Origin of the sequence: Intestinimonas massiliensis (ex Afouda et al. 2020), assembly GCF_001244995.1 — a bacterium.
GTDB lineage: Bacteria > Bacillota > Clostridia > Oscillospirales > Oscillospiraceae > Intestinimonas > Intestinimonas massiliensis.
This window is the reverse complement of sequence record NZ_LN869528.1, coordinates 244,252-301,922: the sequence shown is the minus strand read 5'-3', so window position 1 is coordinate 301,922 and position 57,671 is coordinate 244,252. Positions and strand designations below refer to the sequence as shown.

Annotated in this window: 50 protein-coding genes, 3 tRNA genes and 2 pseudogenes (2 of these 55 only partly in view); 37 read left to right on the top strand and 18 right to left on the bottom strand. The window is 59.5% G+C overall.

Going from position 1 to position 57,671, the window contains the following annotated elements:
- The 4 genes from BN2154_RS01670 to BN2154_RS01655 form a co-directional block, all read left to right on the top strand.
- On the top strand, positions 1-1,115 hold the 3' portion of the coding sequence (locus tag BN2154_RS01670; protein ID WP_050617139.1) for an ATP-binding protein. The gene continues 691 nt to the left of window position 1, outside the view; only the last 1,115 of its 1,806 coding nucleotides appear in the window; its start codon lies beyond the left edge, outside the window; its stop codon occupies positions 1,113-1,115.
- Positions 1,105-2,469, top strand: coding sequence for a hypothetical protein (locus BN2154_RS01665; protein ID WP_050617138.1), 1,365 nt, complete (start codon positions 1,105-1,107; stop codon positions 2,467-2,469). The genes BN2154_RS01670 and BN2154_RS01665 overlap by 11 nt, the downstream gene beginning before the upstream one ends.
- Before the next feature lie 65 nt (positions 2,470-2,534).
- Positions 2,535-3,308, top strand: coding sequence for a hypothetical protein (locus BN2154_RS01660; protein ID WP_050617137.1), 774 nt, complete (start codon positions 2,535-2,537; stop codon positions 3,306-3,308).
- Between the two features lie 234 nt (positions 3,309-3,542).
- Complete coding sequence (locus BN2154_RS01655; RefSeq protein WP_050617136.1) at positions 3,543-5,258, top strand: sigma 54-interacting transcriptional regulator; 1,716 nt, start codon at positions 3,543-3,545, stop codon at positions 5,256-5,258.
- Here BN2154_RS01655 and BN2154_RS15980 read toward each other — a convergent pair.
- Positions 5,245-5,433, bottom strand: coding sequence for a hypothetical protein (locus BN2154_RS15980; RefSeq protein ID WP_195892293.1), 189 nt, complete (start codon positions 5,431-5,433; stop codon positions 5,245-5,247). The genes BN2154_RS01655 and BN2154_RS15980 overlap by 14 nt on opposite strands.
- A gap of 85 nt (positions 5,434-5,518) precedes the next feature.
- On the opposite strand from BN2154_RS15980, the gene BN2154_RS01650 reads away from it, so the two are divergent.
- The 4 genes from BN2154_RS01650 (at position 5,519) to BN2154_RS01635 (ending at position 10,485) form a co-directional block, all read left to right on the top strand.
- Positions 5,519-6,661: an acyl-CoA dehydrogenase family protein gene (locus tag BN2154_RS01650; protein WP_050617135.1), complete on the top strand. Its 1,143-nt coding sequence runs from the start codon at positions 5,519-5,521 to the stop codon at positions 6,659-6,661.
- A 36-nt stretch (positions 6,662-6,697) separates the two neighbouring features.
- Positions 6,698-7,999 (top strand): acetyl-CoA hydrolase/transferase family protein, encoded by a 1,302-nt coding sequence (locus BN2154_RS01645; RefSeq protein ID WP_050617134.1) that lies wholly within the window; start codon positions 6,698-6,700, stop codon positions 7,997-7,999.
- 32 nt (positions 8,000-8,031) lie between these two features.
- Positions 8,032-8,826, top strand: a complete 795-nt coding sequence (locus tag BN2154_RS01640) for a DUF169 domain-containing protein (RefSeq protein ID WP_050617133.1) — start codon at positions 8,032-8,034, stop codon at positions 8,824-8,826.
- 366 nt (positions 8,827-9,192) lie between these two features.
- Positions 9,193-10,485: a permease family protein gene (locus BN2154_RS01635; RefSeq protein WP_195892292.1), complete on the top strand. Its 1,293-nt coding sequence runs from the start codon at positions 9,193-9,195 to the stop codon at positions 10,483-10,485.
- A 380-nt stretch (positions 10,486-10,865) separates the two neighbouring features.
- Here BN2154_RS01635 and BN2154_RS01630 read toward each other — a convergent pair whose 3' ends face one another.
- The 3 genes from BN2154_RS01630 to BN2154_RS01620 form a co-directional block, all read right to left on the bottom strand.
- A complete protein-coding gene (locus BN2154_RS01630) occupies positions 10,866-12,194 on the bottom strand; it encodes a sodium-dependent transporter (RefSeq protein WP_050617131.1) in 1,329 nt (442 codons plus the stop codon).
- A gap of 50 nt (positions 12,195-12,244) precedes the next feature.
- A complete protein-coding gene (locus BN2154_RS01625; RefSeq protein WP_050617130.1) occupies positions 12,245-13,633 on the bottom strand; it encodes a tryptophanase in 1,389 nt (462 codons plus the stop codon).
- 124 nt (positions 13,634-13,757) lie between these two features.
- The gene (locus BN2154_RS01620; RefSeq protein ID WP_050617129.1) at positions 13,758-14,231 is read right to left on the bottom strand and encodes a DUF6514 family protein; all 474 of its coding nucleotides are present in this window, start codon (positions 14,229-14,231) and stop codon (positions 13,758-13,760) included.
- Positions 14,232-14,420: 189 nt separating this feature from the next.
- Between BN2154_RS01620 and BN2154_RS01615 the strand changes: the two genes are divergently transcribed.
- From BN2154_RS01615 to BN2154_RS15045, 4 genes and pseudogenes are all read left to right on the top strand, one after another.
- The gene (locus BN2154_RS01615) at positions 14,421-14,801 is read left to right on the top strand and encodes a helix-turn-helix domain-containing protein (protein ID WP_050617128.1); all 381 of its coding nucleotides are present in this window, start codon (positions 14,421-14,423) and stop codon (positions 14,799-14,801) included.
- A 135-nt stretch (positions 14,802-14,936) separates the two neighbouring features.
- A complete protein-coding gene (locus BN2154_RS01610) occupies positions 14,937-15,566 on the top strand; it encodes an HDIG domain-containing metalloprotein (RefSeq protein WP_242853666.1) in 630 nt (209 codons plus the stop codon).
- Between the two features lie 15 nt (positions 15,567-15,581).
- The gene (locus BN2154_RS01605; protein ID WP_050617127.1) at positions 15,582-17,561 is read left to right on the top strand and encodes a thioredoxin domain-containing protein; all 1,980 of its coding nucleotides are present in this window, start codon (positions 15,582-15,584) and stop codon (positions 17,559-17,561) included.
- Between the two features lie 69 nt (positions 17,562-17,630).
- Positions 17,631-17,900, top strand: a pseudogene (locus tag BN2154_RS15045) (cupin domain-containing protein); the annotation flags it as partial.
- Here BN2154_RS15045 and BN2154_RS15040 read toward each other — a convergent pair.
- Both BN2154_RS15040 and BN2154_RS01590 read right to left on the bottom strand, forming a co-directional pair.
- A complete protein-coding gene (locus BN2154_RS15040) occupies positions 17,901-18,743 on the bottom strand; it encodes a transposase (protein ID WP_094762305.1) in 843 nt (280 codons plus the stop codon). It abuts the pseudogene before it with no gap.
- 72 nt (positions 18,744-18,815) lie between these two features.
- Positions 18,816-19,403, bottom strand: a complete 588-nt coding sequence (locus BN2154_RS01590) for a transposase (RefSeq protein ID WP_050617124.1) — start codon at positions 19,401-19,403, stop codon at positions 18,816-18,818.
- Positions 19,404-19,997: 594 nt separating this feature from the next.
- On the opposite strand from BN2154_RS01590, the gene BN2154_RS15035 reads away from it, so the two are divergent.
- The 3 genes from BN2154_RS15035 to BN2154_RS01580 are packed head-to-tail and all read left to right on the top strand — an operon-like array spanning position 19,998 to position 24,681.
- Positions 19,998-21,698, top strand: coding sequence for a S8 family peptidase (locus tag BN2154_RS15035; RefSeq protein ID WP_195892291.1), 1,701 nt, complete (start codon positions 19,998-20,000; stop codon positions 21,696-21,698).
- Positions 21,689-23,446: a S8 family peptidase gene (locus BN2154_RS15030; RefSeq protein WP_094762303.1), complete on the top strand. Its 1,758-nt coding sequence runs from the start codon at positions 21,689-21,691 to the stop codon at positions 23,444-23,446. The genes BN2154_RS15035 and BN2154_RS15030 overlap by 10 nt, the downstream gene beginning before the upstream one ends.
- Positions 23,447-23,463: 17 nt before the next feature.
- Complete coding sequence (locus tag BN2154_RS01580; RefSeq protein ID WP_242853665.1) at positions 23,464-24,681, top strand: peptidoglycan-binding protein; 1,218 nt, start codon at positions 23,464-23,466, stop codon at positions 24,679-24,681.
- Positions 24,682-25,406: 725 nt separating this feature from the next.
- Here the strand turns inward: BN2154_RS01580 and BN2154_RS01575 are convergent.
- The 4 genes from BN2154_RS01575 to BN2154_RS01565 form a co-directional block, all read right to left on the bottom strand.
- A tRNA-Arg gene (locus BN2154_RS01575) sits at positions 25,407-25,483 on the bottom strand.
- A 550-nt stretch (positions 25,484-26,033) separates the two neighbouring features.
- A complete protein-coding gene (locus BN2154_RS16410) occupies positions 26,034-26,159 on the bottom strand; it encodes a hypothetical protein (RefSeq protein WP_278319994.1) in 126 nt (41 codons plus the stop codon).
- Between the two features lie 365 nt (positions 26,160-26,524).
- On the bottom strand, positions 26,525-27,673 hold the full coding sequence (gene nagA / locus BN2154_RS01570) for an N-acetylglucosamine-6-phosphate deacetylase (protein WP_050617121.1): 1,149 nt from the start codon (positions 27,671-27,673) through the stop codon (positions 26,525-26,527).
- Positions 27,670-28,422 (bottom strand): GntR family transcriptional regulator, encoded by a 753-nt coding sequence (locus BN2154_RS01565; RefSeq protein WP_050617120.1) that lies wholly within the window; start codon positions 28,420-28,422, stop codon positions 27,670-27,672. The genes nagA and BN2154_RS01565 overlap by 4 nt, the downstream gene beginning before the upstream one ends.
- A 230-nt stretch (positions 28,423-28,652) precedes the next feature.
- Here BN2154_RS01565 and BN2154_RS01560 point away from each other — a divergent pair, with 230 nt between their 5' ends.
- The 10 genes and pseudogenes from BN2154_RS01560 to BN2154_RS01515 all read left to right on the top strand — a co-directional run bounded on the left by BN2154_RS01560 (position 28,653) and on the right by BN2154_RS01515 (position 37,287).
- The gene (locus BN2154_RS01560) at positions 28,653-29,057 is read left to right on the top strand and encodes a PTS sugar transporter subunit IIA (RefSeq protein WP_242853685.1); all 405 of its coding nucleotides are present in this window, start codon (positions 28,653-28,655) and stop codon (positions 29,055-29,057) included.
- The gene (locus BN2154_RS01555; RefSeq protein ID WP_050617118.1) at positions 29,054-29,788 is read left to right on the top strand and encodes a sugar isomerase domain-containing protein; all 735 of its coding nucleotides are present in this window, start codon (positions 29,054-29,056) and stop codon (positions 29,786-29,788) included. Before BN2154_RS01560 ends, BN2154_RS01555 begins: the two co-directional genes overlap by 4 nt.
- A 115-nt stretch (positions 29,789-29,903) precedes the next feature.
- Positions 29,904-30,185, top strand: coding sequence for a PTS sugar transporter subunit IIB (locus BN2154_RS01550; RefSeq protein ID WP_050617117.1), 282 nt, complete (start codon positions 29,904-29,906; stop codon positions 30,183-30,185).
- A gap of 43 nt (positions 30,186-30,228) precedes the next feature.
- Positions 30,229-31,590, top strand: a complete 1,362-nt coding sequence (locus tag BN2154_RS01545; RefSeq protein ID WP_050617116.1) for a PTS ascorbate transporter subunit IIC — start codon at positions 30,229-30,231, stop codon at positions 31,588-31,590.
- 84 nt (positions 31,591-31,674) lie between these two features.
- Positions 31,675-32,706: an SIS domain-containing protein gene (locus BN2154_RS01540; RefSeq protein WP_050617115.1), complete on the top strand. Its 1,032-nt coding sequence runs from the start codon at positions 31,675-31,677 to the stop codon at positions 32,704-32,706.
- On the top strand, positions 32,691-34,016 hold the full coding sequence (locus tag BN2154_RS01535) for a class II D-tagatose-bisphosphate aldolase, non-catalytic subunit (RefSeq protein WP_050617114.1): 1,326 nt from the start codon (positions 32,691-32,693) through the stop codon (positions 34,014-34,016). Before BN2154_RS01540 ends, BN2154_RS01535 begins: the two co-directional genes overlap by 16 nt.
- Before the next feature lie 9 nt (positions 34,017-34,025).
- Positions 34,026-34,700, top strand: coding sequence for an HAD hydrolase-like protein (locus tag BN2154_RS01530; RefSeq protein WP_050617113.1), 675 nt, complete (start codon positions 34,026-34,028; stop codon positions 34,698-34,700).
- A gap of 5 nt (positions 34,701-34,705) precedes the next feature.
- Positions 34,706-36,448: a phosphoenolpyruvate--protein phosphotransferase gene (gene ptsP, locus BN2154_RS01525; RefSeq protein WP_050617112.1), complete on the top strand. Its 1,743-nt coding sequence runs from the start codon at positions 34,706-34,708 to the stop codon at positions 36,446-36,448.
- The gene (locus BN2154_RS01520; protein ID WP_050617111.1) at positions 36,441-36,707 is read left to right on the top strand and encodes an HPr family phosphocarrier protein; all 267 of its coding nucleotides are present in this window, start codon (positions 36,441-36,443) and stop codon (positions 36,705-36,707) included. Before ptsP ends, BN2154_RS01520 begins: the two co-directional genes overlap by 8 nt.
- Positions 36,708-36,769: 62 nt before the next feature.
- Positions 36,770-37,287 (top strand): annotated as a pseudogene (locus BN2154_RS01515) (class II fructose-bisphosphate aldolase).
- 63 nt (positions 37,288-37,350) lie between these two features.
- On the opposite strand, the gene BN2154_RS01510 reads toward BN2154_RS01515, so the two are convergent.
- On the bottom strand, positions 37,351-37,590 hold the full coding sequence (locus tag BN2154_RS01510; RefSeq protein ID WP_050617109.1) for a hypothetical protein: 240 nt from the start codon (positions 37,588-37,590) through the stop codon (positions 37,351-37,353).
- A gap of 35 nt (positions 37,591-37,625) precedes the next feature.
- Here BN2154_RS01510 and BN2154_RS01505 point away from each other — a divergent pair, with 35 nt between their 5' ends.
- Complete coding sequence (locus BN2154_RS01505) at positions 37,626-37,979, top strand: tyrosine-type recombinase/integrase (RefSeq protein ID WP_050617108.1); 354 nt, start codon at positions 37,626-37,628, stop codon at positions 37,977-37,979.
- Positions 37,980-38,368: 389 nt separating this feature from the next.
- Here BN2154_RS01505 and BN2154_RS01500 read toward each other — a convergent pair.
- Positions 38,369-38,445: transfer RNA gene (locus BN2154_RS01500), tRNA-Met, on the bottom strand.
- A 4-nt stretch (positions 38,446-38,449) separates the two neighbouring features.
- Positions 38,450-38,536 (bottom strand) — tRNA-Leu (locus tag BN2154_RS01495).
- 358 nt (positions 38,537-38,894) lie between these two features.
- Here BN2154_RS01495 and BN2154_RS01490 point away from each other — a divergent pair.
- The 5 genes from BN2154_RS01490 (at position 38,895) to BN2154_RS15025 (ending at position 48,102) form a co-directional block, all read left to right on the top strand.
- Positions 38,895-39,674, top strand: coding sequence for an enoyl-CoA hydratase-related protein (locus BN2154_RS01490; protein ID WP_050617107.1), 780 nt, complete (start codon positions 38,895-38,897; stop codon positions 39,672-39,674).
- Positions 39,675-39,725: 51 nt separating this feature from the next.
- On the top strand, positions 39,726-41,282 hold the full coding sequence (locus BN2154_RS01485) for an acyl CoA:acetate/3-ketoacid CoA transferase (protein ID WP_050617106.1): 1,557 nt from the start codon (positions 39,726-39,728) through the stop codon (positions 41,280-41,282).
- Between the two features lie 137 nt (positions 41,283-41,419).
- A complete protein-coding gene (locus tag BN2154_RS01480) occupies positions 41,420-42,781 on the top strand; it encodes a GntP family permease (RefSeq protein WP_050617105.1) in 1,362 nt (453 codons plus the stop codon).
- Positions 42,782-43,178: 397 nt separating this feature from the next.
- Positions 43,179-44,300, top strand: coding sequence for a peptide chain release factor 2 (prfB, locus tag BN2154_RS01475; RefSeq protein ID WP_050617104.1), 1,122 nt, complete (start codon positions 43,179-43,181; stop codon positions 44,298-44,300).
- A gap of 181 nt (positions 44,301-44,481) precedes the next feature.
- Entirely contained in the window at positions 44,482-48,102 is a 3,621-nt protein-coding gene (locus BN2154_RS15025) for an alpha/beta fold hydrolase (protein WP_094762301.1), read from the top strand.
- 46 nt (positions 48,103-48,148) lie between these two features.
- Here BN2154_RS15025 and BN2154_RS01465 read toward each other — a convergent pair whose 3' ends face one another.
- The gene (locus BN2154_RS01465) at positions 48,149-48,478 is read right to left on the bottom strand and encodes a helix-turn-helix domain-containing protein (RefSeq protein WP_050617103.1); all 330 of its coding nucleotides are present in this window, start codon (positions 48,476-48,478) and stop codon (positions 48,149-48,151) included.
- A 138-nt stretch (positions 48,479-48,616) separates the two neighbouring features.
- Here BN2154_RS01465 and BN2154_RS15975 point away from each other — a divergent pair, with 138 nt between their 5' ends.
- The 4 genes from BN2154_RS15975 to BN2154_RS16215 all read left to right on the top strand — a co-directional run bounded on the left by BN2154_RS15975 (position 48,617) and on the right by BN2154_RS16215 (position 51,885).
- Positions 48,617-48,769: a hypothetical protein gene (locus BN2154_RS15975; protein ID WP_195892288.1), complete on the top strand. Its 153-nt coding sequence runs from the start codon at positions 48,617-48,619 to the stop codon at positions 48,767-48,769.
- Positions 48,770-49,089: 320 nt separating this feature from the next.
- Complete coding sequence (thrS, locus tag BN2154_RS01460; protein ID WP_050617102.1) at positions 49,090-50,850, top strand: threonine--tRNA ligase; 1,761 nt, start codon at positions 49,090-49,092, stop codon at positions 50,848-50,850.
- Positions 50,851-50,938: 88 nt separating this feature from the next.
- A complete protein-coding gene (locus tag BN2154_RS16220) occupies positions 50,939-51,289 on the top strand; it encodes a LysO family transporter (protein ID WP_242853664.1) in 351 nt (116 codons plus the stop codon).
- Positions 51,286-51,885, top strand: a complete 600-nt coding sequence (locus BN2154_RS16215; RefSeq protein ID WP_242853663.1) for a LysO family transporter — start codon at positions 51,286-51,288, stop codon at positions 51,883-51,885. Before BN2154_RS16220 ends, BN2154_RS16215 begins: the two co-directional genes overlap by 4 nt.
- Before the next feature lie 53 nt (positions 51,886-51,938).
- Here the strand turns inward: BN2154_RS16215 and BN2154_RS01450 are convergent, their stop codons facing one another.
- The 4 genes from BN2154_RS01450 to BN2154_RS01435 form a co-directional block, all read right to left on the bottom strand.
- On the bottom strand, positions 51,939-53,183 hold the full coding sequence (locus tag BN2154_RS01450; protein WP_242853662.1) for an HlyC/CorC family transporter: 1,245 nt from the start codon (positions 53,181-53,183) through the stop codon (positions 51,939-51,941).
- A 213-nt stretch (positions 53,184-53,396) separates the two neighbouring features.
- Complete coding sequence (locus BN2154_RS01445; protein ID WP_050617101.1) at positions 53,397-54,020, bottom strand: class II aldolase/adducin family protein; 624 nt, start codon at positions 54,018-54,020, stop codon at positions 53,397-53,399.
- Positions 54,021-54,119: 99 nt separating this feature from the next.
- Positions 54,120-55,073, bottom strand: coding sequence for an SPFH domain-containing protein (locus BN2154_RS01440; protein ID WP_050617100.1), 954 nt, complete (start codon positions 55,071-55,073; stop codon positions 54,120-54,122).
- A 34-nt stretch (positions 55,074-55,107) separates the two neighbouring features.
- Positions 55,108-55,560 carry an NfeD family protein gene (locus tag BN2154_RS01435; protein ID WP_050617099.1) on the bottom strand — a complete coding sequence of 151 codons (453 nt, stop codon included), beginning with the start codon at positions 55,558-55,560 and terminating at the stop codon, positions 55,108-55,110.
- A 187-nt stretch (positions 55,561-55,747) separates the two neighbouring features.
- Here BN2154_RS01435 and BN2154_RS01430 point away from each other — a divergent pair, with 187 nt between their 5' ends.
- Together BN2154_RS01430 and BN2154_RS01425 are read left to right on the top strand one after the other, a co-directional pair.
- On the top strand, positions 55,748-56,878 hold the full coding sequence (locus BN2154_RS01430; RefSeq protein WP_050617098.1) for a THUMP domain-containing class I SAM-dependent RNA methyltransferase: 1,131 nt from the start codon (positions 55,748-55,750) through the stop codon (positions 56,876-56,878).
- An 11-nt stretch (positions 56,879-56,889) separates the two neighbouring features.
- On the top strand, positions 56,890-57,671 hold the 5' portion of the coding sequence (locus BN2154_RS01425) for a WG repeat-containing protein (protein WP_195892287.1). The gene runs 406 nt beyond the window's last position; the window shows 782 of its 1,188 coding nt (coding positions 1-782); it begins with the start codon at positions 56,890-56,892; its stop codon lies beyond the right edge, outside the window.

The following is a 57,671-nucleotide window of genomic DNA, read 5'->3' as shown; positions in this document are numbered from 1 at the left end:
GCTCCCGGGACGAGATCGGCATCCTCACCGGCAACTTCAACCACATGGCCCGGAAGCTCCAGGACACCATACAGGAGGCGGAGAACGAGCGCAACAAGCTGGATACCCTGTTCCTCCACATGACCGACGGCGTGGTGGCCTTCTCCCGGCTGGGGCTGGTCATCCACAAGAACCCGGCGGCCGAGGAGATGCTGGGCCGCCCCATCGGTGAGCAGACGGCCTACGGCGCGCTGTTTGGGGACATTGCCTCTCTGGAGCAGGTGCTGGCCCTGGAACAGCCGGCCTACCTGTCCGGCGAGCGGGAGGCGGCCGGGCGGACCCTGGAGCTGCTGCTGGCTCCCTTTGACGGGGAGCGGCAGGAGGGGGGCGTTATGGTGGTCATCCATGACGTCACCGAGCAGCGCAAGACCGAGGAGCTGCGCCGGGAATTCGTGGCCAACGTGTCCCATGAGCTGCGCACCCCTCTCACCAACATCCGCTCCTACGCCGAGACCCTGGCCGACAACGCCGGGGATCTGCCTCCGGAGACCGAGAAGAACTTCCTGGGGGTCATTCTCAATGAATCCGACCGTATGACCCACATCGTGCAGGATCTGCTCACCCTGTCCCGGTTCGATTCAGGCCGGAGCGAGTTCAAGCTGGCCCGGTTCTCCTTCGAGGGGGCCATCCGGGATATGTATCACGCCGTGCTCATGGAGGCCCAGCGCCACGGGCATACCGTAGCGCTGGAGCTGGAGCCCAACCTTCCCGGCATCGTGGGGGACCGGGAGCGCATCCTGCAGGTCATGATGAACGTCGTCTCCAACGCCATCAAGTACACCCCCGACGGGGGGGCGATCGGCATCTCCGCCGGCCGGGCGGGAGAGAAGGTGTGGATGGAGGTGTCCGACAACGGCATCGGTATCCCACCGGAGGACCGCTCCCGCATTTTTGAGCGGTTTTACCGGGTGGACAAGGCCCGCTCCCGGGAGTCGGGCGGCACGGGCCTGGGCCTCTCCATCGCCAAGGAGATCGTGGACCGGCATCAGGGGAGCATTGCGCTGGTGGACCGGCCCGGCCCCGGGCTGACCCTCCGCATCGAGCTGCCCGTGGAGGGTCCCGGCCATGAACAGTAAGGGAATGCGCCGGCTGGTGGAGGCGGGGAAAAGCCTGCTGATCCTGCTGCTGGCTCTTTCGGCGGTCTACCTGCTGGGCCGCACCCAGTTTTTGGCTGAGGCCTCCGGCGCGGGCCAGGGCTGGGTGTCCGGGCTGGTGGGGTTCTTCGGCGGCGACCGGGACAGCCTGATCGGGCGGCCCATGGAGGGCGGCCAGGCCGCGGTGGTCCGCCCTGTCCGCATGGCAGTGTCCAACGAGCGGGGGCGGTACGGCGGCCAGTACGATACCGGCCTGGTGGACGAGCTCTACAGCAAGATGCCCAACCTGCTGGCCGACGCTCTGACCGGCGCGGGCGAGCCGCGGCAGGTCTCCGAGCAGCGCTGGCGGGAGGCTCTGACGGACGCCGCGCCCAGCGTATATCTGGACCTGCTGGGGCAGGTGCCTCTTCCGGTCCTGGCCGCCTCGGTGGGCGGCGGGCCCTCCGGTACGGATCTGGAGGCCCCAGTCCGTCGCCTGCTGCTCACCGCCGGCCAGGGCGGAGAGGCAGTTCTGTATTATATCAATGAGCGGGATGGCTCGTATTATGCCTGCGATCTCTCCACCGGCCGGGACCTGGCCGCGCGGCTGGCCGACGCCGTGGAGGAGTATTCGCCCAACGGGGTGCTCTTTGCCTTTGAGGACCCCCGGCAGTATGGGGGGCTGGCCCCCTACACCATGGTCAAGCAAGACGATACCCCCGCTCCGGCGGCCTATCTGTGCGCCAACCCCGTGCCCATCTACGATACGGACGAGGTGGACGGCCTGCTGCGGGACCTGTCCTTCCACCCCCAGGCCAGCCAGACGGTCCGCACCTCCAATGTTCTCTCCGTCCGGGAGGGCAGCGGGGATTCCCTGCGGCTCTATGACACCGGCGTGGCGATTTACCACGCCGCCACGGCGGAGGATTCCCGGTTCCCTGTCCCCGGGGAGGGGGAGGTGCGCTCGGAGCTGGAGCTGGTGGAGGCGGCCTGGTCTCTGGTGGAGCGGGCCACGGCCGGCCGCCGGGGGGAGGCACGGCTGTATCTGATCGGCCGGGACAGCGGGGAGGAAGACGTCACGCTCTACTTCGGCTATCAGCTCAGCGGAGCCGACGTAGTGGTCCGCCAGGAGGGCTATGCCGCCAAGGTGACCATTCGTCAGGACAGCGTGGTGGATTTTACCCTGCAACTGCGGACCTACCGGGCGGCCTCCGAGGCTGCGGCCCCGGTGCTGCCGGTGACCCAGGCCGCAGCCGCCATGCGGGCCCTGGGCGTGGAGGGCTCGGAGCTGGTCCTCAGCTACCTGGATACGGGGAGCAGCAGCGATACCGTCTCTGCCCAGTGGGTGGCCCGCTGAACGGCGCCATAGGAAGGAGGTGAGGGGCCCTGGAGTGGTCCAAGATCAAAAACATCATCATTCTCATGCTCCTGGGGGTCAACCTCTTTCTGCTGGTACTGGTGGCCGGGCGGGAGGCCCGCAGCGCCCAGTACCTGGAGCGCGCCCGGGACGAGGCGGTGTCCATTCTGGAGAAGAATGGAATCGCCATGACGGCAGCCCTGCCCCGGGAGATGACGCTGACCGCCATGACGGTGACCCGGGATGCCGCAGCCGAGCAGGCGCAGGCTGCCGGGTTGCTGGGGGAGGCCGCCGCCGCGGAGGACGGGGCGGGCTCCTACCGGGGGGAAAAGGGGACGGCCCGATTCTCCGCGGACGGCACCTTTTCCGTCTCTCTGAACGCCGGAGCCTATCCCCAGGGCGGAGAGCTGCCGGGCCGGTTTGGACTGGCCTGCCTGCGGAAGATGGGCTTTGAGGGGGAGGCCTCGGAGTACGACGAGGCCAGCGGGACCCTGACGGTCCGGCAGACCTGGCAGGACGCTCCGGTCTTTTCCTGCGTGGCCACCCTCACCTATGAGGATGGGGAGCTGCGGGGCATCCAGGGCGCCCGGCTGACCGGCACACCGTCGGCGGAGGCCGGTGAGACTCCGTTGACGGTCGCCACGGTGCTGCTGCGCTTCCTGGCCTATCTGAAGGACACCGGCGTCATCTGCCGGGAGATCCGGAGCATGACGGCGGGCTATACCCTGTCCACCGTGCAGATCAACCCCGTCTACATGGCGCCCGCCTGGTACATTGTCACCGATATCCAGAGCTATTATATGGATGCCGTCACCGGTGTGGTGACGGTGGCGGGATGAACGTTCTGTTCGGAACAGGCTGCCCGGAGCAAGGCTCCGGGCAGCCTGTCTGTTTTGCCGCCCTTTTTGAAAAGGCGCTTGTAAAAGAGTGCCAAAACATATATTATAAAAGTAGGAATTGTATGTTTAATTTGTGAGGGGGCGGCGAAAGCAGTTTGGTTTGGCATCCGGTTTGCATAGCTATAGGGAGAAGTACATGTTGCCCGAGCAGAGAAAGAGAAGAAAGGAGGCCGTATGGGAGACAGAGTTTGTGAGCCGATCACCAGACGGGAAGAAGTCTACCAAAGTGCGCTGGACACCATCTATTGCGCCATTATTATTCTGGATCAGGCTGGAAAGATCCTTTATGTCAATGAGTCTGCACGGAAAATGGTGGAGGGGTCCTCTGTGGTGTTCGAGGAGCTTTTGGAGTGCCTTGGACAGGAGGTAGACCTGGTGCGCGGCTCGGGGCGCTACCAAATAGACGTGGGTCCGGCCAGGATCGTGTGCAGGGTGAACCCCAGATATCTGTCCGGAGAGCGCCATGGCAGCACCATCGTGCTCCACCAATCCAAGCATTCCGAGTGTGTCATGCAGGAAATGGACGTAGTGAGCAGTATCTTCGAGGAGCTCAACGTCTGTCTGGAGTCCTCCCACGACGGGATCATGGTATCGGACGGCATGGGGAACGTGATCCGGCTCAACGCCGCGCTGGAGAAGCTGATAGGAGTCAAGCGCCGGGATATCCTGGGCCGGAACGTGGCCGATCTGGTGCAGGAGGGCGTGTATGAGTCCTCTGCCATCCTCCAGGTCATTGAGACCGGGAAGACGGCTACCGTGGTCATCGACCACAACGGCAGGCAATTGCTGATCACCGGCTCGCCGGTCTATAATGCCAACAGCGCCATGACGGCTGTGGTGGCCAACATCCGGGACATGTCCGAGCTGAACGACCTGCGCCAAAAGCTGGAGCAGCAGCAGATGATTGCTGAGAAATACAGCAAGGAGCTGGCCCATATCGCCCGGCAGCAGAGCGCGCAGACCAGCTTTGTGGCCTGCAGCCGGGAGATGAAGACCATCCTGGCCACCATCCATTCCATCTCTGAGGTGGACTCCACCGTCCTCATCTCGGGAGAGTCGGGCACCGGCAAGGAGATGGTCGTCAATGAGATCTATGCCTCCAGCATGCGCAGCTACCGCCCCATCATCAAGGTAAACTGCGGTGCCATCCCGCCCGCCCTGTTTGAGTCGGAGCTGTTTGGCTATGAGGACGGCGCCTTTACCGGGGCGCGCCGCAAGGGCAAGCCCGGATTTTTTGAACTGGCCCACATGGGCACGCTGTTTCTGGACGAGGTGGGGGAGCTCCCGCTGGAGATGCAGGTCAAGCTGCTGCGGGTGCTGCAGGAGGGAGAGATCATCCGCATCGGCGGATCAAAGCCCATCAGTGTGGACGTGCGGATCATCGCGGCCACCAACCGGGATCTGTGGGAGATGACCGAAGAGGGCACCTTCCGGCAGGATCTGTACTACCGGCTGAACGTCATCAACATCGAGGTGCCCCCTCTGCGCCAGCGGCGGGACGACATCATTCCGCTGGTCATGCATATGCTGGAGCGCTTCAACCAGAAATACGGCAAGCACAAGGAGATCCCCATCGAGCTGGGCAAGGTGCTGCGGGAGCTGCCCTGGCGGGGGAATGTGCGGGAGCTGGAAAATCTGATTGAAAACCTGGTGGTCCTCTGCCCGGAGGACGTGCTGACGCCGGAGCATTTGCCGGTGCGGTACCAACGCGGCCAGAACCCGGCGTCCCAGGTGGAGATTCGGGGGATTCTGCCCATGAAGGATATGGTGCGCCGGGCGGAGCGGCAGCTCATCGCCAACGCCCAGGCCCAGTATTCCTCCATGCAGGAGGTGGCAAAGGCCCTGGGGGTGGACGTATCCACCATATCCCGAAAACTCAGCCGGAATTGATCCCCCAAAAGCATTGCATTTTTGCAAAAACCCCTGCAAAAATGCAAAGACCTTGCAAATACTTCGCCATAAGAACATTTTGAAGGAAAAGGCAGCCGCCCGGCCGTGCATTTTTGCACAGCCGGGCGGCTTCTTGCTGGGCAAAAATGCAGCAAATCCATGGATTTTTAACCATTTTAAAATTGGCACGCTGGTTGCTTTATATACTGCCAGAACACCAAACCCGGCCCGACAGAGAAACAGAAAGGAAGGATACCAATATGAACTTTACCCTGAACGAAAACCAACTGGCCATCCAATCCACGGTCAAGGCGTTTGCCGAAAAGGAATTGGCCAAGGACATCCTGGTGCGGGATGCCGCCGCCGAATTCCCCCACGACCTGTATGCCAAGATGGGGGAGATGGGCCTGATCGGCCTGCCCTATCCCAAGGAGTACGGCGGCCAGGGCGAGGATTACCTGTCCTATATCCTGGCGGTGGAGGAGGTCTCCAAGGTAGATGGAGCCATGGGCATCTCCTACTCGGTCTCCACCTCCCTGTACGGCGGTTCCCTGACCAACTCCCAGGCCACCGAGGAGCAGCTTCGCCGCTTCCTCACGCCGGTGGCCTCTGGCAAGAGCCTGGGCTCCTTTGCGCTGACCGAGCCCACTGCGGGCTCCGACGTGGCGGGCGCCCGCACTTTGGCGGTCCGGGACGGCGACGATTACGTCATCAACGGCTCCAAGTGCTTCATCACCAACGGGCCGCTGTCCGACTACTTCGCCGTGTATGCCCTTACCGACAAAGAGGCGGGACCCAAGAGCATGGCCTGCTTTGTGGTGGAGAAGGGGACCCCCGGCTTTGTCATCGGTACCCGCCACAATACCATGGGCCTGCGCAGTGCCATGGTCTGCGAGCTCTATTTCACAGATTGCCGCGTGCCCGTGGCCAACATGATCGCCGCGCCGGGCAAGGGCTTCGGTCTGGCCATGAAGACCCTGGACGGCGGCCGCATCGGCGTGGGCGCGCAGGGCCTGGGTATCGCCGAGGGGGCCTGGGAGATCGCCCGCAAGTATCTGATGGAGCGGCAACAGTTTGGCAAGCCTCTGTGCAAGCAGCAGACCATCGCCTTCAAGATGGCCGAGCTGGCCATTGAGATCGAGCAGGCCAAGTACATGGTCTACAAAGCCGCCCTGGAGAAGGGAGAGGGCCAGCCCTACTCCATCTCCGCCGCCAAGGCCAAATACTGCGGCACCAACGCCGCCATGCACGTCACCACCGAGGCGGTCCAGCTTCTGGGCGGCAACGGCTATATGAAGGAGTTCCACGTGGAACGCATGATGCGTGACGCCAAGATCACCCAGATTTATGAGGGCACCAACGAGATCCAGAAGATGATCGTCAGCGGCACGCTGTTCAAGTAAGCGTGTAACGTACAGCCTGTAAAAGGAGATGAAATTATGAACGATTGGAAGGCGATGTACCAGGAGAAACGCAAGACGCCGGAGGAAGTCGCCAAGCTCTTCCACGCGGGGGACATCTGCCTGAGCAACGGACAGATCACGGAGCCCATCGCCATCCTGCACGCCCTGGCGGACCGGGCGGAGCGGGAGGGGCTGACGGGGATCCGGCACTACCTGCTGCTGCCCATGCGGAACCAGAAGTACATGGCGGCGGGAATGGAAGCCCACATCCGGCACGTCTCCCACTTCGTCAGCGGGTTTGACCGGGAGGCCATCTGGGAGGGGCGGTCTGATTACCTGCCCAGCCACTACAGCCAGGTGCCCGTACTGTGGAAGCAGGTGCTGGAGGGGCCGGACGTGTTCTACTGCACGGTCTCGCCCATGGACCGGCATGGGTACTTCAGTTGCGGCACCGCCGCCGATCTGAGCGAGATCCGCAAAAAGGCCGGGCGCCTGTTTCTGGAGGTCAATCCCACCATGCCGCGCACCTTCGGCAGCCACATCCACATCTCGGAAGTGGATGCGCTGGTGGAAAGCGACCTGCCCATCACCGAGGTGCCCCCCGCCCCCATCAGCAAGGACGACCAGATCATCGGCGGCATGATCGCCCAGGAGATCTGCGACGGGGCCACCCTCCAACTGGGCATCGGGGGCATCCCCAACGCCGTGGCCCAGGCCCTGATGGACAAACGGGATCTGGGCATCCACAGCGAGATGTTCTGCGACAGCATCGTGGACCTGACCAACGCCGGGGTCATCACCAATGACCGCAAGAAGATCCACCGGGGCAAGACCATCGTCACGTTCACCTTCGGCGCGCGGAGCACCTATGACTTCATCGACGACAACCCGGGGGTGGAGTTCCTGCCTGTGGACTACGTCAACGACCCCTTCGTCATCGCGCAGAACGACAACGTCATCTCCATCAACTCCTGCATGGAGATCGACCTGTTCGGTCAGGTCTGCTCGGAGACCATCGGGCCGAAGAACTTCAGCGGGGCCGGCGGACAGGTGGACTTCATCCGTGGAGCCGCGGCGTCCAAGGGGGGCAAGTCCTTCCTGGCCTTCAAGTCCGCGGCCAGGAACGACACCATCTCCAAGATCAAGCCCGTCCTCACGGAGGGCTCCTGCGTCACCACCACCCGGAACGACGTGGATTACATCGTCACCGAGCAGGGTATGGTCCGCCTGAAGGGGCTGACCTGCTCCGAGCGCGCCAAGGCCCTCATCGGCATCGCACATCCCAACTTCCGCGAGGAACTCACCCGCGCCGCCCAGAAAATGCACCTCATCGTATGAGAATTATGACTGATTAAAAAGGAGAATGAATTATGTCTGAGATCTGCAAAACGCTGGATGCGTCCATTTCCAAGTATATCCGCCCCCTGACCTTCCCCGTGGCCGTCAAGTTTGTAAAGGAAGGGGAGGCCATTCCCGAGAAGGCCAAGGTGCCCACCAAAGCCCTGGGGTATCCCATCGCCATCTGCCAGGCTATGACCATTGCCCGTAAGTACGGCTGGACCCTGGCCATGTATAAGGAAGATCAGGCGTGCCCCCTGTCCCACGTGATTCTGGGGTATGCCGAAGAGCCCGATTTCATCAAGGGCGGCAGTGTCATCAAGCCTCTGTACGTGGATAACGACGAGGCGGCCGTCAAGACCCAGGCCAGCACGCCCAAGATGCCCACAGCCGATACCCACTGCATCGTGCTGGCGCCCCTGCACCTGGCCACCTTCGATCCCGACGTGGTGGTCTGCTACGGCAACTCCGCCCAGATCACCCGGTTTGTCCAGGGCGCGCTCTATAAGGTGGGTGGCTACATCGAGTCCCGGTTCGCGGGCCGCGGCGCCTGCGGCGGCGAGATTACCGTGCCCTACAGCCAGGACAAGTGCAATGTCATCGTTCCCGGCGGCGGCGAGCGGGTCTTTGCCCTCACCGGCGACGACGAATTGGCCTTTGCCATGCCGGCGAGCTGGATTGACCGGGTCATGGAGGGCCTGGAGGCCACTCATAAGGGCGGCGTGGCCCGGATTCCCACCCCTGCCGCCGGCGTGATGATGAAGCCGGCCTTCCCCAAGTATTACTGGGAGCTTGAGACTTACTGCGGCCTGAGAGAAAAGGGCTAAACCGCATTTGGAGCGGATTCTCCTCTTTGACGGAAGGTTGACCCTCCTGTCCGTCGGCGGCCCGGTCTGGACCCGGTCGAGGGAGGATTCCAACGGAGGCTTGACGCCCGCCCGGCAAAGGTGGGCAACGGGTGAGCAGCGGGGCTTACCTCCGCCGGGCGCGGCCCTCCGAATAAGTAAAAGAGGGAGAGGGTCACACTTCGTGTGAAGGATATGAAAGGAGATGAATCTGTGGCATATTATCGCATCGACGGACAGGAACAACCGCATATTAAGATGGGCATCTTCAAATTACGGATTCCATTTGTCCATTTCAAGCCGGAAATTCCGGAGCTTCTGCAGGGATTCTTATTGATCGCTATTCCGATGAGTTCCATCACCGCGCACCAGGAGATGCTGGGCATTCCTTTTGAACTTGCCATTATCATGGTCACCCTGAACAGCTTGCTGTACAATGTGCACGTCTGCCTGGGTGACCCGGTGTCAGCCGGGTGGATTACCCCGGCCATCCCTCTCATCGGCGCATGGGGCGTGGCAAATTTTGCCGCGGGCCCGGAGCGCATCCACGCCACCATTGCCCTGGGCCTTCTGATGGCGCTGATTTTCTTCGTCCTTGGCATCACGGGCCTGGGCAAAAAGGTCGTGCGTATCATCCCCAGCCCCCTGCGCATCGGCATCGTCTTGGGTGCCGGCGTGTCCTCGGTCATGAGTGTGGCGGGGACGCGGATGAAGGGCATAGAAATCGCGGTCCTTGGCGGTATGGCCATCGCATTCATTACCATGTTCGCCCCCTATTTCCTCCACCGGGTCCATACAAACAAGGGGCTGAAGCTCATCGCCAAGTTTGGGATGCTCCCGGGTCTGGTTGGTGCATGCATCATTGCTTATGCGACCAAGGCCGTGCCTCTGCCCACCTTTGACTTCAGCTTCATCGATCTCTCCCGCGTTCCCGAGCTCATTCAGAACTACACCATCTTTGGGCTGGGGTTCCCGCCCCTTTCGACCTTTGTCAAGGCCATCCCCATGGCCATCACCTGCTATATCATTGCCTTTGGCGACTTTGTCTTTGCCGAGGCGGTTATCAATGAAGCTGACGCAGTGCGCCAGGACGAGTTCCTTAACTACGACAGCAACCGCACCAATATCATCTGCGGTTTCCGCAACCTGTTGCTGGCCCTGGTGGCTCCTTACGGCGCGGTGCTGAGCGGTCCCCTCTGGGGCGCTACGCATATGTCCATCCTGGAGCGGTATAAGCACGGCCGGAAGGATATGGACAGTCTCTTTGGCGGACTATGGTCCATGAACTGCACGCTGATGATCGGCACCATATGGATGGGATTTGTCAGCCTGTTCAAGCCCTGTCTGCAGGTGGCCATGAGCGTTACGATGATGGTACAGGCGTGGGGCTGCTTCTATCTCTCCATTGAGATGTGCAAAACCAGACTGGAGATGTCCATTGCCGGCATTACTGCCATCTTCCTGGCGACCAAGGGCGCGACCTGGGGCCTGTGCGTCGGCCTGGGCCTGTGCCTCATCATGGGTGCATTCAAAAATGCGAAGTACGAAGAAGAGACAATGGGGACGGAGTCCCCCGAGGATGTTCTGACGGAAGAAGTCGTACCGGACGTGCTGGCCACCATAGCAGAGGAGGAACTCTAACGGCTTGCCGGTTCGGCGGTCATCTGATCCAAAATCGGCAGAAATGCTCCCACATGGGAGGTAAAAGGCGGGACCGTGATGCGGCGGACTTGGCGCGGTCAGCCGGTCCTGGTATGGATGGAGACCGGGAGGATATCTCCACCTGAGGCGGCCCGCATCAAAGGCTTCCATGTGGTTTCACCTCTGTGCTGAGGGCTTGCGGCGGGAGGATGTCCGGCAGGAGTGTGGGCGCCAGCAGTCCGGCCGGGTGAAGAGAGAGACCCAAGCAACCGCACAGACCATGTTCCGGCCTGTTGAGCTTGGCGGATCAACCGACAGAGGGGCCTCACCGTACGGTGAGGCCCCTCTGTCAGTTTGCGGATGCCGGCGGGAAAAGCGGCTCAGATCCCCCCTTTGGCGATGCCCAGGATGATGACGGCCAGCGTGACCAGGCAAAATACATACTTGCCCAGATAGGTCACCCACTGTCCAGGCCGCGAGGCCCGACCCTTGCCCATTTCCGAGCGGACAAAGTCGCCGCCCATGACCCAGAAGAGCAGTACCGCGGAGATCAATGCGCCGATGGGGATGATGTAGATGGAGACAGCGTCCATCCAGGCGCTGACCACGTCGCCGTTTTCAATAAAGACGCCGACGGCGGCCGCGGCACCGGTGACGATCAGGCTGGCCTTTACCCGCGAGAGCTGGAAGCGGTTTTGCAGGGCCTCAATGGGCGTTTCAAACAGGTTGACGATGGAGGTGAGGCCGGCAAAGAGGATGGCGATGAAGAAGATCACGGAAATCAGCCGCCCGCCCAGAATGCTCTGGAAGATGGCGGGCATGGTGATGAACATCAGGGGCGGCCCGGAGGAGGGGTCCAGTCCGAAGGCAAATACGGCGGGGATAACCACCATGGAGGCCAGGATGGCGGCGAGAGTGTCAAAAATGGCGATGCGTCGGGCGCAGACGATGCAGTCTTCCCCATCGTTCAGGTAGGAGCCGTATACCACTGTGCCGGAGCCGGCCAGGGACAGGGAGAAGAAGCACTGTCCCAGGGCATACACCCAGGTGTCGGCTTTGAGCAGGTATTCCCACTGGGGGATAAACAGATAGCGGTAGCCGTCGGCGGCGCCCGGAAGGAAAGCCACCCGGATGGCCATGATGAGGAAGAGAAGAAAAAACAGGGGCATCATAAACTTGTTGATGCGCTCGATTCCGCTGTTGATGCCGGCGATCATGACGACGAAGGTAATGGCCAGGGCCAGCATGTGCCAGCCGATGCTGCCAAAGTCGCCCACGATGGCGCCAAAGTAGGCGCCGGTATCACCGGACAGCATCGATCCGGTGACCGACCCGGCGGTATAGCGCAAGACCCACGCCATGACTACGGCATATCCGATGCCAATGGCCAGAGAGCCCGCCACGGGAATGATGCCGATGCTTTTCAGCGGCAGATTATGCCGGGTCAGGGCCTTGCGGAAGGTGCCCAAAGGGCCGGTCCGCCCCCAGCGGCCAAAGGCGATCTCGCCGGACACGCCGATCAGACCCAGGAACAGCGCGATGGTAAAATAGGCGACCAGGAACGCGCCGCCGCCGTATTTGGCGGCCCGGTAAGGAAAGGCCCAGACGTTGGCCATGCCCACGGCGGAGCCGATGCAGGCCAAGATGAATCCCCAGCGGTCGCCCCACTGTGCCCGGTTTGGGGCACTGGTCTTGCTTGCTTCTCCCATGAAAACACCTCATTCTTTCCCGTCTGATTTCTGGGGGGAGCTGGGGAGGATCATGCATCAATGGGGGCCAGCGTGGCCTGGAAGTGGCGCAGCACGTTTGGACCCCACACGATGCGGTAACCGTGCTGCAATTCCTCGCGCCGCTGCCAGACGTTGTGGATGGCCTCCACCGCCAGATCGAAATGGGACTGGGTGTAGACCCGGCGGGGGATGGCAAGACGGGTGAATTCGTTGATGGAACGCACCGCCTCCCCGGTGTCCGGGTCCGGGTCCATCATGTAGGAACCAATGTCGCAGGCACGGATGCCGCACTCCTTGTAGAGCTCCACGCTCAGGACCTGACCGGGGAACTCGTACCACGGGATCTGCGGATAGAACTTCTGGGCGTCCAGGAAGATGCCGTGTCCGCCGGCCGGCTTCTGATAGGGGATGCCCAGCTCATCCAGGCGGCCGCCGAGGTAGGCGATACTGCCCAGCCGGTAGGTCAGGTAGCTCTCGTCCATGCCCTCGTACAGGCCCACGGCAAGGCATTCCAGGTCGCGCCCGTTCAGGCCGCCGTATGTATAGAACCCCTCGAAGCTGATGCAGTTGGCCTTGATGCCGGGGATCAGGGGACTGTCCGGGTCCTTGATGCCGATGACACCTCCCATATTGACCAGCGTATCCTTTTTGGCGGACATGGTGAACATATCGGCGTAGCTGAAGCACTCCCGCACGATCTCCGGGATGCTTTTGTCGGCGTAACCCGCCTCCCGCTGCTTGATGAACATGGCGTTTTCTGCATAGCGGGCGGCGTCGATGCAGAGCGGGATGCCGTATTTTTGGCAGATCCGGGATACCTCCCGCAGGTTGGCCATGGAGACGGGCTGCCCGCCGGCCGAGTTATTGGTTAGGGTCATGACCACCAGCCCCACGTTTTCCGGGCCCTTTTCCAGGATGGTCTGCTCCATGAGCGCGGTGTCCATGTTTCCCTTGAAGGGGGCGACCAGCTCGGGGTGCTTGGCTTCCTCGCAGACGCACTCCAGCGCTCGGGCACCGGAGAGCACCACATGGCCGCGGGTGGTGTCAAAAAACAGGTTGGCCAGGGCGTAGGTTCCTGGGTGCAAAAGGTTGGGAAACAGGACCTTTTCGGCCGCCCGGCCCTGGTGTACCGGGCAGAAAAAGCCGTAGCCGAACACGTCCTGACAGGCTTGGATAAAACGGTAGTAGCTCTTCGCGCCGGCGTAGGCCTCGTCGCCCCGCAGGAGCCCCGACCACATCTCCGAACTCATGGCGTTGGTGCCGGAGTCCGTCAGGGTGTCGATGTAGACATCCTCCCCCTTCAGGCGGAACAGGTTGTAGTTCGCCTCCCGGATCTTGTCACAGCGCTCTTCTCGGGTCAGCATTTTGATGTTTTCCACCATTTTAATGCGGAACGGCTCGGGAATGTACTTGACCATGCTTGATACCTCCAAAATAAACATATATTTGCAGGTACCCCGGTCCCCGGCAGTGCGGAGTGGCTGCGCCGGGTAGCGGACAGTACAGGCTGACGGGGGAGTATTCCATTGTGGGGCTGGCGACCTACCGGCCGATGTGATCCAGCACGACCTCTTCGAAGTGGAGGGGGGACAGGTGACAGGCGTTGAGCTGATTGGCCAGGTGCAGGACGGGCTCCCGGTAGGTGGAGATGTCGCGGATGACGCGGATCTGGACCCAGGCGTCCGACTGGTGACAGAGACACTGAAGGCCATAGGTTGTGTATGTCCCCAGTGTGACGTCCTCCACCGTGGAGCAGATGGCCTGATAGCGCGCCCCGCATTCGGTGGGGACCGCGGTATCGGGCGACTGCCGGTCCAGCATGTCCAGCACTCCCTGGCAGCGGGCCTGCCATTGGGAGAGGGTCTGGCTGTGGAAGCGCCTCCCCCGGAGCAGGTCGGTCAGATTCTGCGGCGTGGTGTGCAGCAAGCGCGCAAAGGCCTTTTGCGGGATGTTGCGCCGGTTGAGCTCCGGCAGCAGCCATAGCCCCAAATCATTCAGCGGGCGTCTCTTCGTCATCGTCTTACGCTCCCATCTTGTTGTGGAGATTGGTGCTTTACATCGCACAAAGAATAATGTTAAAATGTAGTTGGAACTCTGTGGCAATATCGTAAGGCAAGGGACGCAAGCCGTCAAACGCCAATGTGAACGGCGGCCATCGATCAGGACGACGGCCGTGATAAAATGGATAATCGCAGGTGATAAAAAATGCTTTCGACGCGGCTGAAGGAACTGAAAGATCAAAGAAAGTTAACGAACCAACAATTATCGGATTTGTCAGGGGTGCCGGTGGGTACGATCAACCGTATCATGGCCGGTCAGACCGATAACCCCAGCTTTCAGACCGTATGCGACATGGTGATGGCCATGGGCGGGTCGCTGGATGAGCTGGCCGGAATCCAGACGCCGGGCGGCGGGGAGCCATCGCCGCCGGGTGAGGATCTGATTCGGCTATATGAGAGGACCATCGAGGGGAAGGAGAAGTGGCTGTATCGCCTGTTCTTTTTGTGCTGTGTGCTGGTAGCAGTTTTACTGGGTGTGCTGATCTATGACCTGACTCACCCGATGGTGGGATTCTTCCGACAGTGAGGACATTCAAAATGCGCATGGCTTGCGATTGGAAGCCATGCGCATTTTGATGCTTTTTGAAGGGGGGCGAAGAATGAGGATGCCCCGGCATAACCCCGCCCAAATCCGCAATACTAGCAGGGAGGTGATGGCAGCGTGCGGAAGGCAGACGAGCCGGCCGGTCATACGGCGGCGGAAGAGGAGCTGTTTCGGGCGGTGGAACGGCACCTGATGGAGGATGTCCGCCCCAGCGTGGCACTGGAACGGCTCTTTGCCGAACCGACGCCCCCGGCGTTTGCGGTGCTGCGGCGGCTGAAGGACACGCCTCAGTCTCCGGTACACCACCCGGAGGGGAACGTGTGGAACCACACCATGCTGGTGGTGGACGAGGCGGCAAAGCGGCGGGCAGAGAGCCGCTGCCCCGCCGCGCTGATGTGGGCGGCATTGCTCCACGATATCGGCAAGCCGGACACGACGCGGGTCCGGAGGGGGAAAATCACCTCCTACGACCATGACAAGGTTGGCGCAGAGCTGGCCCGGCGGTTTTTGTCCGGGTTTTCCATGGAGCCAGCCATGATCGACCGGGTCTGCGCCCTGGTCCGATCCCACATGCAGGTCCTCTTCGCGGCAAAGGGGCTGCCCTTTGGCGATGCAGCGGGGATGAAGGCCCATGCCGACATCCAAGAGGTCGCCCTGCTGGGCCTCTGCGACCGCATGGGCCGGCTCCATGCAGACCTGGAGGAAGAGACAGAGAACATCCGGACGTTTCTGCGCCTGAATACGTAAAGGAGAGAAACCACCATGCCGAACCGACTGCAATATGAAAAATCACCATACCTGCTCCAGCACGCGGAAAACCCCGTGGACTGGCGGCCCTGGGGAGCGGACGCCTTCGAAGAGGCCCGCCGGGAGGATAAGCCGGTGCTGCTGAGCATTGGATACTCCACCTGCCACTGGTGCCATGTCATGGCGCACGAATCGTTTGAGGACGAAGCGGTGGCAGAGGCGGTCAACGGGGCCTTTCTCCCCATCAAGGTGGACCGGGAGGAGCGGCCGGACGTGGATGCGGTCTATATGGCAGCCTGTATTGCCCAGACTGGCTCCGGCGGCTGGCCCCTCACGGTGCTGCTGACTCCGGAGCAAAAGCCCTTCTGGGCGGGAACCTATCTCCCCCGGCGGCAACTGCTGTCCCTGCTGGACCAGGCGGCGCGGCTGTGGCGGGAGGACCGCGGGACCCTGCTCGCGGCGGGGGATGCGCTGACTGAATTTCTCCGGCGGGAGGAGGCGGCCCGGCCCGGCGTACCGAAACGGGAGCTGGTGGAGTCCGGGGCGGCGCTCTTTCGCCGGATGTTTGACCGGCAGTGGGGCGGCTTTGGCCAGGCCCCCAAGTTCCCGGCTGCACATAATCTTCTGTTCCTGCTCTGCTACGCCGGGCGGACGGGAGACGTGGGGGCGCGGGAGATGGCGGAGAGTACCCTGGAGCATATGTGCCGGGGCGGGCTCTTCGACCATGTGGGCGGCGGCTTTTCCCGGTATTCCACCGACCGGCGGTGGCTGGTGCCCCACTTTGAGAAGATGCTCTACGACAACGCCCTGCTGGCAATGGCCTATCTGGAGGCGTATCAGCAAAGCGGCCGCTCCTATTACCGGACTGTGGTCCGGCGCACGCTGGACTATGTACTGGCGGAGCTCACAGACCCTCAGGGCGGATTCTGCTGCGGCCAGGACGCCGACAGCGAGGGGGTAGAGGGCAAGTATTACGTCTTTACGCCAGAAGAGCTGGTAAGGCATCTGGGATCGGAAGCGGAGCTCTTCTGCCGCCGGTTCGGGGTGACTGGCCGGGGGAATTTTGAAGGGAAAAGCATCCCAAACCTCATCGACACACCGGACTGGGAGACGGAGCCGGAGGACTTGAGGGCCCTTCTGGCCCGTGTCCGCAGCTACCGGCAGGGCCGGACGCGGCTCCACCGGGACGACAAGGTCCTCACCGCCTGGAATGGCCTGATGATCGCCGCCCTGGCCCGAGCGGGGCTGGTTCTGGAGGAGCCCTGTTACCTGGAGGCCGCGCAGCGGGCGGCGGCGTTCATCCGGCGGGAGCTGACCGGCGCGGACGGCGGCCTGCTGGCCCGCTGGCGGGAGGGGGAGGCCGCCCACCTGGGCAAGCTGGAGGACTATGCGTTTTATGCCTGGGGTCTGCTGGAGCTCTATGGGGCCACCCTTCGGATCGAATGCTTCGAGGAGGCGGAGCGGACGGCCCGGCGGCTGCTGGAGGACTTTTTTGACGAGGCGGGGGGCGGCTTTTACCCCTATGCCAAACAGGGGGAGCAGCTCATCACCCGGACCAAGGAGACCTACGACGGCGCCATGCCCTCCGGAAATGCGGCGGCGGCGCTGGTGCTCTCGCGGCTGGCGCGCCTGACCGGAGAGACCCGCTGGCGGACGGCGGCGGAGCTTCAATTCCGATACCTGGCGGGAGCGGCGCAAGACAATCCGGCGGGGCATAGCTTTACCCTCCTGGCGCTGCTGGAGGAGCTTTGGCCCACCGCCGAGCTGGTCTGCACGTCACGGGAAATCCCGGCGGAGCTTGTGGCCTTTCTGGGCAAGCGGTCCCGACCCGGCCTCACCGTCCTGGTAAAGACGCCGGAGAACGGGGCCAGGCTGGCCGTGCTGGCGCCCTTTACGGCGGAGTACCCCTGCCCCGCGGCAGGGGCGCGTTATTACCTGTGCCGGGAGGGCGCCTGCGCCCCGCCGGCAGAGCGGCTGGAGGATGTACGGGTGTAGCACGCGGCTCTGCCCCGCCTGTGAGACGGTGACGATGGCAATGGTGGAGATTGAGCCGGGGGCCATGCGGGAGAGATCCATTGGCACACCAACAACGATGAGTTCCAGTATTATGTGGGGGGCAAGGCTCGCAGGACTGTCTTTATGCCCGGCCCCAAGGCCCGCACCTTTAACCACCAGGCAGGGGACGTAGGCTATGTGCCTGTGGGAGGGTTCCACTATATCCAGAACACTGGGGACGAGACACTGATTTATCTGGAAGTGTTCAATTCCAGCCACTACTCGGACATCTCTCTGGCGCAGTGGATGGCGAATACGCCCAAAGAGGTCATATTTTGACTACAAAAGAAACTGGTGGATATTGGGTCCGAAAATGTAAAAAATGCGCAGGAATAGGCCGGCGGAAGGACAACGGTTGTTTTGCCTGGTGGTGCCGTCAAGAGTTGGACCTGTTGACAAAGGCAAAAATTCTGCCGAAACTCGCAGAGGTATCGGCAGAATAGTAAATATGGAGATAAAAAAGATGGCATTTGCCATCCTCTTAAGGTTTAGGGCCATGGCTGCAAGGAGGCATTCTTCCGTTGCTGCAAGAATGCCCCTTTTTCGAATCTTTGAAATGCAGTGTTCCCGTTTCAAGACAGAGAAACTGCCCTCGGCCCAGATTTTACGAAGCCGTATCAGGGATAGGTATTCAGGAGTCCCAACACGCTGATGTCCTCTGTAAAATGCCGGATAGCAGATGCTGGCCAGCACCCTGCGCCGAATTCCGGCCTTGTCAAAACAGTTCGGCCGTTTTGAACAGTGCATACAGACATCACTCTCGACTTGGTAGCAACGCAGATATTTACCGGTTGATTTGTTGCAATTTAGCCTATGGTATGTAAGAGGGACTCCTTCCGGGCAGATGAATGCGTCCAACTGTGGATCGTAGGAGAATCCATACTTCTCGGGTGGATTGGAGAATTGGATCGCGGGGATATATCCGGTAATACCCAACAGCTCCAGCCCCCGGTGAACAGCACCAGTCTCATATCCACGATCCAGAGCAAGCCGGTTCATTGGGATGCCAAGATTTATCTGCCGTTCCAAATGCCGCAAGACCAGAAGGCTTTCCTTCTCATTGGCAGGACATACATCAACACCTGTTAAAATGCCGTGTTTACAGTCCACAGTTGCTTCCATCAAATACCCAATGCCGCGTTTGCTGCCGTGATTGATATAGCCGCTGTCTGGATCTGTCTGGCTGGTGGTGCGTCACTTCCTTGCTATTCTCGTTGGCGGCTTTTTGAACCCCGGTTGGTTGGAAAGCTCTTCATCCAGGGAATCAAGATCGCTCTGCATACTCTGTTCAACTTCGATTTCTATATCGATCCAGCTTTCTCTGGATACGTTGGCTGGAATGTAGCTTCCGTCCGCAGCCATGGCTTTTCCGTCGATAAGACCGCCAGCTACGCACTGTTTGACAATCTCATAGAAAGCTTTCTGAAAGAGAGCGCTCTGCTGCCATTTTCGCGTCCTGGTTTTGCTGAATGTAGAGTGATCCGGGATGGCGTCATCCAGTTCAAATCCACAGAACCAGCGATAGACAATATTGAGCCGAACTTCCTCTACCAGCCGCCGCTCTGATTTGATGCCATACAGATATCCGATCAAGAGCATTTTAAACATACTGGCAGGGTCGATGGATGGGCGACCTGTTGCCGGATAATACGGCGCCAGAAGATCATAGATGAAGTTGAAGGATACCATCCGGTCGATTTTCCGCAGCAGGTGGTTTTCCGGGATTAATGACTCCATATCCACGAAAATCATTGCCATTTGTCTGCTTTGGTATCCCATCATGCAGCATCCCTCCCTATAGTTATTGTACCATAGGAAGGGTTTATACGCCACTTTGTCAACAGGTCCCTTATTTTACCTTATCTGTGCAGCTTGAGTAGTTTGCTATGTCATTGGCAAAGATACAAAGCGGAGTTTGATAGAAGTAACAGCTCGCCATAGAACGGCATACAAATAATTAAGGAGAGAGTATATCCACACCCTTATCATAGAGTTTTTTATGTGCAGAACTGAAGGAGACCAACATGATTAAGTCATACTCTGCATCGCGTACGCATAAACTATTATTAAATTTTAAACCAAGTCCGGATTGTTGTTTATCTGGAATTGCGTTAAACGATTTAAAAAATCTTTCAAAAATGATCGTATTTATATGGTTGAGAAACAAAAATGGGTACTGGTTTCATATTAACTCGGTTCGTGGCAGTTTCGTGGATGGATATGCTTTGATCCAAAGTCAATGGATATATCAACGCATTCCAATATCCCGGATCTATGCATATTACTAATTCCTGGTGTCAAATAGGATTAGTGTTCGGAGGAATCAACGTGACCGGTTTTTAAAGGAACCAAGGACATTTGCTGCACGCACAATTTATGCCTACATTTGTCGAAGGTGCTGATAATGATTTTATGCAGAGCGATTTAACAGAGGTAATTGTAAAATTCAGCGGCGATATTCAACCTATCAGACAGGACTTGGATGCCCAAGTGGAAATTTTGCTGAAAGGATATGCCATTATTACATTAAGTCCGAATAAGATCGGACGGTTATACTCCTATCCGCAAATTGAAAGCATTGAAATCCCAAAGAATCTATACATTGAAGGTTTATACAACCTTACCTCCTCCTGTATCCGTGCCGTTCAAAGCACAAACAGTTATGGCTTAACAGGTAAAGGAGTCATTGTATCGGTTATTGACTATGGGATTGACTATATGCACCCCGACTTCCGAAGAGCAGATGGAAAAAGCCGGATATTATACTTATGGGATCAGACAGTTGCAGGAACACCGCCCGATGGATTTTCGGGCGGTTCTGAATATTCGAACGAACAGATTGATCAGGCGATACAATCGTTGGATCCATACTCCGTGGTTCCGAGCATAGATACCGGAGGTCACGGTACAGCAGTTGCCGGGATCGCGGCAGGAAACGGAAGTGAGAATCCTGATAACATTGGAGTTGCTCCTGAGTCAGATCTGATAGTTGTTAAAATTGGTCAAAGAGGGTTTCATCCTTTTGCCCGTACAACAGAATTAATGCGCGCAATAAAATATGTCATTGAAAAATCCCGTCAACTCAATCAGCCAGTCGTGATTAATATTAGCTTCGGCATGAATGACGGTTCTCACCGTGGGGATTCCTTATTTGAAACCTATATTTCAGATATCAGCAGCGAATGGAAAACATCCATTGTTGTACCAACAGGCAACGAGGCTGCAGCCGGGCATCATTATTCGACAAAATTGCGTTCTGACAGTGTAAAGACTGTTGAATTTTTTGTTGCAAACGAAATCAGTAAATGTTTCCTTTCCGTTTGGAAAGATTTTGCCGACATATTCTCAGTGGAGATGGTTTATCCCGACGGCTTCTCCTCGGGAATCATCAGTTTGGAAAACCAAATTCGGAATATTCGTGTTGGTAATTCTGTCATGACTGTTATCTATAGACAGCCGAGTCATTATTCTGTTAGACAGGAAATTAGTTTTAACATTCAATCTACTAACGGAAGTATTCCCTCCGGGCTTTGGAAATTGCGTTTTGTTACGGCTTCGATTGTAAACGGAAGAATTGAAATCTGGCTGCCGACGGTGGAAGAGGTTACTTCCAGTACTCGTTTTACTAAACCGATTGAAACAATGACCATGACGATACCGTCTACAGCCAGGAAGGTAATCAAAGTCGCAGGTTACAACGATCGGATTGGAAGTATTGCTGAATTCTCTGGAATTGGGAGCGCAGAGGAGGCAGAACCCAGGCCGGATGTGGCAGCCCCGGCTGTTTCTATTTTAGCACCGAAGAACGGTGGCGGCTATGATGCCTATACAGGCACGAGCATGGCAGCGCCGTTTGTTACCGGCTCGGCAGCGTTAATGATGCAGTGGGGAATTGTTTTGAAAAATGATCCTTTCCTATACGGTGAACGGCTGAAAGCTTTTTTACGTCTGGGTGCTAACCGCAGACAGAATCAGGATTATCCAAATGCCTCGTTTGGCTACGGTACATTATGTTTGAGTAATACAATGAGTTATTTGGAACGATACAAACGGGGAGGAGATCATCAATGGCTTTAAATATAGATGACGAACTGAATCTTCCGCTTTCAGAGTTTGTAAAATTGCCTACCACAGTAGATTTTCAAGTTCTCAATACGGAAAGATTTAAAATATTTGCCAGGAGTCGTCCCTACATACGTCTTGGAACGGAATTTGAAAACAGATATATTGTAGGCTATATCAATCAAGCTTATGTATCACAGTTGGTGAATGACCTGGGTGGTGACTTTTTATATTTTTTGCCTCGAATCATGTCACCTACAGATAGTCAGAGTAATGATGCATCCGGAATTACGCGGGTTCTTAATCAGCCATTTTTAAATTTGTCTGGTCGGGGTGTTATCATTGGTATTGTGGATACAGGAATTGATTATCGAAAAGATGCCTTTAAGTTTGAAGACGGCTCTACAAAAATCTTGGGAATTTGGGATCAAACCGTTGATGGAAAAAGACAGGATGATTTATACTTTGGCTCCACATATACAAGTGACGATATTAATAACGCCAATCGCTCTTCAGATCCCTACAGCATTGTGCCGTCGGTGGATGAGGATGGTCACGGAACGTTTTTGGCCTCTGTGGCGGCGAGTAATGAACCAGGCGAATATATTGGTGCGGCACCCAAAGCATATTTACTCATTGTCAAACTGAAAAAAGCCAGTCAGTATTTGATAGATCGTTATCTGGTCACAAATGACAACCCCAATCTGTATGAATCTACCGATTATATGCTTGGAATGAAATATATTCTTGATGCGTCGGATAAATTCAATATGCCGATTGTTATGTGTATCGGAATGGGAACAAACGATGGCGCACATGACGGCAGCACATTGATCGAGGAGTATATCAGCCTCGTATCCCAGCGAGTGGGGTATGCCTTTATCACAGCAGTCGGAAACGAGGCCAATGCGAAACACCATACCCAAGGGAGAATACCTGCAACAAGAGCCGCAGACCGAATCAGCATCAAGGTGGGGGAGCAAGGGGCATCGTTTACAGTCATTATTCACAGCCCAGGATATGATAAAATATCGGCAGGAGTCACATCCCCCACCGGCGAAGCAGTACCCAGAGTATCGTTTCAATCGGGGCTCGAATACAGCAATCAGCTTGTTTTGGAAAATACCAGAATCACCCTTCGATACTTTCGAGATAACAACAATAATGTAATTGTTTCGTTCAAAAATGCCACTCAGGGAATCTGGAATATTATTCTATACGGGGATCTGATTATCAACGGCGAATATTGGGCATGGCTTCCGATCACCGGGCAGATCAGTCCCACTGTTGAATTTTTGAGACCGACACCTGAGTATACAACTGTAATTCCTTCTACAGCCTTACGCGCCATTAAATGTGGTGCATATAACAGCAAGGATCAGAGCCTACTTGTATCCTCATCGTGGGGGCCGACCAGGTTATTCCGGATTGCACCGGATTTTGTTGCTCCCGGAGTAGATGTAAAAGGGATTTATCCTACAGGTTATGGAACAATGACAGGAACCAGTGTAGCAGCCGCCATAACGGCAGGCATTACCGCATTGCTGTTCGAGTGGGGAATTGTCAACGGAAATAAAACGGCAATGGATTCCGATCTCATTAGAAGTTATTTGATTAGTGGGTGTCAACGAGAAAGCAACTTAGCATATCCAAATATACAGTGGGGCTTCGGAAAGGTTAATCTATATGGTACCTTTGAGGTAATCAAAGAGTCTGCATTGGACTTTAATACAATGATCGAAGAAGGTGATTTTTCACAATGAGTAATGGTAATACGCTTATGGATTTCAATACCAGTGGAGGCCTTGGCTATCTGCAAGTGAATACTTTTTTTCAGGGTGTTGGAAGTCCAGCGCAAGGGGCAACGGTTCGTGTTTTCAATTCGGATACAAAATCGATCGTTAGCGAATCTCAAACTGATGCACAGGGGCAGGTGAAAAATATTGCACTGATCACTCCTCCGATTGAGTACTCCCTGCAATATGGTTTACCCAGACCCTTTAATCAATATGATGTACAGGTAATCTACCAGGACTATCAGTCAGCATATATCAGCAATGTTCAGCTTTTCCCGGAACAAACTGCAATCCAGAATGTTTTGCTGCTACCAAGCTACAACGACATCGACATTCCATATCCCACTTTATGGGGGACATATCCGCCTAAAATTCCTGAATCGGAGGTAAAAAGGTTGCCGTTACCGACCGGGCAGGTTGTCTTGCCGGAGCCGGTTGTGCCGAGCTTGATAACAGTACATGAAGGGCGACCAGAGGATTCATCGGCAAGTAACTATACGGTGGGGTTTAAGGATTATATAAAAAACGTGGCCAGCTGTGAAATTTATTCCACCTGGCCGCGTGAAGCAATTAAAGCGAATGTGTTTGCGATTCTGTCGTTTACCCTGAGTCGTGTTTACACAGAGTGGTATCGGGGGAAGGGATACGGATTTACCATAACAAACTCAACGGCGTTTGATCAGGCTTTTTCCTTCGGCAGAAACATTTTTGACGAAATTTCCGAGGTTGTTGATGAAATATTTACAACCTATATTTCAAGGCCCGATTTGGTTCAACCGCTGTTCACGCAATACTGTGATGGTAAACGCGTAAAACGGGCAGGTTGGCTCAGTCAGTGGGGCTCTAAAGAGCTGGCAGATCAGGGGTTGAATGCTTTACAAATACTGAAAACCTATTACGGCTCCGATATTGTCCTGAAACAGGCTAAAAAAGTGGAGGGAATCCCGTTATCCTTTACAAATGTTCTTAAAATCGGCTCAACAGGCGATGCGGTAAAGACAATACAACAGCAATTAAACACCATTTCCAACAATTATCCTTTGATAAAAAAGGTAGTAGTTGATGGGGTTTACGGAGCCAGTACCGCCGAGGCGGTCCGCACATTCCAACAAATATTTGATCTTCCCGAGACAGGAGAAGTAAATTTCCCAACATGGTATAGTATATCAAATATTTTTGTAGCGATTAGCAAACTAGCATAATAACAGAAACAATGCCCGGCCCTACCGAGTTCTCTAGAGCGCATCTGAAAAGTCGGAATTCTTGTCTTTTTTTACAAAGAGCAGCATTTGCTGCGTTAAAGAGCCTCGGAATCCACAAAAGGTTCCTGCGTTTTTTGCCTTATATTTGCTTGCCCTTTGCGAAAAATCCGTTGATTTCTTTATTTTCAGATACGCTCTAATGATCACGCAGTTGATATCGATCTAATCCGTCACGGAATGAACTTCTTAGTATTGCTATAACGGGTCCTATATTCTATATAAAAGATATCTTACGCATTCTTTGATCTCTCAATGAGAAACGTGGGGGCAAAAATGCTGCAAATAAAAGTTAATTGGATCTAGAGAATAAACTATATTACGTTTGCTCTACCCATATGTTATGCTTGTGGCATATACCAAGAAAAGAGCAGGTATGGTAAACCGATTCAGAAGCCATGCGCAGAATACGGAGTCTATACACGGACAACGCATTCATGAACAACATCTAATGAAAGAATCGATGGGATGTCAGCTAGGGGTTCGAATCCCCTTAATTACACGTTTTGCGTTTTGATTTTGCTCTTTTTGTATTCTGCTGATGACGTAAGGTACCCTATATCGAAAAATCTGAACCCATTGCTAAACAACGGTTTCAGACATAGAATAACCCTACCTGATCTGGACAATGACAATCATCTGTTCAGATCAGGTAGGGTCGTTCATTCTGGTACGCCCGAAGGGACTCGAACCCCCAGCCTTCAGAACCGGAATCTGACGCTCTATCCAATTGCGCTACGGGCGCGAATGATGTGACCACGTCACACATTTAGATATTATAACAGCCTTCTCCTGGTTTGTAAAGGGGGTAGAAAAGATTTTCTTAAATAGGCAGGCTGGCCTGCCCAGATGGCATAATCGGACCCGCAGGGCGGTATGCAGCCGAATAAAAAGTGGTCAAAACTCAAAAGGAAAAACCCCGTAACCGATAAGTTGCAGGGGTTTCCGGCAGGTGCGTGCAAAAAAGATATCTGACGCCCGCTTCCTCGCGGCGGAGCCCAGCACAGCGGGTCTGACGCGAAAGGGAAGGGCAGCGGCGTGAGCGCGAGACGACTTTTTGATGGAAAGCATAAAAAGTCGTCGCAAGCGATACAAAGCTTGCGACGACATGGTTGCGGGGAGTGGATTTGAGCCACTGACCCCGGGTTATGAGGGAAATATTCCACCTTGAACGCTGTAATGTGCGTCTGACATAAGGGCTGGACTCGCCTTGCACCTTGTTTTAATAGATAATACACCTTGCTACGAAAATAGGTAGCGAGGGCGTGTACCTTGACAAACGGGCTTTCAACGCCTCATGAAAAACCATTGCAGCACAAAAAGCGGTAGGCCAAAACCTGTCGCTGGTCGAAGAATGAAACCGTGAGCGTCAGTCTGGTGCAACCACAAAGTACCCCCAGCTTTTGCAGTTCGTTTACCATGCGACTGGCCCCCTTGCGTTGCTTGATTCGCCAATACCGGCCAGAGAGATAGAGTATCCGTTTCCTGGAGATGACCCATCCAACTTCACAGAGCATGCTTTTCAAATATGGATTTCTCTTATTGATATGAGCGCTCTTACGTTTCCCAGCGCTACTTTTTACTTTTCATGGCAGCCTTTTATCGTTCCCGAAGATCTTCCATAAGCAGCATAATGTGTGTTAAGTGGCGCTGGCTCAATCCAGTAACGTCAATCATAGGACTTACACGGGTATACTTAAGGCACAGATATTTTAGCAAAACGGCTGTATAGCGCAAAGGCCCCGTGCGATTCGGCACGAGGCTTTTACAAGATTAAAGATTGAGTTTATGAGAGCCCAGAAACGGCTTGTAGTTCTCCGTTCAAGACAATATTCCTAAGCGACAGCGCCCGATCAAGCACAAGAATATCCGCCTGTTTTCCGCAAGCAAGGGAGCCAATCTCGCGATCCAGTCCCACAGACCGCGCCGGATTGATGGTTGCCGCTTTCAGGGCGGCCTCCAGGGGGATCCCAAACCCCACGGCCCGCCGGAGGCAGTCGGTCAAGACGGTGATGCTGCCGGCTAGGGAGCCGGTGGCGATGGTGGCGCAGCCATTGGCCACGGTCACGGCCTGGCCGCCCAGATCGTACTCCCCGTCGGGCATCCCGCAGGCGCGCATGGCGTCGCTGATGAGGCAGACCCTGTCCTCCCCGAAGAGCCGGAAGACCGACTGCACTACCGCCGGATGGACGTGGACGCCGTCGCAGATGAGTTCCACATAGGCGTCCGTCCCCACGGCGGCCCCCACGATCCCCGGGTCCCGGTGGTGGAACGCGGGCATTCCGTTGAACACGTGGGTGACGTGGTTGGCGCCCCGGGCGAAGGCTTGACGGGAGGTCTCGTAGTCCGCGCAGGAATGGGCCAGGGAGACGCTGCACATACGGCTGGCCTTCTCCACAAATTCCAACCCGCCCTCAGTCTCGGGTGCCACGGCCACTGTGCGGATCGCTCCGCCGCTGTCCTCCTGGAGCCTGAGAAACAGGTCTAAATTCGGAGGGATGATAAAGTCCGGGTTCTGAGCTCCCCGCTTTTCCACATTAAAAAACGGCCCCTCCATGTTCACGCCCCGGAGGGTAGCCATTCCGGGAACCGCTTGCCCCACGAAGGGACGGGCGGTGCGGTAGATTTGAGACAGGCGCTCTCCCGGCAGGGCCATGGAGGTCCCCAAGAAGCTGGTGACGCCCTGGGAGAGCAGAAAGCGGGCCATGGTCTGGATGGAAGCGCCCTCCCCGTCGCTGAAGTCCGCGCCCACGGCCCCGTGGATGTGGATGTCCACCAGCCCCGGAACCACATAACAATTTGTGGCGTCCAAGCTCTCCTGACCATCGGCTGCCAGTTGGGAACCAATTTCCGCAATATGACCGTTCTGGATCTTCAAATCCATGGTACGAAAACTACCGCCTTCGCAGAACAGGGTTCCATTTTTAATAATCATAATTTTCCGCCTCCAAGAGAGCTGTCGTCCACATAGTAGGCGGCCTTGAATTTGAACTTATCTCCGCGGACAACGGTGCGGTGAATGGCGACCAGGGTGTTTCGCTCATGGCAGAACCGCTCGCAAAGCATGCAAGGCAGGTGAGAGGGGATCTGCAACAGCACACGCTCTTTATTTGATGGGATCAGCGGTGAGAGAACTTCGCTGGCGTCTGTGATTTCCATGTTGAAATAGGTTTCCAGGTAAGAGTAGAGGGAGCCGTCCCGGAGAATGTCCACATCAAAGGTCATAAACCGGCCCTGGGGCAGGTAGCTAGTCTCAATCATCAGGGGGAAGGTCTCGACGGAGCGGAGCCGTACCAGCTTATGCCACTTGGTATTGGGTGGACAGCTCTGGCGAACCAGATCCACGGAATCCAGATACTTGTCCATGTCGATTAGCTCATAGTCCACAACTTGGTTTTTGATTAAAATGTGCTGAGCTTTTAAGCTGCCTGCAAAAGAGTGGAATTTCGTCAGCTTCTGATCAAACACCTTACTTTTGACAAAGTTCCCATTTCCATGCGCCTTGACAATAAAACCGTTCCGATAGAGCTCGTCCAAGGCATGGCGGAGTGTGGAACGGCTGACATGGTACATACTGCAAAGGACGCGCTCTGCTGGCAGGGCTGAGTTTTCCGGGTAAGTGCCGTCCTTAATTCTTTCGCAGATATCCTGGTAAATCTCTTTGTACAACGGCGTACCATCCATATCGCACCCCTCCTCTTGACTGGAATTATACCCGGGCAGGGAATGGCAGTCAAGCAAATACCACCAGTTGTTAATTGGTATGTATCCAATAGGCATACCACTGACGGAATGGACATATTTGCCTATTTGCTATTAAAATATTTATGCAAATGTGATAAAATCAGAGCAACAACCGGGGAGGTGAGAAAATGATTTGTGACCTAATTACGGACCAGAGCTATTTGGAAGACGTGGTATGCGCCGACTGGGAAGAGCTGGTGGAAATTGGCGGCGGCCTTTTGGTGAAGCAGGGTTCTGTGGAGCCGCGGTTTATCCAATCCATCAAGGACACGATCGCTGAATTCGGGGCCTATATGGTTCTGGTGGACGACATCGCGTTTTTCCACGGCCGTCCGGAGGCCGGCGTCAAAGAAACCTCCATGAGCCTCGCGCTCTTACGGAATCCGGTCTATCTGTCGGAAAAGCGCATCAAGGCCGCGTTCACCTTTGCCGCAGTCGATAAGAGCAGTCATCTGGAATTGATGCGGGAATTGGGCGGTTATCTTCAGGACGAGAGCTTTATGGATCTCCTTCGCAATCACGGCGGGAAGACTGCAATCATGGAAAGATTACACAAAGGAGCGAAACTGGAATGAAGTATCAGGAGTACCACAGCGTCATCAAGGAGCAGTTGGAGCGGCAGTTCGACCAGGAGGGGCCCAACATTGAAAAGGCGGCTGAGTATTGCGCGGCCTCCGTGTCCAGCGGCCGGGTTATCCACGTGTTCGGCTGTGGCCATTCCCAGATGTTCGCCATGGAGGTCTTTTACCGGGCTGGTGGGCTGGTCCCCGTCAACGCGCTGCTGATCCCCCACCTGGCGCTCTTCCCCAAGGCCAAGCTGAGCACCCTCCAGGAGCGCGTGGAGGGCTTTACCGGCAATTATCTGGAGCTGGAAGACGTGGACAGCCGGGATACGATGATCATCGTATCCATCTCCGGGCGCAACGCCGGTGTGGTGGATATGGCTCTGGAGGCCAAGAAGATCGGCATGAAGGTGGTGGCCCTGGTCTCCAAGCAGTTCGCGGGCAGCACCACCTCCCGCCACTCCAGCGGCAAGAACCTGATGGAGGTGGCGGACGTGGTCATCGACATCAAGTGTGTGGCCGGAGACGCCGCGCTGGAGATGGAGGGCCTGGAACCCCATTTCTGCGGCACCTCCACCGTGCTGGGTATGTCCGTGATGGAATCCATCGTGGCGCAGACCGTGGAAAACTGCGTGAAGGCCGGGTACCTCCCTCCGATCTATGTCAGCTCCAACCTGGACAAGGGCGACGCCATCAACGACGAGCACATCAAAAAGTACAGTAAGCTAATTTCCTGCCTGTAATTGGGAAAGCGGGCAGAGTCGAGAAGGTCCAAAATCGGCTGGCCGTCGCCGTAAGTACGGCAGCCGCGGTGTCCGGTGCGTGTTGAGCCGCCGGCGGCGCGAGAGGAAGGTAATTATGCATATCGTCTGTGTATGCGGACTGGGCATGGGTTCCAGTCTGATCCTGAAGATGACGGTGGACAAGGCCCTCAAGGAACTGGGCGCTACCGGCCACGAGATCGAGCACTGGGATGCGGGGACCGTGGACAGCAGGGGCGCCGATCTCATCGTCACCTCCGCCGACTTCCAGGAGCGCTTTGCCGGCCGGGACAACGTGATCTTTGTAAAAAACGTGGTCAACACGGCGGAGGTGAAAGAGCAATTGAAAGCCTATCTGGAGGCAAATCGGCTCCTGTGATGGCGTCGTTTCATCATCTATATAAAGAAGGGAAGGAGAAAATATGGCAGTTCTGAATTTTTTCCTGGAGTTATTGCAGACCCCGGCAGTCATTCTGGCAGTGGTGGCCCTGATCGGCCTCCTCGCCCAGCGCAAGAAGGTCCCCGACGTGCTCTCCGGCACCGTCAAGACCGCCCTGGGTTACCTGGTCCTCTCGGCGGGCTCCAGCCTGCTCGTCACGGAAATTCTCCCGTTCGTGGGACTCTTCCAAGAGGTCTTCCATCTCAGCGGGTTCGCTACCGGCTCGGAGATCATCGTAGGCGCCATCCAGAAGTCAGTCCCCGTCATCGCTTCCACCTCGGCTATCATCATGGGCGTCGGTTTCCTGGTGAACATCGTCCTGGCCCGGGTCACCCCCCTCAAGTACATCTTCCTCACCGGCCATATGATGTGGATCAGCTCCGTGGCCGTGGCCTTCTCCCTCTATGAGGCTGGCTTCAGCAATGGCTTGATCATCGCAATCGGCAGCGTGATCCAGGGCGCGATCCTCACCCTACTGCCCGCCATCGCGCAGCCCATCGTCCGCAGGATCATCGGCAGCAACGACATCGCCATCGCCCACCTCACCACCCTGGGCACCGTCTCCTCCGCCTATGTGGGTAAGCTGGTGGGCCGCAACAGCAAGAGCGCCGAGGACATGAAGCTCCCCGAGGGGCTGAAGTTCTTTAAGGACACCTCTATGTCCATCGCCATCGTCATGTTCATCTTCTACATGATCGTGGTCATCATGGCCGGACCCGAGGCCGTGGGCGCTTACTCCGGCGGTACGAACTACATCATCTTCGGCCTTTTGAAGGCGCTGGGCTTCACCGCTGGCGTGCTGGTCCTGCTCCAGGGCGTCCGGATGTTGCTGGGCGAGCTGGTTCCCGCCTTTAAGGGCATCTCCGACAAGCTGGTCCCCAACGCGGTCCCCGCGCTGGATGTCCCCGCCCTCTTTGGGTTTGCCCCCAACTCCCTGATGCTGGGCTTCATCTTCGCCACCCTGGGCATGATCGTGGCCATGTTTATCTCCTCCGCCCTCTTCGGCGCGGTGCCCCTGGTCTCCATCATCGGCGCCTTCTTTACCGGCGGCGTAGCCGGTATTATGGGCAACGCCCTGGGCGGCCGCATCGGGGCCATGGTCTCCGGTTTTGTCTATGGCGTGGAGCTGATTCTCTTCTCCGGCTTCACCTATATGCTCTTTGGCCGCTTCGCAGCCGTTGGCGCAGAGGGAACCGGGCATGACTGCATCGACGCAATGGCGCTTATGACCCTTATGAAGAGCCCCGTCGTTGGCATCCTCATCATTGTCGCCGCATTCGTGCTCCTCTCTGTACTGGAAGTACGGTATCAGAAGAAGATCGCTGTGGGCGCACAGGCAAAGTAAACAGCGTATTTTAAGGGGCGGAGGGTGGCCAGCCACCCTCCGCCCCTTACGACTCAAGAAGATAGAACAGAAAGGAAGGATACGATGTATTTGACAGAACAGGAATTGAAGGGCCAGTTCCAGGCCGTAGCCCGTACATTAGAGGCCCTGCACGCCAAGCGCGCCGAAGCCGTGGCCGCGCTCGCCGGTGTCCAGACCCTGTGCGCCCTGGGCTGCGGCTCCAGCTTCAGTCTGGCAAAGTCCGCCGCCATCCAGTTTTCCCAGCACACCGGCGTCCCCGCCTACGCCCTGGCCGCCGGGGATCTGCTGGTCAACTTCCACGCCTATGAGAAAATGCTGCGGGGCACGACTCTGCTGCTGCTCTCCCGCTCCGGCTCCACCAGCGAGGTAGTCCGGGCGGCGGAACGCTGCAAAAACGAGCTGGGCTGCAAGCTCCTGTCCATCTGCGCCCGGGAGGGGACGGCGCTGGAGGCCCTGGCCGATTGGAACCTGGCCCTTCCCTGGGCCTTCGACGAGGCTGTGTGCCAGACCCGGACCGTCACGAATCTGTACGTGGCCGCGCTGGGCCTCGCCTGCATCGCGGGCGGCGACGAGGCGGGCCTTTCCGCCCTTGACGCGCTGAAAAGTCATGCCACCGCTTTCTGCCCCGCACAGGAGGCTGCGCTCTCCGCGCTGGCCGCCCAGACCTGGAGCAAGGCGGTGGTGCTGGCCGACAGCGGCATGGCGGGCCTTTTGGAGGAGGGGGCGCTGGCGTTTAAGGAGATCTGCCGCCGGGACTCCAACCACTATCACCTCCTGGACGTCCGCCACGGCCCCATGGTGCAGATTGGGGCGGACACGCTGGTGATCGCGGTTCTGTCCTCCGGGGATCGGGCATTGCAGGCCGCACTCCTGTCCGACGTGGCGCGGAAGACTGGCCATCTGCTGGTGCTGGACTGCGCCTCTTCCGGCGACGCTCTGCCGGGCACGCGCATCCAGCTTCCGGAGTGCGGCGATGACGACGCAAAGGCCGTCTTTGCACTTTTCTGCATCCAGCTTCTGTGCTTCCACCACGCGATTGCCCGGGGTGTCGATCCGGACAAGCCGGAGGGATTGGACCCATGGATCAAGCTGTGAATCAAAACCCCGTGCGGGAGCTGCTCCGCAGGCGGGAGCAGGGCCGTGAAAAGGGGATTTACGCCTGTTGCAGCGCCAACGAGTATGTGATCCGCGCCGCCATCCGGCGCGCCAGGGACCGGGACACCGTAGTCCTGGTGGAGGCCACCGCCAACCAGGTGAATCAGGACGGCGGTTACACGGGCATGAAACCGGCGGACTTCCGTGCCTTTCTGAACCGGCTTGCGGCGGAGGAGGGGATGCCCCAGGCGCGTGTCTTCTGCGGAGGGGATCATCTGGGCCCCCTCACCTGGCGGAATCTCCCCGAGGCCGAAGCCATGCCCAGGGCGCTGGAGCTGGTACGCGGGTATGTTCTGGCCGGGTTTTCCAAAATCCACATCGACACCAGTATGCGCCTGGCGGACGATGATCCCTCCGCCCGGCTGCCGGATGAGACCATCGCCCGCCGGGGTGCGGAGTTATGCGCGGCGGCGGAGGACGCTTTCGCGATGTTCCGCACCGCCCATCCCGGCGCCCCTGCCCCGGTCTACGTCATCGGGAGCGAGGTTCCCATCCCCGGGGGCGCCATGGAAAACGAGGAGACCGTCGCCGTGACAAAGCCGGAGGACTGCAAGGCGACCCTGGAGGCCTTCTGGGCTGCGTTCACCCGGCGGGGGTTGAAAGACGCCTGGGATCGGGTCATCGCCCTGGTGGTCCAGCCCGGCGTGGAGTTCGCGGACGAGAGCGTGGTGGAATACGACCGCGCCGCCGCCCGGGATCTGACGGCCTCCCTGGACGCGTGGCCCGGATTGGTCTTCGAGGGGCACTCCACCGACTATCAGTCCAAGGAGCGGCTGCGGGAGATGGTGGAGGACGGCATCGCCATTCTAAAGGTTGGCCCCGCCCTCACCTTCGCCCTCCGGGAGGGGCTGTTCGCCCTAGAGCGGATCGAAGCGGAGCTGGGCCGGCTGCGACCCTTCCCAGCCAGCGCGTTTCGTGATACGCTGGAGTGGGCCATGCGGGAGAACGACCAGTACTGGGGCGGCTACTACCACGGCCATGAATCCGACCAGCGGTATGCCAGAGCGTTCAGCTTTTCCGACCGGGCGCGGTATTACCTCCCCGCCCCTCGCGTCTCGGCCGCCGTGACCACGCTGCTCCACAACTTGGACCGGGAGGGCATCCCGCTGGCGCTGCTCAGCCAATACCTGCCCACCCAATATCAGCGTGTCCGGTCCGGGCAGCTCCCTCTGCGCGCGGCGGATTTACTGCTGGACCACGTGGGCGACTGGATCGATGACTATCTATACGCGACGCTGGCGCAGAGATAAGGGACGGCCATGTATCCTACACTGTTATTTGATATGGATGGCACCCTCATCGACTCCGCGGATGGGGTGTTTCAATCCCTGCGCTACGCCATGGAGTCTGTAGGAGGCCCGGAGCTTCCACGCGGCGCGGTGCGGCACTTTCTCGGGACCCCCATCGAGCGGGTCCTACAAACGCGGTTCGGCTGTGACGCACAGACTGCGCTTCTGGTCCGGGAACGGTTTTTGAACCACTACCGGGATCACGGCCTTTATGCCACCGTCCCGGTTCCCGGTATGGTCGAGCTGACCGCCCGGCTCAAGACCGCCGGGTTCCGGCTGGCCATCGCCACCTGCAAGCCCTGGGCCTACTGCGGGCCCACGCTGGCGCAGTGCGGCTTTTTGGACTGCTTCGAGGCGGTCTCCGGCAGCTACCACAACGGCGTCCCAGAGGAGAAGGCGGCGGTCATCCAGGAGGCCCTGCGCCTCCTGGATGCTCCCGCGGAGACCGCGCTGATGATCGGCGACCGGGCGGACGATGTGCTTGGCGCCCGGACCTGGGGGATTCCCTGCCTGGGGGTGGAGTTTTGCGGCTATGCCGACCCCGGCGAGCTGGCGGGGGCGGGCGCCGTGGCGGTGGTCCGTACCGCCGGTGAGCTGGAGCGCTTTTTGACCGTGAGGGCGGACGGAAATTCAGAAATGAGGTGAACGCAATGGAGCTATTGGGGAAGCCGGTGTCGCAGGGCGTTGTCATCGGCGAAGTTCTGAGGTATGAGCCCTTCCGCCCCGAAGTGGAGGAGAGTCCCATCCCGGCTACGGAGGTTCCCCAGGCGCTGGCGCGGTATGAGCAGGCTCGCGCCAGCGCCCGGGCGGAGTTGGCCGCGCTGGAGGAGAAGTTGAAGGGCGGAGATCCGGACAAGGCCAAGATCCTCGCCGCCCACCGGGACATTCTGCTGGACCCGGCCATGGACGAGGAGATTCGCGCCCTGGTGAAGAGTCAAAATGCGAGCCCTGACGCGGCGATTGCCCAGGTGTACGACACCTACGCGGCCGTGCTGGGCCGGTCAAAAAATCCCATGATGCGCGAACGGGCCTCCGACCTGGCGGACGTCAAGCTCCGCCTACTGCGCTGCTGGGCTGGAGCGCCGGAACGGGACCTCTCCTCGTTGCCTGAGCCGGTCATCGTGGTGGCGGACGACCTCTTCCCGTCGGACACGGTGGCGCTGGACCGGGCCCATGTGCTGGGTATTGTCACCCAGGTGGGCGGCGTAACCTCCCACACCGCCATCATTGCCCGCAGCTATGAAATCCCAGCGGTCCTGGGCGTAGCCGGGGTAATAGAATGTCTGACGGACGGACAGACCGTAATCCTGGACGCCGTGGAGGGTAAGATCCTGACGGAGCCCTCGGAACAGGAGCTAACGGCTTATAGGGCAAAGGCGGATCAGGTGGCCGCCCGCCTGCGGGAGGAGAAGACCTACTTGAGCACCGAGCCGGTCACCCGGGACGGCGTCCGGCTGGAAGTCCGCCTCAACGTGGCGGCGGTCAATGACCGTGAGCTCTCCGGCACGGCCCACACAGATGGGTGCGGTCTCTTCCGGACGGAATTTCTTTACCTGAGCGGCGATCGTCTGCCCGGTGAGGAGGAGCAGTTCCAAGCCTATCAAAAAGTGCTCGCCGCCTTTGGGTCCAAGCCGGTGGTGCTGCGCACCATGGACATCGGCGGGGATAAGCAGCTTCCTGCCCTGGAACTGCCCAAGGAGAGCAATCCCTTCCTTGGCATCCGCGGGCTGCGGCTCTCGCTGGACCGGATGGACCTGTTCCGCATCCAAATCCGCGCCGCGCTCCGGGCCTCGGTCCATGGAAACCTGAAGATCATGATGCCCATGGTGGGCGCGTTGGACGAGGTGCGCGCGGCCAAGATGGTCTTCAAAGAGGAGGGCGCCGCGCTGGACGCGGCGGGTATCCCCTGGGACCACGGGACCGAGCTCGGAATCATGGTGGAGGTGCCCTCCATCGCGCTGATTGCCGATTTGATCGCCGATGAGGTGGACTTCGTCAGCGTGGGAACCAACGACCTGACCCAGTATCTCTGTGCCGCCGACCGGATGAACCCGGCGGTCCGGCCCTACTATCAGGAGTACCATCCGGCGGTCTTTCGCGTCTTGAACGATCTGGCCCGCACCTTCCAGACCGCAGGAAAGAGCGTCAGCGTCTGTGGGGAGCTGGGGGGTGATCCTCTGGCGATTCCGGTTCTGGCTGGACTGGGCATCCACAAGCTGTCCATGGGGCGCTCCTCCGTCCCCGCTGCCAAACGTGTCATTCGGAATTTGAATATGGCCGACGCGAAGGCGCTGGCCCAAGAGGTTCAAGGTATGAAGACCGCGGAAGACATCAGAGCCCGGCTCACCGCCTTTGCGGAGCGGGCGACAGAAGGGAGTAATCAGCATGTATAGCAGAGAGATCGTCGTCGTCAACGAATCCGGGCTCCATGCCCGCCCAGCCTCGGATTTCGTGGGGCTGGCCGGAACCTTTCAGTCCCGCGTCGAGCTTCAGCGTGTGGGTGAGGAGGACAAGTACAACGCCAAGTCCATTATCATGCTCATGTCTCTGGGTCTGGCCCAGGGAGAGCGGGCCATTCTTTCCGCTGAAGGCGAGGACGAAAAGGAAGCGGTGGACGCCCTGGCCGAGCTGGTGGCGCAGATGAAGGATTGAAAATATGGCATTGGTGAAATAGCAGACAGCTTCTTTTGGACGCCCAAGCCCACGGCTATGCCGTGGGCGCGTTCAACGTAGAGGACATGGAGATGATCCAGGCGGTCATCGCGGCGGCGGAGGCGGAACACGCGCCGGTCTTCCCCCAGACCACCCCCGGCACCCTCTGCGCCCAGGCCGCGGCGGACGGCTACACCTCCCTCGTGATCGACGGCTCCAAGCTGTCCCTGGAGGAGAACATCGCCCTCGCCCGCCGAGTGGTGGAGATGACCGCTGCCTACCCGCACCGCCCCGCAGTGGAGGCCGAGCTGGGCAGGCTGGGCGGGAAGGAGGACAGCCTGGAGGTGAAACACGGCGATGACCTCTACACCGACCCGGAGGAGGCCGCTCGGTTCGTGGCCGAGACGCGGTGAGCGTCCCCTTGGTGTTCCACGGCTCCTCCGGCGTCCCGGATGAGGACGTCCAGCACGCGATCAAGCTGGGCATCTGCAAGGTAAACTTCGCCACCGTATCGCTGTGTGCGGGGCGCAGAATCGGGCTTGTGGTAAAATATCAACAGGGACTGCCCTCCGCGCCGTGAAAGGGCCAGCCGGATAGGTCCAAACCCCGGTGGTATAGACATCATTTATAGTGGACTCGCCGCTCACCAAATGGTGAGGGTACGTTTTATCAGCTTGAGGACAAGAGCTGCGTTCACCAGATCTCGATAGGCATAGAGCCGGATGGCGGGCCGAATCGGAAGTCCTTCAAGGGAAGGACCCGGGCGGAAGGTATCGAGCGGAAAGAGAAGTATTTTGAAGAGCAAAAACGCATGGCGGACATCGAGAAAGAGCGGGAAGCGCAGCGCCAGCGCGAGGCCGAGGAAGCCGCCCGGCTGGAGCATCCGTCCGAGGCCGAAACGCTGTTAAAGATGCGTTTATGCCGTGGCTTGAGTTGTATAAGGCTCCTCCCATCAAGAAGTCCACGACCTACGGGACGTATCTCGACCTGTACCACACGCATTATCTCCCTTGCCTTGGGGAGATGAAACTGTGCGAGATTACGCAGGACACGATCCAGACCTATTACCAGAAACTTCCAAAAAACGGGGCGCAGAAGGCCGGCAGGCCCGGCGGCCCGTCCGCCAAGACCATCCGGAACCACCACATGTTTCGGAAAGACTTTTTCGGCTATGCGCAGGGGCGGTATAAGCTGGATGGAAATCCCACCGATTTACCGGCCGGAGAAAAGGCGAGCTGCTGCTGCGCCACCTCTTTACCTTGCAGCACTTGAACTGGCCGAACCCAGACAATCTGCTGTTTCCCTCCAAGACGGGAACCTATATCGCTCCCAAGAGTTTTGAGATTCGTCTTGCCGCAGTTTCTAAGCGTTGCGAGATTAAGAGAATGAACCCCAACGGCCATGCTTCGGTTTCCACGAGGTAGATCTATACCTACAAGAGCACCGAGGTGGAGCGGGAGGCCATCACCAATTTTACAGACTGTCTGAACGTGAAGGCGCAGAAGACCGCCGCCGCGCAAAAATAAGAGGAAGCTGGACATTTTGAAGGAAAAATAAAATGATTCCCCGTGTAAGAGGGAGACAGACTCTTCAATCAAAACAGTTGCAAATTACAACGGGACAGAGAAAAACCCTGAAACCATTGCGGTTTCAGGGTTTTATGGTTGCGGGGAGTGGATTTGAACCACTGACCTCCGGGTTATGAGCCCGACGAGCTACCAAGCTGCTCTACCCCGCGATGTTGGTGCCGGAGACCGGGGTCGAACCGGCACGGGATTTCTCCCACGGGATTTTAAGTCCCGGGCGTCTGCCAATTCCGCCACTCCGGCGAGTTGCTCCCGTTCTCCGCGCTTTTGGGTGCTCAAATAGAATAGCATAACCCCGCCTCTTTGTCAAGCGTCGCTCAACAAAAAACTTGTGACGAAAAAGTTTGAAAAAATACATAAAAACCTTTATTTTGAGATTGTTTTTGCTGCACATAAAAATTTATTACAAAAGTTATTTGATATAAAAAGAAAAAATACCTAAACTGATTGGAGCAAAATAAATTTAATTTGGTAAAATAATCAAAATTTTACTTGACAATTTAGGGCTATAGCGGTATTATCTCAGTGTAAAAATTGTTTGCATACAAGTAAATTGCAAACAAAGCAGCAAGGGTGTCATATTAATAAGGAGGGTTTTCAAATGAATAATCTGCTCATGGAAGTCGAAAACGAGATTGCGGTGGTAACGATTAACCGCCCCAAGTCCCTCAACGCCCTGAACAGCGAAACCCTGGCAGAGCTGAACACCTGTCTGGCGGAGATCGAGGGCCGCACGGATATCAAGGTGGTCATCCTGACGGGCTCCGGCAGCAAATCCTTTGTGGCAGGCGCCGATATCTCCGAGATGGTCAACGCCACCCCTGCCGAGGGCCGCGCCATGGGCCTGCTGGCCCGAGAGGCTTTCGGCCGTCTGGAGAACATGCCCCAGGTGACCATCGCGGCTGTGAACGGCTTTGCTCTGGGCGGCGGCTGCGAGATCTCCATGGCCTGCGACATCCGCGTGGCCGCTGAAAACGCCAAGTTTGCCCAGCCCGAGTGCGGCCTGGGCATCCTGCCCGGCTTCGGTGGCACCCAGCGTCTGGCCCGTCTGGTGGGCAAGGGCCGCGCCAAGGAGATGATCTTCACCTGCGATATGATCGACGCCCAGGACGCCTACCGCATCGGCCTGGCCAACCACGTGGTGCCCCAGGAGGAGCTCCTCGATTACTGCAAGGCGATGGCCGGCCGTATCATGAAGAACGCCCCCTACGCCGTCTCCCTGGCCAAGCAGGTCATCAACTCCGGCGCCGACATGGATCTGGACAACGGCCTGAAGCTGGAGGCCAACATCTTCGGCCTATCCTTCTCCACGGAGGACAAGAAGGAAGGCATGACCGCGTTCCTGGAGAAGCGCAAGGAGAAGCACTTTATCGGCAAGTGAGCCGGCGCCTGGGAACCCGATGAAAACGAAGAAACGGGAGGATCAATACATATGGGCAAAAAACCCGTGATTACTGCGGCCGAGGCCGCTAAAATGGTCCAGGACGGCATGACCTTTACCACCAGCGGTTTTGTGGCCAGCGCCATGCCAGAGGCGCTGAACAAGGCTCTGGAGCAGCGCTTCCTGGAGAGCGGCTCCCCCAAAGACCTGACGCTTTTCTACGCCGCCGCCCAGGGCAACCGGGACGGCAGCGGCGCCGACCATTTCGCCCACGAGGGGATGCTCAAGCGTGTCATCGGCGGGCATTACAACATGGTGCCGGAGCTGGGCAAGCTGATCAACGCCGACAAGCTGGAGGCGTACAACCTGCCCCAGGGCACCCTGTCCCAGCTCTACCGGGACATCGCGGGGCACAAGGTGGGCCACATCACCCATGTGGGCCTGAACACCTTTGCCGATCCCCGCATCGAGGGCGGCAAGCTCAACCGCGTCACCACCGAGGACATCGTCGAGGTGGTGGAGGTGCTGGGTGAGGAGAGACTGCTCTACAAGGCCCTGAAATTTGACATCGGCTTCATCCGGGGCTCCTATGCCGACGAGAACGGCAATGTGACCCTGGAGCACGAGTGCTGCACGCTGGAGGCCACCTCCATTGCCCAGGCCGTCAAGAACAGCGGCGGCAAGGTGGTGGTCCAGGTGGAAAAGGTGGTCCAGCACGGCGATCTGGACCCCAAGCTGGTGAAGATCCCCGGAATCTATGTGGACGCCATCGTGGTTTGTGAGAACAAGGAGGACCACGCGCAGTGCCAGGGGTGCGAGTACGACGGGTCCATGACCGGCGACTTCCACGTGCCTCTGGGCAGCCTGGAGTACCCCCCCATGAGCGCCAAGAAGATCATCGGCCGCCGGGCGGCTATGGAGCTGCAGCCCGACAAGGTGGTCAACCTGGGCATCGGCATTCCGGAGTACATCTCTATGGTGGCCAACGAGGAGGGCATCGGCGACTACATGACCCTGACGGTGGAGGCCGGCCCCGTGGGCGGCGTGCCCCAGGGCGGCCCCAAGTTCGGCGGGTCGGTCAACGTGGAGGCCATTCTGGACCAGCCCTACCAATTCGACTTCTATGACGGCGGCGGCGTGGATCTGGCCTTCCTGGGCCTGGCTCAGGCGGACAAGGACGGCAACATCAACGTCTCCAAGTTCGGCCCCCGGATCGCGGGCTGCGGCGGCTTTGTCAACATCACCCAGAACGCCAAAAAGGTGTTCTTCTGCGGCACCTTCACCGCAGGCGGCATCAAGACCCATGTGGAGGACGGCAAGCTGGTCATTGACCAGGAGGGCCGGGAGCAGAAGATGATCGACACCGTGGAGCAGATTACCTTCTCCGGCGCGTACGCCAACAAGACCGGACAGCCTGTCATGTACATCACCGAGCGCGCCGTCTTTGAGCTGCGAAGCGACGGGGTGTACCTCACCGAAGTGGCGCCGGGCATCGACGTACAGAAGCAGGTCGTTGACCAGATGGGCTTCACTCCCAAGATGGAGGCCGGCGGGCCCAGACTCATGGACGCGCGCATCTTCGCGGAGGGCCTCATGGGCCTCAAATAAGCCAGAGCACCAGAAAAACGGCGGCGCTTTGCGGTCCGGACAACGGAAGCTGCCCGACGGCGGGGCGCCGCCCCTTTTCAGACTCCATCCGAGCGTCCACCCCACATCATGCTACTAAGAGGGAAGGAGATTTTCCTTTGAACTTTGGAATTTTGGTTCTGGTGATTGCCCTGATCCTGTTCGGCGTGCTGGCATTCAAGCAACTGTCGGCCCTGATTCTGGCTCCCCTGGTCACCATCTTCGTCATCGTGTTCTCCGGCCTGGCCTCCGGCAGCGAGATCGCCATCCTGGCCAGTCTGAAGAACGACTTTATGCCCGCCGCCTCCTCCTACGTGACGAGCTATTTCCTGACATTCTTCGTCGGGGCTCTGTTTGGCGCCGTCTACCAGTTCACCGGCGCGGCTAAGTCCATCGCCAAGTTCCTAGCCGGACTGTGCCACGGCAAGCTGGTCGCACCCATCGTCATGACCATCACCGGCATTCTGACCTACGGCGGCGTGTCCGGCTTCGTGGTCTTCTTCGTCATCTATCCCATCGCCCTGCAGCTCTTCCGGCAGGCCAACCTGACGAGAAGGCTGATCCCCGCCGCCATCTCCGCCGGCTGCTGGACCTTCTCTATGTACGGCCCGGGCTCCCCCTCCATCCAGAACGTCATTCCCATCCAGTCCTTGGGCACCACGCCCACCGCCGGCGGTATCGGCGCCTGGGCGGCCATGATTGCCTCCTATGTGCTGATCTTCGCCTGGCTGGAGTACCGCTCCCGCTTCTTCACCAAGAAGGGCATCGTGTTCATCGACAGCTCCCTGCGCACCCAACTGGACCCCAGCGAGCTGACGGAGGACGAGAATGAGGACCTCCCCAGCCCCATCATTGCCTTCATCCCCATCATCCTCATCCTGTTCTTCTTCAATGCACCCCTGTTCCAGAGGGCTGACGGCACCATGGGCGGCCTGCCCGTCGAGACCTCCGTATTCATCGGTGTGGCTGCTGCCACCATCCTGATGTTCCCCCGGGTCAAGGGCGGCATCAATGGATGGGTCCAGGTGTTCAATAAGGGCGCTGCCGATTCCGGCGTGGCCATCCTGAACACCGCCATCGTCGTCGGCTTCGGCGGCGTGGTCAAGGGTACCCAGGGCTTTGCCGATCTGGTGGAGGCCCTCAAGCACCTCAACATGCACCCCCTCTTCTTCGTCATGATCACCGTGGCCATCTGCGCCGGCGCCTGCGGCTCCGCCTCCGGCGGCATGGGCGTGGCCTTTGACGCCCTGAAGGACACCTACGCCGCTCTGGGCGCCACCATGCCCCAGGTCCACCGGATCGCCGCCATCGCCGCCGGTACGCTGGACACTCTGCCCCATCAGGGCGCGCAGATCACGCTGCTGGGTATCTGCAAGATGACCCACAAGGAAGCCTATTTCGACATCATGGTGACCCAGATCATCATTCCCTTCATCGCCTGTTTCCTGTTCATCGGCCTGTCTGTCATGGGCCTCTGCTGATCTATCCCCTCGGCAGGACCGAAACGAATCCCAACCGTCCCCAAAGATCCGGGGCCCCACAGGGCGCCGGATCTTTTTTATCTTTGGGAAAAATTTCGGCACATATTACGGTGGGAAGGGCATATACTGGCATGTGTTGACTTGATCGGAAGGAGGGCAGAGCATGCCAGAGAAGCAGGAGAGCCGTGAGAACCCCCGCTGCGAGCCCCGGGGAGATGTAGACGACCTGATTTTTTGCTCCAGCACTGAGCCCATGCAGAGCGACCGCTGAAACCGCCCGCCCGCCGGGCGGTTTTTCACGGGTAATTTTCCGCCGCGCGGATCGTTTTTCCCTTTACATACCACCCGCTTCCGGGTATAATATGAGGGCGATTGAAACGGAAGTGAGCGTGAAACGATGCTGCAGTTTGATGAATATAAGGTGAAGCTGAACAATCTGCGCCCCGCTCTGGAGGAGCTGTCCCAGGCCCTGAACCTGGCCAGCGCCGCCCAGGAGCTGGAGATGCTGGAGTCGGAGAGCGCCGCTCCCGGATTTTGGGACAACCTGGAAAAATCCCAGAAGGTGACCCAGCGGATGAAGCAGCTCCAGAACAAGCTGGAGGCCCAGAAGCGCCGGGAGAGCCACTGGGAGGACCTGCTGACCCTGTGCGAGATGGGCAACGAGGAGGAGGACGGCTCCCTGGTGCCCGAGGTGGAGGAGGGGTACGCCAGACTGGAGCAGGACATGGAGGAGGCCCGGCTGTCCACCCTGCTCACCGGCGAGTACGACAACTCCAACGCCATCCTCACCATCCACGCCGGGGCCGGCGGCACCGAGGCCCAGGACTGGGCCCAGATGCTCTACCGCATGTACACCCGCTGGGCCGAGCGCCACGACTATACCTATCAGGTGGTGGACTACCTGGACGGCGACGAGGCCGGCATTAAGTCCGCCACCATCATGATCCAGGGGGAGAACGCCTACGGCCACCTGAAGAGCGAGCACGGCGTCCACCGGCTGGTGCGGGTGTCCCCCTTCGACGCCAACGCCAGGCGGCAGACCTCCTTCGCCGCCCTGGAGGTCATGCCGGAGATCCCCGACGACGTAGAGGTGGACATCCGGCCCGAGGACATCGAGATGCAGGTCTACCGCTCCTCCGGCGCCGGCGGCCAGCACATCAACAAGACCTCCTCCGCCGTCCGACTCATCCACAAGCCCACCGGCGTGGTGGTGGCCTGCCAGACCGAGCGGAGCCAGTTTCAAAACAAGGACACCTGTATGCGGATGCTCCGCTCCAAGCTGGTGGAGCTCAAGATGCAGGAGCACGCGGAAAAGATCTCCGACATCAAGGGCGTGCAGCTTAAGATCGAATGGGGCAGCCAGATCCGCTCCTACGTCTTTATGCCCTACCAACTGGTGAAGGACAACCGCACCGCCTATGAGACCAGCAACATCAACGCCGTCATGGACGGCGATTTGGATGGATTCATCAACGCCTACCTCACCTGTGAGGCTACGGGCAACTGGGCGACCAAATAAAAAGACGGCAGGCGGGAAATACGAAGCGTATTCCCCGCCTGTTTGACTGCCGGGACAGGGTGGAATGCGGCGAAAAAATCTGTCCCCCGTCCTTGTAATCCTGTCACCGATTTGTTACTATTAGGATATCCAAGGACGGCTTGGAACTTCCGAGAAATGGAACGAAAGGTGGAAACGAAAAATGAAGCAGAAGAAGCTGCTGTCGCTGCTGCTGGCTGTGGCCATGGCGTTCAGCCTGACCGTACCGGCCGTGGCGGCAGAGGGCGACGCCGCAGGCACGGAGAGCGGCAAGATCGTAATCCTGCACACCAACGACGTACACTGCGGCATTGATCAGGCCAAGAACGACGCAGGGGAGGTGACCAACATCGGCTATGCGGGCGTGGCCGCGTACAAGACCGCCATGGAGGCGGCCTACGGCGCGGAGAACGTGACGCTGGTGGATGCCGGCGACGCCATCCAGGGCGGCCCCATCGGGACGCTGTCCAAGGGCGCGTACATCGTGGAGATTATGAACCAGGTGGGCTACGATTTGGCCATTCCGGGCAACCACGAGTTTGACTACGGCATGGACAACTTCCTGACCTTGGCGCGGGAGAAGGCGGAGTATGCCTATCTGTGCGCCAACTTCACCGACCTGGAGGGGAAGGCGGTGCTGGACGGCTATCAGGTGCTGACCTACGGCGACGTGAAGGTCGGCTACGTGGGCATCGATACGCCGGAGTCCTTCACCAAGTCCACCCCGACCTATTTCCAGGACGCCGCGGGGAACTATATCTACAGCTTCAGCCAGGGCAACGAGGGCAAGGACCTGTATGACGTGGTGCAGAAGGCGGTAGACGCGGCCAAGGCAGAGGGCGCCGACTACGTGGTGGCGCTGGGGCACCTGGGCGTGGACGAGCAGAGCTCCCCCTGGACCTCCACCGAGGTGATTGCCAACACCACCGGCATCGACGTGCTGATCGACGGGCACTCCCACAGCACCTTTGCCAAGACCGAGAAGAACCAGGCCGGGGAGGACGTGCTGGTGGCCCAGACGGGCACCAAGCTGGCCAACCTGGGCAAGGTGGTCATCGACACCAAGACGGGCGAGATCACCAGCGAGCTGGTGGCGGCCAAGGACTGCGCCGCTGAGGACGAGGCCACTGGGGCCTTCGTGAAGGGCATCAACGACGAGTTTGCCGGGGTGCTGAAGAAGGTCGTGGCCAAGACCGATGTGGACCTGACCACCAAGGACCCGGCCACTGGGAAGCGCGCGGTGCGCAGCGCCGAGACCAATCTGGGCGACCTGTGCGCGGACGCCTACCGGGTGATGCTGGACGCCGACGTGGCCTTTGTCAACGGCGGGGGCGTGCGGGCCGACATCCCCGCGGGGGAGATCACCTATGAGCAGATCATCAACGTGCATCCCTTCGGCAACGAGGCCTGCGTGGTGGAGACCACGGGCCAGGACATTCTGGACGCGCTGGAGATGGGCGCGCGTGTGACGCCGGAGGAGAACGGCGGGTTCCTGCAGGTCTCCGGCCTGACCTATACCATCGACACCTCGATTCCCTCCCCGGTGGTGCTCAACGACGAGAAGGAGTTCGTGAAGGTGGACGGCGAGCGCCGGGTAAAGGACGTGAAGGTGAACGGCGAGGCCATTGACCCCGCCAAGACCTACACGCTGGCCTCCCACAACTATATGCTGAAGTCCGGCGGCGACGGCTTCGTTATGTTCAAGGACGATGCCCTGCTGAAGGACTGCGTGATGATCGACAACCAGGTGCTGATCAACTACATTGTGGACGAGCTGGGCGGCGTGGTGAGCGCCGACTACTCCGACCCCAAGGGCCAGGGCCGCATCACGGTGGTGGGCGCCCCGGCTGAGGAGCCCGAGGCTCCCGCCGACTGGGCGGATGTGGATCAGAGCGCCTGGTACGCCGCCGCGGTGAACTACGTCATCGAACACGGCGTCATGGGCTCCACCGATGCCCGTGTGAAGGTCTTCGCCCCCAACGGCACCGTGACCCGGGCCACTGTGTACCAGACGCTCTACAACATGGCCGGTAAGCCCGCCGTGGCGGAGGCCGCCAGCTTCTCCGACGTGGCTGGCACGTGGTCCGCCGACTCCGCCGCCTGGGCGGAGGACGTGGGGTTGACCACCGGCGACGGCACCGGCGCCTACGCCGGCGACCGCAACGTCACCCGCGCCGAGATCGCCACCATCTTCGCCCGGTACGCTGCGCTCAATAACATGGTCACCGCCGCCGGCGACCTCAGCACCTACGCCGACGTGGCTGACGTGGCCGAGTGGGCCAAGGACGGCATGTGTGTGGCTGTGGGCTCCGGCATCATCGGCGGCAAGCCCGGCAACCTGCTGGACCCCAACGGCACCGCCGTCCGCACCGAGCTGGCCACCATCCTGATGAACTACTCCAAGCTGGAGCCGTCCAATACCGTGGAGACCGACACCTACACCGCCATCACCGTCTCCATTGAGAACGACGGCCGTCAGGTGCCCGCCGTCATCACCCTGCCCAAGGGCGAAGGCCCCTTCCCCGCAGTGGTCATGAATCACGGCCACGGCGGCAGCAAGGATGAGAACGTGGGCTTCGGCGGCGTGGCCGCCGCCCTGGCGGAGGCTGGCATCGCCTCCGTCCGCATGGACTTCCCCGGCTGCGGTGACTCCACCGAGCCCTTTACCAAGAACACCCTGACCAACATGAAGTCCGACTCCAACGCCTCCCTGGCCTACCTGCTGGCCAATTACCCCATCGACGCCGACAAGCTGGGCATCATGGGCTATTCCATGGGTGGCCGCCTGGCCCTGGAGATCGTCAGCGAGAAGGAGAACCCCTACAAGGCCGTGGTCCTGCTCTCCGCCGCCGCCAACCCCGGCGAGGAGTCCATTGCCGGCATCCTGCCCGCCGGCAGCAGCATTGACGCCGCCGTCGCCGCCGCCAAGGAGAAGGGCTCCTTCGACTACACCACCCGCTACGGCCAGAACCTGTCCCTGTCCGCCCAGTGGTTCGAGGACATGCTGGTGGACCCCCTGGCCGCCATCAAAAACTACACCGGCCCCATGCTGGTGCTCCACGGCGACAAGGATGACGTGGTTACCGACGCCACCAACAAGCTCATCGTGAAGGCCTATCCCGCCGCGGAGGAGGTTATCGTACCCGACGCCGACCACGGCTATGGCTTCTACTCCGAACAGCCCGACGTGACCGCCGCGGTGGAGGGCAACATTTCCGCCTTCTTCTCCAGGCATCTGCTGGGCAAGATGTCCATGGCCGACTATCTGGCCGTCACCGCGTATGACTGGTTTGCCACCGGCAAGACCGACTACACCATCCAGGGCAAGATGGTCTCTGCGGCCACCGACGTCTACAACAACCTGGAGGACGCCAGCTACACCGCCCAGCCCAACGGCGAGGACGTGATTCTGAAGGGCACCAGCGGCGAGGAGTGGGTGACCAAGCTGTCCAAGGTCATCAAGACCTATACCAAGGCCGACGGCACCGAGCTCACCGCCGCGGATTTTGCCGCCGACACCTACATCGACCTGAAGACCAAGCCCACCACCGGCAACTTCGCCTGCTTCATCCCCGCCGAGCTCCAGGTGGAGGTCCAGACCGCGTGGGGTGACGTGCTCCAGGCCAATCGGGCCGGTGTGCCCCACGGCGAGGGCGACTACCTGGTCTGCGGCGCCGGTGAGGACGGCCAGCCCGACCTCAGCGACGTGTGGGTGGTCAACGGGGCTATTTTCCCCGACACCTACGACATGACCAACGCAGTGGCTGCTGACAAGGCCGCCTGAGCAGAGACAGTAAAAAAACTGCGGAGCCATTGGCTCCGCAGTTTTTTTATGAAAGCTCCTGGTCGGACAGCCAGGTGAGGAAGCTCCGGGCCAGCTCCAGCTTTTTGGGCGTCATGCCCCGGAGCAGCTCGGCCACCCCCCGCCACTCCTCTCCGGCGGGCCGGGCGGTCCCCACCAGAAACGCGTCCGGCGTGGTGTCCAGGGCCAGCGAAAGACGCATGACGACTTCAATGGAGGGAATGGAGATGCCCCGTTCAATGCTGGACAGATACTTATAGCCGATGTCAGCCTTCTCCTCCACAGCCGACTGTTTGAGGCCGAGCTGCTTCCTGCGCCGGGCAATTCTTTTGCCGATTTCGTGATAATCCAAATCCATGATACACCTCCATACGCCTAGCATATGGAAAATCACGGCGCAATAAACATGCTATAAGCAAGAAACCGACTTGACACATTATTATTCAAGCTATATAATGAATTATCGCCTTAAAATACGAATCTTGGAGGGAGAGAGATGTTCCAAAAGATGTACTTTGCCCTGTTCAACGCCATCACCGACAGCCTGACCCAGCTCGAGGCCCGGAATTACGGCGAGGCGGAACACATCCTCCGGGAAGCCCAGAAGCAGGCGGAGACCCTCTTTCTGGAAGGGCAGGATGCCCCTTGACAGCCTCGGATTTTGGTGATATAGTGTCTGCGTTGCAGAGGCAATGACGGGGAAACCGTCCCGCTTCGCCGCACAGAGAGGGCGCGCCGCCGGCTGAGAGCGCGCCTGCACCCGCGAAAAGGACCCAACCACCCCCGAGCCGCCCACCGAACTCCGCGGACAGTAGGCTGGGCCGGGCCCTCCCGTTACAGAGGTCACGAGCGACGGCGCTTTACAGGGCCGTAAGCAGGGTGGAACCGTGGGATCTCTCATCTCACCCCTGAACTTCATCAGGGGTGAGATTTTTTATCGTCTTTGCCCCAATACAAGGAGGAATTACCATGGCAGAAGAAAACAATCAGTATACGTTTGAGAACGAGACCTACCGCAAGACCTATTGGCATACCTGCTCCCACATCCTGGCCCAGGCCGTCAAGCGCCTGTACCCCGAGGTGAAGCTGGCCATCGGCCCCTCCATCGACGAGGGCTTTTACTACGATATGGACTCCCCCTTCCCCTTTACCCCGGAGATCATGGAGAAGATCGAGGGGGAGATGCGGAAGATCTGCAAGGAGAAGCTGAAGCTGGAGCGCTTCGAGCTGCCCCGGGAAGAGGCCCTGAAGTTCATGGAGGAGAAGGGCGAGCCCTACAAGGTGGAGCTCATCCAGGATCTGCCGGAGGACGCTCACATCTCCTTCTATCAGCAGGGCGAGTTCACCGACCTGTGTGCCGGCCCCCATCTGGACTCCACCGGCCGGGTGAAGGGCAACGCCATCAAGCTCACCGCCTGCAACGCCGCCTACTGGCGGGGCGACTCCAACCGGGAGACCCTCCAGCGCATCTACGGCATCGCCTTCCCCAAGAAGGACGAGCTGGACGCGTATCTCCAGCGCATCGAGGAGGCCAAGAAGCGGGACCACCGCAAGCTGGGCAAGGAGCTGGGCCTGTTCGCTTTCCGGGACGAGGCCCCCGGCTTCCCCTTCTATCTGCCCAAGGGCATGGTGCTGAAAAACACCCTGATCGACTACTGGCGCCAGGTCCATAAGAAGTGGGAGTACAAGGAGATCGCCACCCCCCAGATCATGCGCCGGACCCTGTGGGAGACCTCCGGCCACTGGGACCACTACAAGGACAACATGTACACCACCGTCATCGACGAGGAGGACTTCGCCATCAAGCCCATGAACTGCCCCGGCAGCATCCTGGTCTATGAGCTGGAGCCCCACTCCTACCGGGACCTGCCCCTGCGCTACGGCGAGCTGGGCATTGTCCACCGCCATGAGCTCTCCGGCGCTCTCCACGGCATGTTCCGGGTCCGCTGCTTCACCCAGGACGACGCGCACATCCTGCTGGCCCAGGAGCAGATCAAGGATGAGGTCATCCGCATTGCCCGGCTTTTTGACGAGGTCTACTCCCTCTTCGGTCTGCCCTATAAGATCGAGCTGTCCACCATGCCCGACGACCACATTGGCTCTGTGGAGGACTGGGAGGTGGCCACCAAGGCTCTGGCCGACGCCATCACCAGCATCGGCAAGAGCTATGAGGTCAACGAGGGCGACGGCGCCTTCTACGGGCCCAAGCTGGACTTCCACATCCAGGACTCCCTGGGGCGGACCTGGCAGTGCGGCACCATTCAACTGGATTACCAGCTCCCCGGCCGGTTCGATCTGGAGTATATCGGCGCGGACGGCGAGAAGCACTGCCCCGTCATGATCCACCGGGTGGTATTCGGCTCCATCGAGCGGTTCATCGGCGTCATCACCGAGCACTTTGCCGGGGCGTTCCCCACCTGGCTGGCCCCCGTGCAGGTCAAGGTGCTGCCCATCACCGACCGAGCGGCCGACTATGCCGACTGCGTGGCCAAACGGCTGGACGCGGCGGGCTTCCGGGTGGAGACCGACCGCCGCAACGAGAAGATCGGCAAGAAGATCCGGGAAGCCCAACTGGAGAAGGTCCCCTATATGCTGGTGGTGGGCGACAAGGAGGCCGAGAGCGGTCAGGTGGCCGTCCGTACCCGCGCCGGCGGCGACCAGGGTGTCATGGCGCTGGACGCCTTCCTGGCGGCCCTGAAGGAAGAGGTAGACACCAAGGCCATTCGGTGATAGAATCGGCATACGGTGAAACGCGAGGGGGCTCCGGCTTTTGCCGGAGCCCCCTCGCTGGAAGCGCGGCTGACAAGGAGGCAGAGATATGGAAACCTTTCTGGCGACCCTCCAGAGCCTGGGGCTCTACCTGGGGGTCATCGCTTTGGGCGCCCTGGTGGGCTCCCGCAGGGCGGTGCGGGGGAAGGAGCTGACCTGGCTGGGCCGGCTCCAGACCGTGGTGCTGATCCTGCTCATCTTTACGCTGGGCGTGGAGATCGGCGCGGACGAGCAGGTGGTGGCCTCGCTGGGCTCCATCGGCCTGTCTGCCCTGGTCATCACCCTGTTCGTCCTGGCGGGCTCGGTGCTGGCGGTGCTGCTGGTCCGCAAGTGCATGGGCCTGGACCGGCAGGGCCGCAGCGCCGCCCCGGCGGAGGAGAGGGGAGGGGAGGCCCCATGACCGGCTGGATCGTGGGGGCGGTGGCCGCGGGCATGCTGGCGGGACACTTTGTGCTCCCGGCGGAATGGGTCGCCCACTGCGGCGCCCTTATCACCCTGGGGCTGTGCCTCATCCTCTTCCTGGTGGGCGTGGACATGGGCCGCCAAGGCAATGTGTGGCGGGACATCCGGCAGGCTGGAGCCCGGGTGCTGGCCATCCCGGTGGCGGCCGCCGCCGGAACCCTGGCCGCCGCGGCCGTGGCTGGGCTCTTCCTGCCCATGAGCGTCAAGGACGCCATGGCGGCCTCCGCCGGCTTTGGCTGGTATTCCCTGGCCCCTATGCTTCTGGCGGACTACTCCCCCTCGGTGTCCGCCGTGGCCTTCCTGTCCAATGTCATGCGGGAGGTCTTTGCCATCGTCCTCATCCCCATCCTGGCCCGGCGGGTGGGCTATCTGGAGTGCGTGGGGGTGGCGGGCGCCACCGCCATGGATACCGTCCTGCCGGTGGTGGTGAGGGCCACCGACGAGCGCATCGCCATCTATTCCTTTGTCTCCGGTGTGGTTTTGTCCTTCGCCGTGCCGGTGGTGGTGCCCGCCGTGGTGGCGCTGCCGTTCTGAACGTGAAAAAGCGCCCTGTGACTTGACACGGGGCGCTTTCCTCATGTAAGGGCTTACTTGCGGTCCTTGTCGCCGGTGTCCTCCTGGGGCAGGACTACTACCCGGATCTCCAGAACCCGGCGGTGGTCCACTCTGGTAACGGTCACATCCAGATTCTCATAGACGAAGTGATCCCCCTCCTCCGGCACCCGGCCGATCTCCTCCATGACCCAGCCGGACACCGTGGTGCAGTCTCGCTCGCCCTTGATGGAGAACAGATCGTACAGGTCGGTGAGGTTGGCGTTGCAGGAGATCAGGTAGCTGCCGTCGGACTGCTTTTTGAACTCCTCGATGACCTCGTCATGCTCATCCCAGATTTCGCCCACCAGCTCCTCGACGATGTCCTCCAGAGTGCACAGGCCTTCGGTGCCGCCGTACTCGTCCACCACAATGACCATGTGGGCCTTGGCCCGCTGGAGGATGCGCAGCAGGTCGGAGATCTTGGTGCTGCCGGTGGTGTAGAGCACATTGCTGACGATGGCGGATACGTCCTCCTGGCCGTGGTAGCGGGCGGCATGGAAGTCCTTTTCGTGGATGACGCCGATGATGTTGTCGATGGTGTCGTGGTAGATGGGCAGCCGGGAGTAGCCGTTTTCCGCGAAGATGGCGGCGATCTCGTCCATGGTGGCGGTGTCTTCGGCGGCCACGATGTCCACCCGGGGGGTGAGGATCTCCTCCACCTCCAGGTCGTTGAACTCGATGGCGGAGCGGATGAGCTGCCCCTCATGCTGGTCCAGGCCGCCCTCGTTCTCGGCCTGATCCACCATGGTGATGAGCTCCTCCTCGGTGATGCCCTCCTCCTCCGACTTGCGGAAGATGCGGCTGAGGAGCTTCTTCCACTGGGCAAAGAGGTAGTTCACCGGGGCCAGCACCGTCATCAGCACCCGCATGATGGGGGCTGCGAACATGGCAAAGGCCTCGGCGTTCTCTTTGGCCATGCTCTTGGGGGAGATCTCGCCAAAGACCAGAATAACCACGGTCAGCACCACCGTGGAGACCAGCGGACCGTAGTCCAAAAACAGCTTGGTGAACAAAACGGTGCCCACGGTGGAGGCCGAGATGTTCACGATGTTGTTGCCGATCAGGTTGGTGGACAGGAGCTTGTCGTAGTCCTCCGCGATGCGCAGGGTCAGGGCGGCCCGCTTGTTGCCGCTGTCCGCCCGGCTCTTGAGCCGGATGCGGTTGAGCGAGGTAAAGGCGGTCTCGGTGGCGGAGAAAAAGGCGGAGAGGATCACGAGGATCACAAGAGCGGCGATCATACTGATACTGGCTGGGTCCAACATACGGACAAATCAACTCAACTTTCTGATAAAATTTACGCACAAAAGGACAGCCCTATCCCACGACGGGTAAGGCTGTCCCTGTACTCATTTGTTGGGGGTTACTAGGGGGAGGTTCGTCCACGAGGGCTCACCGACTCCTTCATCAAAGTTGGCATAAAGCATATCATATCTCGGGTGGGAATGCAAGGGTTATTTCTGAAGTTCTTCCACTTCCTGGGCGGAGAGTGCCACACCGCCTCCCAGCAGGCGGGCGTTGAGGTGGATCTGCGCGGTGTGCTCCACGGTCTCCATGCGCCAGTAGGCCTGCTCCAGATCGGCGCCCACGGTGAGCACGCCGTGGTTGGCCAGCAGCACGGCGTCGTGTTTCCACAGCAGCGGCCCCACGGCGGCGGGGAGGGCCAGGGTGCCCGTGCGGGCGTAGGGGGCGCAGGGGATGGCCCCAAGGCTCATGACGATCTCCCCCAGAATGGGACGTTCGATGGGCTGACGGGCGCAGGCGAAGGCCGTGGCGGCGGGGGGATGGGCGTGGCAGACCCCGTGCACGTCACTGCGGCGGCGGTAGCACTCCAGATGGAGGGGCGTCTCGGAGGAGGGACGGAAGCCGGGTGCGCCCACTACTACCGTCCCCTCCCGGTCCACCACCAGGAGCATCTCGGGGGAGAGAAAGCCCTTGCTCACCCCGGCGGGGGTCACCAGAAAGAGACCCTCGCCCAGGCGGCGGCTCAGGTTGCCGTCGTTGGCGGCCACCCAGCCCTTTTCCCACATTCTGCGTCCCAGCGCGCAGATCAGCCGGCGCTGCGTCTCATAGTCCACTTGGAACCACTCCCTTTTCTGAATGAGGGCGGGCGGCGCGGGCCCGCCAAGCAAGCGGCGCGCGGGGAGACCGCGCGCCGCCGTATGGCTGAGAGAAGGTCAGGACCCTGCCGGGGGATCGGTCTCCAGCAGCGCCTTGGCCGAGGCGGCCAGCCCGGCCAGCCCCTGGATTTCAGAGGGGATGATGATCTTCGTGGCCTTGCCGTCGGCCACCTTCTCCATGGCCTCCAGGGCCTTGAGCTTGACCACCTGGCCGTTGGGGTTGGCCTCGTTGAGCAGCTTGATGGCGTCCGCCGTGGCCTGCTGCACCTTCATGATGGCCTGGGCCTCGGCGTCAGCGGCCATGATGCGGGCCTCCTTCTCACCTTCGGCCTTCCGGATGGCGGCCTGCTTGGCGGCCTCGGCCCGGAGGATCAGGGACTGCTTCTCGCCCTCCGCCACCAGGATCTGGCTCTGCTTCTGGCCCTCGGCCTGGAGGATGGACTCCCGGCGCTCACGCTCGGCCTTCATCTGCTTCTCCATGGCGTCCTGAATCTCACGGGGGGGAAGGATGTTCTTCAGCTCCACCCGGTTGACCTTGATGCCCCAGGGGTCGGTGGCCTCATCCAGCAGGGAACGCATCTTGGTGTTGATATGGTCGCGGCTGGTGAGGGTCTGGTCCAGCTCCAGGTCGCCGATGATGTTGCGCAGGGTGGTGGCAGTCAGGTTTTCGATGGCGCTCATGGGGTGCTCTACACCGTAGGTGTACAGCTTGGGGTCGGTGATCTGAAAGTAGATGACCGTGTCGATCTGCATGGTGACGTTATCCTTGGTGATGACGGGCTGGGGGGCGAAGTCCACCACCTGCTCCTTGAGGGAGACGGCCTTGGCCACCCGCTCGATAAAGGGGATCTTGAAGTGGATGCCCACGCCCCAGACGGAGTGGAAAGCGCCCAGACGTTCGATGACGTAGGCCTTGGACTGCTGCACCACCCGGATGTTGGCGGCCAGAATGAGGATGATGAGCACGATCAGGATGATGGGTACGATGAAACCAAAGATAGCAGCGGGCATAATGTGACCTCCTTGTAATCAGTTGGACGACGGCTTATTGGGACTGGGTACGGCTGGCGGCGGGGATGGGCGTCACATAGAGCTTCACGCCCTCGATGCGCTCCACCCGGACGGTGGTCCCCACGGGAAGGATCTGCTCACCGGCGGAGCGTGCGGTCCAGGGCATGCCGCCCACCTTGACCTGGCCCCGGCCCCGGAGGTTGTCGATCTCCTGGACGACCACGGCCTCCTGGCCGATGACGCGGTCGGCGTTGGTGGCGGTCCGCCTGGCGTTGAAGTATTTCTGGGCCAGGGGACGCACCAACAGGAGCGTGACGAAGGACACGGCCAGAAAGACCACGACCTGCACCAGCAGGGAGTTGAGAAAGGCCGAAAGGATCAGGGCGGCCAGCGCTCCGGCCGCGAACCAGATGGAAGCCAACCCCACCGTGACAGCCTCCACCACGCCAAAGATGATAAGAGCGACCAGCCACAGGATGCTGTACATGTATCCCCCTCCTTTACAAAATATAGTATGGGATGTAAAAAAGAACGGTCGCTATATGTAAGTCTACCACACCCCTAGGGAAATTACCAGTAAATTTGATGTACGACAAATGAAAAGGATTTGCCAATTGCGGGATAATTGGGTATAATGCAACAAGAAGCATAAAAGTCAGAAGGGAGGGGATCGGATGGAGCGGCTGAAGCTGGCGGTGCCGACCCTGTTCGGACTGGAGGGGCTGACGGCGGACGAGCTGCGCCGGCTGGGTCTGGAGGAGGTCCGGGCGGACAACGGCCGGGTGACGGCGCTGGGTACGCCCGCTGATGTGGCCCGGCTCAACCTGAATCTGCGCACCGGCGAGCGGGTGCTCATCGAATTGGGCAGCTTTCTGGCCGGGGACTTCGACGCCCTCTTCGAGGGGACCCGGGCCCTGCCCTGGGAGCAGTTTATCCCCCTGAATGGGGCCTTCCCCGTCAAGGGACACAGCCTGAATTCCGCCCTCCACGCCATCCCCGCCTGCCAGTCCATCGTGAAAAAAGCGGTGGCGGCCCGGCTGGGACAGAAATACGGCCTGGAGACCCTGCCGGAAAACGGTCCGGTCTATCAGATTCAATTTTCCATCATGAAGGATATGGCCACGCTGATGCTGGATACCTCCGGTGCCGGACTGCACAAGCGGGGCTACCGGGCGGTGGGGGTGACGGCCCCTCTGCGGGAGACCTTGGCCGCCGCCCTGGTGCTGCTGTCCCGCTACCGGGGGAGGGACCCCTTCTGCGACCCCTTCTGCGGCTCGGGCACCATCGCCATCGAGGCCGCCCTCATCGCCAAAAACCGGGCCCCCGGTTTGGAGCGCTCCTTCTCCGCGCAGCGGTGGGCCTGCGTCCCGGCCCAGGCCTGGATGGACGCCGCCGACGAGGCCATGGACCGGGAGTTTGACGGAGCATACGAGATCTGGGGCGGCGATATCGACCCCAAGGCGGTGGCCATCGCCCGGGACAATGCCGTCAAGGCGGGGGTAGAGGACCTGATCCGCTTCGAGGTGGCGGACGCCCGGGCCTTCCGCCGGGAGGCACCCTACGGCCGGGTGGTCACCAATCCGCCCTACGGTGAGCGTATCATGGAGAAGCAGGAGGCGGAGGAGCTCTACCGGGCCTTCGGAAAGGCGTACCGCGGCCTGCCGCCCGGATGGAGCCTGGCCCTGTTGTCCTCCCACACGGAATTCGAGCGGACCTTTGGCCGGACGGCCGACAAGAAGCGCAAGCTCTACAATGGAATGATCAAGTGCGACCTGTTTCTGTATCACAAGAGGGAGCGAGGATGAGAACAAGACGTGTGAAACGGCCGAGCCTCCGGGCCCAGGCCCTGGCCCTGCTGCTGACGGCCGTCCTGACCTCCGCCGCCCTGGCCGCGCCCCAGATCTGGGGCTACCAGGAGGGCCTGGCCAAGGCTGCGGAGGGCGGGCTGTGGGGCTTTGCCAACGTGGCGGGGGAGATCGTCATTCCCATCCAGTACCAGTCGGTGATGGACTTCAGCCTGGGGGTGGCCCGGGTGCAGAAGAACAACAAGCTGGGACTCATTCGGCCCGACGGCGCCTATCTGATCCAGCCGGAGTACGACACCCTGGAGCCCATTGGTTACGGCCTCTACCGGGCCCAGAAGGGGAATGAGTGGGGCGTGGTGAGCATGGTGGCCTTCCCCAGCCGCTTCGGCGGGGAGACCCAGGAGCTCTACCCCCTTACATACGACTATGCGGCGGTACGCAAGGCCGACGGCCTGGATGTACTGGTGCTGACCAGCGGGGGAGTTGAGACCCTGGTGCCTATGAACACCCTGCCCGCCCTGCTGGTGGAGCGCAAGGTGCCCTCCGCCCGGTTTCCGCTGGTACAAAAGCGCCTGCCCAACTTTTCCGACGTGACACCCCGGGACTGGTACGACCTATGGGTGGATGTGGCCTATAACGTGGGGCTGATGGAGGGCGTGGGGGACAACCGTTTCAACCCCGACGGCACCCTCACCGTGGCTGAGGCCCTCAAGCTGGCCGCGCATATGGAGAGTCGGTATCTGGGGGACGACTTCCACCTCCAGAGCGTGACCACCCAGCCCTGGTACCGCTC

Coding starts and splice junctions, on each gene's coding strand:
- BN2154_RS01665 (WP_050617138.1), top strand. CDS start 1,105: ATGAACAGTAAGGGAATGCGCCGGCTGGTGGAGGCGGGGAAAAGCCTG.
- BN2154_RS01660 (WP_050617137.1), top strand. CDS start 2,535: ATGCTCCTGGGGGTCAACCTCTTTCTGCTGGTACTGGTGGCCGGGCGG.
- BN2154_RS01655 (WP_050617136.1), top strand. CDS start 3,543: ATGGGAGACAGAGTTTGTGAGCCGATCACCAGACGGGAAGAAGTCTAC.
- BN2154_RS15980 (WP_195892293.1), bottom strand. CDS start 5,433: ATGGTTAAAAATCCATGGATTTGCTGCATTTTTGCCCAGCAAGAAGCC.
- BN2154_RS01650 (WP_050617135.1), top strand. CDS start 5,519: ATGAACTTTACCCTGAACGAAAACCAACTGGCCATCCAATCCACGGTC.
- BN2154_RS01645 (WP_050617134.1), top strand. CDS start 6,698: ATGAACGATTGGAAGGCGATGTACCAGGAGAAACGCAAGACGCCGGAG.
- BN2154_RS01640 (WP_050617133.1), top strand. CDS start 8,032: ATGTCTGAGATCTGCAAAACGCTGGATGCGTCCATTTCCAAGTATATC.
- BN2154_RS01635 (WP_195892292.1), top strand. CDS start 9,193: ATGAGTTCCATCACCGCGCACCAGGAGATGCTGGGCATTCCTTTTGAA.
- BN2154_RS01630 (WP_050617131.1), bottom strand. CDS start 12,194: ATGGGAGAAGCAAGCAAGACCAGTGCCCCAAACCGGGCACAGTGGGGC.
- BN2154_RS01625 (WP_050617130.1), bottom strand. CDS start 13,633: ATGGTCAAGTACATTCCCGAGCCGTTCCGCATTAAAATGGTGGAAAAC.
- BN2154_RS01620 (WP_050617129.1), bottom strand. CDS start 14,231: ATGACGAAGAGACGCCCGCTGAATGATTTGGGGCTATGGCTGCTGCCG.
- BN2154_RS01615 (WP_050617128.1), top strand. CDS start 14,421: ATGCTTTCGACGCGGCTGAAGGAACTGAAAGATCAAAGAAAGTTAACG.
- BN2154_RS01605 (WP_050617127.1), top strand. CDS start 15,582: ATGCCGAACCGACTGCAATATGAAAAATCACCATACCTGCTCCAGCAC.
- BN2154_RS15040 (WP_094762305.1), bottom strand. CDS start 18,743: ATGGAAGCAACTGTGGACTGTAAACACGGCATTTTAACAGGTGTTGAT.
- BN2154_RS01590 (WP_050617124.1), bottom strand. CDS start 19,403: ATGATGGGATACCAAAGCAGACAAATGGCAATGATTTTCGTGGATATG.
- BN2154_RS15035 (WP_195892291.1), top strand. CDS start 19,998: ATGCCTACATTTGTCGAAGGTGCTGATAATGATTTTATGCAGAGCGAT.
- BN2154_RS15030 (WP_094762303.1), top strand. CDS start 21,689: ATGGCTTTAAATATAGATGACGAACTGAATCTTCCGCTTTCAGAGTTT.
- BN2154_RS01580 (WP_242853665.1), top strand. CDS start 23,464: ATGGATTTCAATACCAGTGGAGGCCTTGGCTATCTGCAAGTGAATACT.
- BN2154_RS16410 (WP_278319994.1), bottom strand. CDS start 26,159: ATGGTAAACGAACTGCAAAAGCTGGGGGTACTTTGTGGTTGCACCAGA.
- nagA (WP_050617121.1), bottom strand. CDS start 27,673: ATGATTATTAAAAATGGAACCCTGTTCTGCGAAGGCGGTAGTTTTCGT.
- BN2154_RS01565 (WP_050617120.1), bottom strand. CDS start 28,422: ATGGATGGTACGCCGTTGTACAAAGAGATTTACCAGGATATCTGCGAA.
- BN2154_RS01555 (WP_050617118.1), top strand. CDS start 29,054: ATGAAGTATCAGGAGTACCACAGCGTCATCAAGGAGCAGTTGGAGCGG.
- BN2154_RS01550 (WP_050617117.1), top strand. CDS start 29,904: ATGCATATCGTCTGTGTATGCGGACTGGGCATGGGTTCCAGTCTGATC.
- BN2154_RS01545 (WP_050617116.1), top strand. CDS start 30,229: ATGGCAGTTCTGAATTTTTTCCTGGAGTTATTGCAGACCCCGGCAGTC.
- BN2154_RS01540 (WP_050617115.1), top strand. CDS start 31,675: ATGTATTTGACAGAACAGGAATTGAAGGGCCAGTTCCAGGCCGTAGCC.
- BN2154_RS01535 (WP_050617114.1), top strand. CDS start 32,691: ATGGATCAAGCTGTGAATCAAAACCCCGTGCGGGAGCTGCTCCGCAGG.
- BN2154_RS01530 (WP_050617113.1), top strand. CDS start 34,026: ATGTATCCTACACTGTTATTTGATATGGATGGCACCCTCATCGACTCC.
- ptsP (WP_050617112.1), top strand. CDS start 34,706: ATGGAGCTATTGGGGAAGCCGGTGTCGCAGGGCGTTGTCATCGGCGAA.
- BN2154_RS01520 (WP_050617111.1), top strand. CDS start 36,441: ATGTATAGCAGAGAGATCGTCGTCGTCAACGAATCCGGGCTCCATGCC.
- BN2154_RS01510 (WP_050617109.1), bottom strand. CDS start 37,590: ATGCTCCAGCCGGGCGGCTTCCTCGGCCTCGCGCTGGCGCTGCGCTTC.
- BN2154_RS01505 (WP_050617108.1), top strand. CDS start 37,626: ATGCCGTGGCTTGAGTTGTATAAGGCTCCTCCCATCAAGAAGTCCACG.
- BN2154_RS01490 (WP_050617107.1), top strand. CDS start 38,895: ATGAATAATCTGCTCATGGAAGTCGAAAACGAGATTGCGGTGGTAACG.
- BN2154_RS01485 (WP_050617106.1), top strand. CDS start 39,726: ATGGGCAAAAAACCCGTGATTACTGCGGCCGAGGCCGCTAAAATGGTC.
- prfB (WP_050617104.1), top strand. CDS start 43,179: ATGCTGCAGTTTGATGAATATAAGGTGAAGCTGAACAATCTGCGCCCC.
- BN2154_RS15025 (WP_094762301.1), top strand. CDS start 44,482: ATGAAGCAGAAGAAGCTGCTGTCGCTGCTGCTGGCTGTGGCCATGGCG.
- BN2154_RS01465 (WP_050617103.1), bottom strand. CDS start 48,478: ATGGATTTGGATTATCACGAAATCGGCAAAAGAATTGCCCGGCGCAGG.
- BN2154_RS15975 (WP_195892288.1), top strand. CDS start 48,617: ATGTTCCAAAAGATGTACTTTGCCCTGTTCAACGCCATCACCGACAGC.
- thrS (WP_050617102.1), top strand. CDS start 49,090: ATGGCAGAAGAAAACAATCAGTATACGTTTGAGAACGAGACCTACCGC.
- BN2154_RS16220 (WP_242853664.1), top strand. CDS start 50,939: ATGGAAACCTTTCTGGCGACCCTCCAGAGCCTGGGGCTCTACCTGGGG.
- BN2154_RS16215 (WP_242853663.1), top strand. CDS start 51,286: ATGACCGGCTGGATCGTGGGGGCGGTGGCCGCGGGCATGCTGGCGGGA.
- BN2154_RS01450 (WP_242853662.1), bottom strand. CDS start 53,183: ATGATCGCCGCTCTTGTGATCCTCGTGATCCTCTCCGCCTTTTTCTCC.
- BN2154_RS01440 (WP_050617100.1), bottom strand. CDS start 55,073: ATGCCCGCTGCTATCTTTGGTTTCATCGTACCCATCATCCTGATCGTG.
- BN2154_RS01435 (WP_050617099.1), bottom strand. CDS start 55,560: ATGTACAGCATCCTGTGGCTGGTCGCTCTTATCATCTTTGGCGTGGTG.
- BN2154_RS01430 (WP_050617098.1), top strand. CDS start 55,748: ATGGAGCGGCTGAAGCTGGCGGTGCCGACCCTGTTCGGACTGGAGGGG.